Origin of the sequence: Bacillus sp. FJAT-29814, from assembly GCF_001510715.1 — a bacterium.
Classification (GTDB): Bacteria; Bacillota; Bacilli; order Bacillales; family Cytobacillaceae; genus Neobacillus.
The window spans coordinates 1-57,671 of the sequence record NZ_LMTJ01000008.1; the positions used below are offsets into that span (position 1 = coordinate 1).

The 57,671-nt window shown below is 41.3% G+C and carries 55 protein-coding genes, 17 tRNA genes and 1 rRNA gene (1 of these 73 running past the window's edge); 61 read left to right on the forward strand and 12 right to left on the reverse strand.

Annotated elements, in window-relative coordinates; genetic code table 11:
• The 27 genes from rrf to AR334_RS20130 form a co-directional block, all read left to right on the forward strand.
• Positions 1–81, forward strand: a 5S ribosomal RNA gene (gene rrf / locus AR334_RS20000); the annotation flags it as partial.
• A 9-nt stretch (positions 82–90) separates the two neighbouring features.
• Positions 91–165: transfer RNA gene (locus AR334_RS20005), tRNA-Asn, on the forward strand.
• A 7-nt stretch (positions 166–172) separates the two neighbouring features.
• Positions 173–263 (forward strand) — tRNA-Ser (locus AR334_RS20010).
• 21 nt (positions 264–284) lie between these two features.
• Positions 285–359 (forward strand) — tRNA-Glu (locus AR334_RS20015).
• A 5-nt stretch (positions 360–364) separates the two neighbouring features.
• Positions 365–440 (forward strand) — tRNA-Val (locus tag AR334_RS20020).
• A gap of 21 nt (positions 441–461) precedes the next feature.
• Positions 462–535, forward strand: a tRNA-Met gene (locus tag AR334_RS20025).
• A 3-nt stretch (positions 536–538) separates the two neighbouring features.
• Positions 539–615 (forward strand) — tRNA-Asp (locus tag AR334_RS20030).
• Between the two features lie 6 nt (positions 616–621).
• Positions 622–697, forward strand: a tRNA-Phe gene (locus tag AR334_RS20035).
• 15 nt (positions 698–712) lie between these two features.
• Positions 713–785, forward strand: a tRNA-Thr gene (locus tag AR334_RS20040).
• 28 nt (positions 786–813) lie between these two features.
• Positions 814–898: transfer RNA gene (locus tag AR334_RS20045), tRNA-Tyr, on the forward strand.
• Positions 899–903: 5 nt separating this feature from the next.
• Positions 904–977 (forward strand) — tRNA-Trp (locus AR334_RS20050).
• Between the two features lie 11 nt (positions 978–988).
• A tRNA-His gene (locus AR334_RS20055) sits at positions 989–1,064 on the forward strand.
• A gap of 39 nt (positions 1,065–1,103) precedes the next feature.
• Positions 1,104–1,178: transfer RNA gene (locus AR334_RS20060), tRNA-Gln, on the forward strand.
• A gap of 5 nt (positions 1,179–1,183) precedes the next feature.
• Positions 1,184–1,258, forward strand: a tRNA-Gly gene (locus AR334_RS20065).
• An 8-nt stretch (positions 1,259–1,266) separates the two neighbouring features.
• Positions 1,267–1,341 (forward strand) — tRNA-Cys (locus tag AR334_RS20070).
• Positions 1,342–1,347: 6 nt separating this feature from the next.
• Positions 1,348–1,429 (forward strand) — tRNA-Leu (locus tag AR334_RS20075).
• 216 nt (positions 1,430–1,645) lie between these two features.
• Positions 1,646–2,428 (forward strand): NUDIX hydrolase, encoded by a 783-nt coding sequence (locus AR334_RS20080; protein ID WP_066316377.1) that lies wholly within the window; start codon positions 1,646–1,648, stop codon positions 2,426–2,428.
• A gap of 60 nt (positions 2,429–2,488) precedes the next feature.
• Positions 2,489–3,187 carry a nicotinamide riboside transporter PnuC gene (gene pnuC, locus AR334_RS20085; protein ID WP_066316380.1) on the forward strand — a complete coding sequence of 233 codons (699 nt, stop codon included), beginning with the start codon at positions 2,489–2,491 and terminating at the stop codon, positions 3,185–3,187.
• Complete coding sequence (gene nadR / locus AR334_RS20090) at positions 3,184–4,212, forward strand: multifunctional transcriptional regulator/nicotinamide-nucleotide adenylyltransferase/ribosylnicotinamide kinase NadR (RefSeq protein WP_066316385.1); 1,029 nt, start codon at positions 3,184–3,186, stop codon at positions 4,210–4,212. Before pnuC ends, nadR begins: the two co-directional genes overlap by 4 nt.
• 102 nt (positions 4,213–4,314) lie before the next feature.
• On the forward strand, positions 4,315–4,824 hold the full coding sequence (locus AR334_RS20095) for a hypothetical protein (protein ID WP_156431347.1): 510 nt from the start codon (positions 4,315–4,317) through the stop codon (positions 4,822–4,824).
• 50 nt (positions 4,825–4,874) lie between these two features.
• Positions 4,875–6,434: a tetratricopeptide repeat protein gene (locus tag AR334_RS20100; protein WP_066316394.1), complete on the forward strand. Its 1,560-nt coding sequence runs from the start codon at positions 4,875–4,877 to the stop codon at positions 6,432–6,434.
• A 172-nt stretch (positions 6,435–6,606) separates the two neighbouring features.
• Positions 6,607–7,383 carry a hypothetical protein gene (locus AR334_RS20105; protein ID WP_066316395.1) on the forward strand — a complete coding sequence of 259 codons (777 nt, stop codon included), beginning with the start codon at positions 6,607–6,609 and terminating at the stop codon, positions 7,381–7,383.
• 5 nt (positions 7,384–7,388) lie between these two features.
• Positions 7,389–7,760: a GntR family transcriptional regulator gene (locus AR334_RS20110; RefSeq protein ID WP_066316400.1), complete on the forward strand. Its 372-nt coding sequence runs from the start codon at positions 7,389–7,391 to the stop codon at positions 7,758–7,760.
• The gene (locus tag AR334_RS20115; RefSeq protein ID WP_066316406.1) at positions 7,757–8,473 is read left to right on the forward strand and encodes an ABC transporter ATP-binding protein; all 717 of its coding nucleotides are present in this window, start codon (positions 7,757–7,759) and stop codon (positions 8,471–8,473) included. Before AR334_RS20110 ends, AR334_RS20115 begins: the two co-directional genes overlap by 4 nt.
• Positions 8,466–9,380: an ABC transporter ATP-binding protein gene (locus tag AR334_RS20120; RefSeq protein WP_066316419.1), complete on the forward strand. Its 915-nt coding sequence runs from the start codon at positions 8,466–8,468 to the stop codon at positions 9,378–9,380. Before AR334_RS20115 ends, AR334_RS20120 begins: the two co-directional genes overlap by 8 nt.
• Entirely contained in the window at positions 9,373–10,323 is a 951-nt protein-coding gene (locus tag AR334_RS20125; RefSeq protein ID WP_066316421.1) for an ABC transporter permease, read from the forward strand. Before AR334_RS20120 ends, AR334_RS20125 begins: the two co-directional genes overlap by 8 nt.
• A gap of 174 nt (positions 10,324–10,497) precedes the next feature.
• Positions 10,498–11,280, forward strand: coding sequence for a glucose 1-dehydrogenase (locus AR334_RS20130; RefSeq protein ID WP_066316424.1), 783 nt, complete (start codon positions 10,498–10,500; stop codon positions 11,278–11,280).
• Between the two features lie 147 nt (positions 11,281–11,427).
• On the opposite strand, the gene AR334_RS20135 is transcribed toward AR334_RS20130, so the two are convergent.
• The gene (locus AR334_RS20135; RefSeq protein ID WP_066316429.1) at positions 11,428–12,270 is read right to left on the reverse strand and encodes a MurR/RpiR family transcriptional regulator; all 843 of its coding nucleotides are present in this window, start codon (positions 12,268–12,270) and stop codon (positions 11,428–11,430) included.
• A gap of 158 nt (positions 12,271–12,428) precedes the next feature.
• On the opposite strand from AR334_RS20135, the gene AR334_RS20140 reads away from it, so the two are divergent.
• The 4 genes from AR334_RS20140 to AR334_RS20155 are packed head-to-tail and all read left to right on the forward strand — an operon-like array spanning position 12,429 to position 16,606.
• Positions 12,429–13,304: a cell division protein FtsQ gene (locus AR334_RS20140; protein ID WP_367576366.1), complete on the forward strand. Its 876-nt coding sequence runs from the start codon at positions 12,429–12,431 to the stop codon at positions 13,302–13,304.
• Complete coding sequence (locus AR334_RS20145; protein WP_216638035.1) at positions 13,291–14,988, forward strand: ABC transporter ATP-binding protein; 1,698 nt, start codon at positions 13,291–13,293, stop codon at positions 14,986–14,988. The genes AR334_RS20140 and AR334_RS20145 overlap by 14 nt, the downstream gene beginning before the upstream one ends.
• Position 14,989: 1 nt before the next feature.
• Positions 14,990–15,808 (forward strand): energy-coupling factor transporter transmembrane protein EcfT, encoded by an 819-nt coding sequence (locus AR334_RS20150; protein ID WP_066316434.1) that lies wholly within the window; start codon positions 14,990–14,992, stop codon positions 15,806–15,808.
• Positions 15,809–15,823: 15 nt separating this feature from the next.
• Positions 15,824–16,606, forward strand: a complete 783-nt coding sequence (locus tag AR334_RS20155; protein ID WP_066316441.1) for a PHP-associated domain-containing protein — start codon at positions 15,824–15,826, stop codon at positions 16,604–16,606.
• A gap of 150 nt (positions 16,607–16,756) precedes the next feature.
• Here AR334_RS20155 and AR334_RS20160 read toward each other — a convergent pair whose 3' ends face one another.
• Positions 16,757–18,010, reverse strand: a complete 1,254-nt coding sequence (locus tag AR334_RS20160) for an amidohydrolase family protein (RefSeq protein ID WP_066316443.1) — start codon at positions 18,008–18,010, stop codon at positions 16,757–16,759.
• A 314-nt stretch (positions 18,011–18,324) separates the two neighbouring features.
• Here AR334_RS20160 and AR334_RS20165 point away from each other — a divergent pair, with 314 nt between their 5' ends.
• The 5 genes from AR334_RS20165 to AR334_RS20185 all read left to right on the forward strand — a co-directional run bounded on the left by AR334_RS20165 (position 18,325) and on the right by AR334_RS20185 (position 22,431).
• Positions 18,325–19,593, forward strand: a complete 1,269-nt coding sequence (locus AR334_RS20165) for a mechanosensitive ion channel family protein (protein ID WP_066316445.1) — start codon at positions 18,325–18,327, stop codon at positions 19,591–19,593.
• 316 nt (positions 19,594–19,909) lie between these two features.
• Positions 19,910–20,257, forward strand: a complete 348-nt coding sequence (locus AR334_RS20170) for a hypothetical protein (RefSeq protein ID WP_066316447.1) — start codon at positions 19,910–19,912, stop codon at positions 20,255–20,257.
• A 292-nt stretch (positions 20,258–20,549) separates the two neighbouring features.
• Positions 20,550–20,631, forward strand: a tRNA-Leu gene (locus AR334_RS20175).
• Between the two features lie 247 nt (positions 20,632–20,878).
• Positions 20,879–21,814: a lysophospholipase gene (locus AR334_RS20180; protein ID WP_367576367.1), complete on the forward strand. Its 936-nt coding sequence runs from the start codon at positions 20,879–20,881 to the stop codon at positions 21,812–21,814.
• A gap of 543 nt (positions 21,815–22,357) precedes the next feature.
• Positions 22,358–22,431 (forward strand) — tRNA-Gly (locus tag AR334_RS20185).
• 663 nt (positions 22,432–23,094) lie between these two features.
• Here the strand turns inward: AR334_RS20185 and AR334_RS20190 are convergent.
• The gene (locus AR334_RS20190) at positions 23,095–23,766 is read right to left on the reverse strand and encodes a B3/4 domain-containing protein (protein WP_066316460.1); all 672 of its coding nucleotides are present in this window, start codon (positions 23,764–23,766) and stop codon (positions 23,095–23,097) included.
• Between the two features lie 108 nt (positions 23,767–23,874).
• Between AR334_RS20190 and queG the strand changes: the two genes are divergently transcribed.
• The 10 genes from queG to AR334_RS20240 all read left to right on the forward strand — a co-directional run bounded on the left by queG (position 23,875) and on the right by AR334_RS20240 (position 35,068).
• Positions 23,875–25,008, forward strand: coding sequence for a tRNA epoxyqueuosine(34) reductase QueG (queG, locus tag AR334_RS20195; protein ID WP_066316469.1), 1,134 nt, complete (start codon positions 23,875–23,877; stop codon positions 25,006–25,008).
• Between the two features lie 124 nt (positions 25,009–25,132).
• Positions 25,133–26,023 carry an amidase domain-containing protein gene (locus AR334_RS20200; protein ID WP_066316474.1) on the forward strand — a complete coding sequence of 297 codons (891 nt, stop codon included), beginning with the start codon at positions 25,133–25,135 and terminating at the stop codon, positions 26,021–26,023.
• Between the two features lie 70 nt (positions 26,024–26,093).
• On the forward strand, positions 26,094–26,567 hold the full coding sequence (gene trmL, locus AR334_RS20205) for a tRNA (uridine(34)/cytosine(34)/5-carboxymethylaminomethyluridine(34)-2'-O)-methyltransferase TrmL (protein ID WP_066316475.1): 474 nt from the start codon (positions 26,094–26,096) through the stop codon (positions 26,565–26,567).
• Between the two features lie 105 nt (positions 26,568–26,672).
• Positions 26,673–27,422, forward strand: a complete 750-nt coding sequence (gene nfsA / locus AR334_RS20210; protein WP_066316484.1) for an oxygen-insensitive NADPH nitroreductase — start codon at positions 26,673–26,675, stop codon at positions 27,420–27,422.
• A 372-nt stretch (positions 27,423–27,794) separates the two neighbouring features.
• Positions 27,795–29,690: a PrkA family serine protein kinase gene (locus tag AR334_RS20215; RefSeq protein ID WP_066316487.1), complete on the forward strand. Its 1,896-nt coding sequence runs from the start codon at positions 27,795–27,797 to the stop codon at positions 29,688–29,690.
• 235 nt (positions 29,691–29,925) lie between these two features.
• Positions 29,926–31,092: a sporulation protein YhbH gene (yhbH, locus tag AR334_RS20220; RefSeq protein WP_066316492.1), complete on the forward strand. Its 1,167-nt coding sequence runs from the start codon at positions 29,926–29,928 to the stop codon at positions 31,090–31,092.
• A 116-nt stretch (positions 31,093–31,208) separates the two neighbouring features.
• On the forward strand, positions 31,209–32,402 hold the full coding sequence (nagA, locus tag AR334_RS20225; protein ID WP_172799265.1) for an N-acetylglucosamine-6-phosphate deacetylase: 1,194 nt from the start codon (positions 31,209–31,211) through the stop codon (positions 32,400–32,402).
• The gene (gene nagB, locus AR334_RS20230; protein WP_066316498.1) at positions 32,399–33,121 is read left to right on the forward strand and encodes a glucosamine-6-phosphate deaminase; all 723 of its coding nucleotides are present in this window, start codon (positions 32,399–32,401) and stop codon (positions 33,119–33,121) included. Before nagA ends, nagB begins: the two co-directional genes overlap by 4 nt.
• A gap of 42 nt (positions 33,122–33,163) precedes the next feature.
• Positions 33,164–33,886 carry a GntR family transcriptional regulator gene (locus tag AR334_RS20235; RefSeq protein ID WP_066316505.1) on the forward strand — a complete coding sequence of 241 codons (723 nt, stop codon included), beginning with the start codon at positions 33,164–33,166 and terminating at the stop codon, positions 33,884–33,886.
• A 141-nt stretch (positions 33,887–34,027) separates the two neighbouring features.
• A complete protein-coding gene (locus AR334_RS20240) occupies positions 34,028–35,068 on the forward strand; it encodes a CAP domain-containing protein (protein ID WP_367576368.1) in 1,041 nt (346 codons plus the stop codon).
• Between the two features lie 51 nt (positions 35,069–35,119).
• Here the strand turns inward: AR334_RS20240 and AR334_RS20245 are convergent, their stop codons facing one another.
• From AR334_RS20245 to AR334_RS20255, 3 genes are all read right to left on the reverse strand, one after another.
• Complete coding sequence (locus AR334_RS20245; protein ID WP_066316508.1) at positions 35,120–36,367, reverse strand: ATP-binding protein; 1,248 nt, start codon at positions 36,365–36,367, stop codon at positions 35,120–35,122.
• A gap of 149 nt (positions 36,368–36,516) precedes the next feature.
• The gene (locus AR334_RS20250; RefSeq protein ID WP_066316511.1) at positions 36,517–37,608 is read right to left on the reverse strand and encodes a GGDEF domain-containing protein; all 1,092 of its coding nucleotides are present in this window, start codon (positions 37,606–37,608) and stop codon (positions 36,517–36,519) included.
• A 155-nt stretch (positions 37,609–37,763) separates the two neighbouring features.
• Positions 37,764–38,423, reverse strand: coding sequence for an FMN-dependent NADH-azoreductase (locus tag AR334_RS20255; RefSeq protein ID WP_066316513.1), 660 nt, complete (start codon positions 38,421–38,423; stop codon positions 37,764–37,766).
• Between the two features lie 288 nt (positions 38,424–38,711).
• On the opposite strand from AR334_RS20255, the gene AR334_RS20260 reads away from it, so the two are divergent.
• Positions 38,712–39,722 (forward strand): DUF1646 family protein, encoded by a 1,011-nt coding sequence (locus AR334_RS20260; RefSeq protein WP_066316519.1) that lies wholly within the window; start codon positions 38,712–38,714, stop codon positions 39,720–39,722.
• Positions 39,723–39,808: 86 nt separating this feature from the next.
• On the opposite strand, the gene AR334_RS20265 is transcribed toward AR334_RS20260, so the two are convergent.
• Positions 39,809–40,921 carry a metallophosphoesterase gene (locus AR334_RS20265; RefSeq protein ID WP_066316522.1) on the reverse strand — a complete coding sequence of 371 codons (1,113 nt, stop codon included), beginning with the start codon at positions 40,919–40,921 and terminating at the stop codon, positions 39,809–39,811.
• A 237-nt stretch (positions 40,922–41,158) separates the two neighbouring features.
• Here AR334_RS20265 and AR334_RS20270 point away from each other — a divergent pair, with 237 nt between their 5' ends.
• From AR334_RS20270 to AR334_RS20295, 6 genes are all read left to right on the forward strand, one after another.
• Positions 41,159–41,473 (forward strand): hypothetical protein, encoded by a 315-nt coding sequence (locus AR334_RS20270; protein WP_066316525.1) that lies wholly within the window; start codon positions 41,159–41,161, stop codon positions 41,471–41,473.
• Between the two features lie 282 nt (positions 41,474–41,755).
• Positions 41,756–42,430 (forward strand): hypothetical protein, encoded by a 675-nt coding sequence (locus AR334_RS20275; RefSeq protein WP_066316527.1) that lies wholly within the window; start codon positions 41,756–41,758, stop codon positions 42,428–42,430.
• 5 nt (positions 42,431–42,435) lie between these two features.
• Positions 42,436–42,666 carry a 4Fe-4S binding protein gene (locus AR334_RS20280; RefSeq protein ID WP_216638036.1) on the forward strand — a complete coding sequence of 77 codons (231 nt, stop codon included), beginning with the start codon at positions 42,436–42,438 and terminating at the stop codon, positions 42,664–42,666.
• A gap of 14 nt (positions 42,667–42,680) precedes the next feature.
• The gene (locus AR334_RS20285) at positions 42,681–43,745 is read left to right on the forward strand and encodes a 3-methyl-2-oxobutanoate dehydrogenase subunit VorB (RefSeq protein WP_066316537.1); all 1,065 of its coding nucleotides are present in this window, start codon (positions 42,681–42,683) and stop codon (positions 43,743–43,745) included.
• Positions 43,742–44,497, forward strand: coding sequence for a thiamine pyrophosphate-dependent enzyme (locus AR334_RS20290; protein ID WP_066316540.1), 756 nt, complete (start codon positions 43,742–43,744; stop codon positions 44,495–44,497). Before AR334_RS20285 ends, AR334_RS20290 begins: the two co-directional genes overlap by 4 nt.
• A gap of 15 nt (positions 44,498–44,512) precedes the next feature.
• Positions 44,513–45,061 carry a 2-oxoacid:acceptor oxidoreductase family protein gene (locus AR334_RS20295; protein WP_066316545.1) on the forward strand — a complete coding sequence of 183 codons (549 nt, stop codon included), beginning with the start codon at positions 44,513–44,515 and terminating at the stop codon, positions 45,059–45,061.
• Positions 45,062–45,784: 723 nt separating this feature from the next.
• On the opposite strand, the gene AR334_RS20300 is transcribed toward AR334_RS20295, so the two are convergent.
• Positions 45,785–46,639: a nuclease-related domain-containing protein gene (locus AR334_RS20300; RefSeq protein ID WP_172799266.1), complete on the reverse strand. Its 855-nt coding sequence runs from the start codon at positions 46,637–46,639 to the stop codon at positions 45,785–45,787.
• 315 nt (positions 46,640–46,954) lie between these two features.
• Here AR334_RS20300 and AR334_RS20305 point away from each other — a divergent pair, with 315 nt between their 5' ends.
• Complete coding sequence (locus AR334_RS20305; protein WP_066316561.1) at positions 46,955–47,296, forward strand: cupin domain-containing protein; 342 nt, start codon at positions 46,955–46,957, stop codon at positions 47,294–47,296.
• A gap of 77 nt (positions 47,297–47,373) precedes the next feature.
• Here the strand turns inward: AR334_RS20305 and AR334_RS20310 are convergent, their stop codons facing one another.
• Positions 47,374–49,548, reverse strand: coding sequence for an MMPL family transporter (locus AR334_RS20310; protein WP_066316562.1), 2,175 nt, complete (start codon positions 49,546–49,548; stop codon positions 47,374–47,376).
• Between the two features lie 212 nt (positions 49,549–49,760).
• Between AR334_RS20310 and AR334_RS20315 the strand changes: the two genes are divergently transcribed.
• The 3 genes from AR334_RS20315 to AR334_RS20325 all read left to right on the forward strand — a co-directional run bounded on the left by AR334_RS20315 (position 49,761) and on the right by AR334_RS20325 (position 51,705).
• The gene (locus AR334_RS20315) at positions 49,761–50,705 is read left to right on the forward strand and encodes a sugar-binding transcriptional regulator (protein ID WP_172799267.1); all 945 of its coding nucleotides are present in this window, start codon (positions 49,761–49,763) and stop codon (positions 50,703–50,705) included.
• 135 nt (positions 50,706–50,840) lie between these two features.
• Positions 50,841–51,515, forward strand: coding sequence for a deoxyribose-phosphate aldolase (deoC, locus tag AR334_RS20320; RefSeq protein WP_066316567.1), 675 nt, complete (start codon positions 50,841–50,843; stop codon positions 51,513–51,515).
• 19 nt (positions 51,516–51,534) lie between these two features.
• Positions 51,535–51,705 (forward strand): XapX domain-containing protein, encoded by a 171-nt coding sequence (locus AR334_RS20325; RefSeq protein ID WP_066316569.1) that lies wholly within the window; start codon positions 51,535–51,537, stop codon positions 51,703–51,705.
• 104 nt (positions 51,706–51,809) lie between these two features.
• Here the strand turns inward: AR334_RS20325 and AR334_RS20330 are convergent, their stop codons facing one another.
• Together AR334_RS20330 and AR334_RS20335 are read right to left on the reverse strand one after the other, a co-directional pair.
• Positions 51,810–52,808: an inorganic phosphate transporter gene (locus AR334_RS20330; protein ID WP_066316571.1), complete on the reverse strand. Its 999-nt coding sequence runs from the start codon at positions 52,806–52,808 to the stop codon at positions 51,810–51,812.
• Between the two features lie 11 nt (positions 52,809–52,819).
• Entirely contained in the window at positions 52,820–53,437 is a 618-nt protein-coding gene (locus tag AR334_RS20335; RefSeq protein ID WP_066316577.1) for a DUF47 domain-containing protein, read from the reverse strand.
• Positions 53,438–53,788: 351 nt separating this feature from the next.
• On the opposite strand from AR334_RS20335, the gene AR334_RS20340 reads away from it, so the two are divergent.
• Positions 53,789–54,043 carry a GlsB/YeaQ/YmgE family stress response membrane protein gene (locus tag AR334_RS20340; RefSeq protein WP_066316579.1) on the forward strand — a complete coding sequence of 85 codons (255 nt, stop codon included), beginning with the start codon at positions 53,789–53,791 and terminating at the stop codon, positions 54,041–54,043.
• Between the two features lie 38 nt (positions 54,044–54,081).
• Here AR334_RS20340 and AR334_RS20345 read toward each other — a convergent pair whose 3' ends face one another.
• Positions 54,082–55,005 (reverse strand): RluA family pseudouridine synthase, encoded by a 924-nt coding sequence (locus AR334_RS20345; RefSeq protein ID WP_066316581.1) that lies wholly within the window; start codon positions 55,003–55,005, stop codon positions 54,082–54,084.
• Between the two features lie 111 nt (positions 55,006–55,116).
• On the opposite strand from AR334_RS20345, the gene AR334_RS20350 reads away from it, so the two are divergent.
• The 3 genes from AR334_RS20350 to AR334_RS20360 all read left to right on the forward strand — a co-directional run.
• Positions 55,117–55,515, forward strand: a complete 399-nt coding sequence (locus AR334_RS20350; protein ID WP_066316586.1) for a YhcU family protein — start codon at positions 55,117–55,119, stop codon at positions 55,513–55,515.
• Between the two features lie 178 nt (positions 55,516–55,693).
• Positions 55,694–57,433, forward strand: a complete 1,740-nt coding sequence (locus tag AR334_RS20355; RefSeq protein WP_066316591.1) for a phospho-sugar mutase — start codon at positions 55,694–55,696, stop codon at positions 57,431–57,433.
• A 162-nt stretch (positions 57,434–57,595) separates the two neighbouring features.
• Positions 57,596–57,671, forward strand: partial view of a GAF domain-containing sensor histidine kinase gene (locus AR334_RS20360; RefSeq protein ID WP_066316594.1) — the 5' end (the start) only. It continues 1,040 nt past the right edge of the window; the window shows 76 of its 1,116 coding nt (coding positions 1–76); its start codon is at positions 57,596–57,598; its stop codon lies off the right edge, out of view.

Genomic DNA, 57,671 nt, shown 5'->3' on the forward strand with positions numbered 1-57,671 from the left:
ATCCCGAACACGGAAGTTAAGCTTCTCAGCGCCGATGGTAGTTGGGGCGAAAGCCCCTGTGAGAGTAGGACATTGCCAGGCTGGCATTATTCCGCAGTAGCTCAGTGGTAGAGCTATCGGCTGTTAACCGATCGGTCGTAGGTTCGAATCCTACCTGCGGAGCCATTTATATGGAGAGCTGTCCGAGTGGCCGAAGGAGCACGATTGGAAATCGTGTATACGTTAACCGCGTATCAAGGGTTCAAATCCCTTGCTCTCCGCCATAATAATCTACTATACTATATGGCCCCTTGGTCAAGCGGTTAAGACACCGCCCTTTCACGGCGGTAACACGGGTTCGAATCCCGTAGGGGTCACCATTAATGGAGGATTAGCTCAGCTGGGAGAGCATCTGCCTTACAAGCAGAGGGTCGGCGGTTCGATCCCGTCATCCTCCACCATATGTTTTAAACTATTATTGTCGCGGGGTGGAGCAGTCCGGTAGCTCGTCGGGCTCATAACCCGAAGGTCGCAGGTTCAAATCCTGCCCCCGCAATACGGTCTGGTAGTTCAGTTGGTTAGAATGCCTGCCTGTCACGCAGGAGGTCGCGGGTTCGAGTCCCGTCCAGACCGCCATTTGTTGGCTCAGTAGCTCAGTCGGTAGAGCAATGGACTGAAAATCCATGTGTCGGCGGTTCGATTCCGTCCTGAGCCACCATTTTGATTCAATTTTGCCGGTATAGCTCAATCGGTAGAGCAACTGAATCGTAATCAGTAGGTTGGGGGTTCAATTCCTCTTGCCGGCACGTTAGGCTGGCTTTTGAATATGATATTGGTGGGGTAGCGAAGTGGCTAAACGCGGCGGACTGTAAATCCGCTCCCTCAGGGTTCGGCGGTTCGAATCCGTCCCCCACCACCATTTATAGGGGTATAGTTTAATGGTAAAACGAAGGTCTCCAAAACCTTTGATGTGGGTTCGATTCCTACTACCCCTGCCATTATCATAATGGCGGTTGTGGCGAAGTGGTTAACGCATCGGATTGTGGTTCCGACATTCGTGGGTTCGATTCCCATCAGCCGCCCCATAAATTTCTATTGAAGATTTAAATGAAATATTATATTATTGGGCTATAGCCAAGCGGTAAGGCAACGGACTTTGACTCCGTCATTCGTTGGTTCGAATCCAGCTAGCCCAGCCAAATATGCGGAAGTAGTTCAGTGGTAGAACACCACCTTGCCAAGGTGGGGGTCGCGGGTTCGAATCCCGTCTTCCGCTCCAAACATGATGGCGGCATAGCCAAGTGGTAAGGCCAAGGTCTGCAAAACCTTTATCCACCGGTTCGAATCCGGTTGCCGCCTCCATCATATGCCGGTGTGGCGGAATTGGCAGACGCGCACGACTCAAAATCGTGTTCCGTGAGGAGTGTCGGTTCGACCCCGACCACCGGTATCATAAAATCGAAAAGACACCCACAAATGTTGTTATATCAACTTTTGTGGGTGTCTTTTATTTATTGGAAAATGCCATAAAAATTTTATTTTCATTTTTTAATGAGATGTCAGGTTTTGACGATAGAATAAAGTAGCATAATGTGTAAAAAATGATATAATATAAATAACAATTAACGAAATGTTAACTAAAAACTCAAAGTTAGGTGAGCAATGTATGAGCGAGGAATTGTTACATTATGATGCGAGCAAATATCGTACTCCTGACGGATATACGAGTGATATCGCTGTTTTTACGATTATTTCAACGGAAGTGGGCTCTTATAAGCCGCCTGAAAAAACATTGAAAATCATGCTAATCAAACGAGCGGAGAGAACTAAAGAAGGTGACCCCAATACTGAGGGTGGGAAGTGGGCCTTGCCTGGCGGCTTTATTAAACCGGAGGAGACAGCCTATAAGGCAGCTGTTAGAGAATTAAGAGAAGAGACGGGTGTGGAAGGTTTAAAAATCAAGCACTTTGGTGTATATGACAAATTGGGGCGTGACAAAAGAGGATGGATTATTTCGAATGCTCATTATGCGATTGTTCCAGAAAATAAGCTAGTGAAAAAGAAGGCGGCAGATGATGCAGCAGAAGTTGAACTATTCTCGATGGATGAAGTGTTTCAGTTGGACCTCGCTTTCGATCACAAACAAATTATTGATGATGCATTATGGTTCATCAAAAAGGATATGTCATTAACAACGCTGGCCAAAAGTTTTTTACCAAAAGAATTTGTCCTGTCTGAGCTGCAGGGGGTATTGCTAACTGTCATGGATGAGCCGTGGCTCAAGCTTGATTCTCAATTTTTCAGAAAGGCTCCGACGCTGCCGTTTATTGAAAAAGTGGTGAAGAACGGAGAGCCTCAAAAAACAAATCGTTGGTCAAAAAATAAGGCACAACTGTATCGATTTAATGATTTTGCTCCATATGTTTCTATATATAATGCTAAATATTAATTTTTTTCCTTGTTATAATTAACAATTTGCTAATTAATAATTAATAAGGGGCGATGTTGTATGAATATCCTAAGAGGTTGGACCCTGTTTGAAAAGCTATGGCTTGTAACTTTTACTCTAGTGAATGTGTATTTGTTTTTTGCCTGGAACGATACATTTCTCGGGTTAATTACTTCCATATCAGGTATGCTTTGTGTCGTGTTGGTCGCCAAAGGGAAGGTGAGTAATTATTATTTCGGCATAATCCAAACAGGTACATATGCCTATATCTCATACGGTTATGGACTATATGGAGAGGTCATGCTGAATGCATTATTTTATTTTCCTCTGCAGTTCCTTGGCATTTATTTATGGAAGAAACATAAAACGGAGCACACAGTACTTGGGGAAGAAATTCAAATCGGCACTTTAACGAAAAAAGGTTGGATCATTACACTCACCACCTTTTTGACCATTTTTGTTTTATACGCTTTCCTCCTAGCAGAACTAGGCGGTAATGTCGTGTGGATTGATTCCGCAACCACGATATTATCGGTTATAGCTCAAATTCTCATGTTAAAAAGATTCACCGAACAATGGTTATTTTGGATTGTTGTGAATGTACTATCGATAGCACTTTGGCTAAAAGCATTGATTTTACAGGGGGGGAACGATGTCTCCATGCTCGTAATGTGGTCGGCATTTCTTATCAATAGCATATACGGCTATTACAATTGGTCGAAGGTTTATAAACAGCAGAAGGGAGCGGGATTGGTATGAAGAAGGTTGGATTTTATGGAGGCAAGTTTTTACCTTTGCATCTAGGTCATGTGTATGCCATTATCAAAGCTTCTACGATGGTCGACGAACTATATGTTGTCCTGTCACATAGTGTCAAAAGGGATCAACAATTATGCGAGGGGAGCAAGCTTCCCTACATCCCAAGTCGGATCAGGCTGCGTTGGCTTTCGCAGCTGACGAAGGATATGGAGCACGTCAAGGTCATCGAGGTGGAGGATCAAGACAGTGATGAGGATTACAATTGGAAGGAGGGGGCCTTAAACATTAAAAAGGCGATTGGGAAGGATATTAACGTCGTGTTTAGCTCTGAAATGGATTATGAACCGATTTTTAAAGAACTGTATCCTGAGGCAACACACATATTAATTGATGAAAAAAGAAAGCAATACCCGATTTCCGCAACGGCAATCCGTCACAAAGGTGTCTTTCACTATTGGGACTACATTCCTGAAGTAGCCAAACCCTATTTCATCAAAAAGATTGTCATTTTAGGGACTGAAAGCTGTGGAAAATCGACGCTTACAAGAAATTTGGCACTCATTTTTAACACCACTCATGTAAGAGAATACGGCAGAGATTTCTGTGAGGAAATAGGAGGGTGTGATGGGATTATTTTAGAGGAAGATTACCCAATCATTGCCTATGGCCATAAACTGAAAGAATATGAAGCTATTAAACAGGCAAATAAAATTGTGTTTATCGACACAGAAGCTGTTGTCACTCAATTTTATTCAGAACTGTATAATCAGAAGCATCAACGGGTCCTAGATGAAATCGCCCGGATACAACAGTATGATCTATGCCTCTTTTTAGAGCCTGACGTCGAATGGGTGGATGATGGTTTAAGAGTGCATGGAGAACAAAAAATTCGTGAAGAAAATAATCAGCGTTTGAAGGAACTATTGAAGGCAAGCGGTATTGAGTTTGTTAGTATTAGTGGGACCTATCAAGAGCGGCTGGAAAAATCGATTAAGACGGTACGGGGAATGTTTGAAGTGATATAGAAATCGTTCTAGTGGCCATTTTGGCCACTGGAACCTCCCTTGTGGATATGTTGGAGAAATTTCACAATAACTCCATTTCTGCTTGTTTGAGGATGGTATGATATGGTTGTTAAGGTTAACTTTAGTACTGGAGTGGTAAGAATGAAAAAAAGAAATCTATTTGTAAGTATTATTATAATTCTTGTCGTTTCGTTACTAATCCCGAGCTTTATTAATAATATTCGATATAAATTAGAGGCGGCCTTTGGACAACCTAATTCCTTCTTTTCAGGTGTAGGAATAGGTGTCATGAAGGAACAACATGATTATTACGACATGGAATATGGGATAGATGAAGTTGACGAAGTAAGTATCGAACTTCCAAATGAAAATGTTAATTTAAATTTATCTGGAAATGTAATAAATAGTTCTGAACCCTTAGAAGTAATATTAAATGGCAAAGTAATTTATAAAGAAAAATTGCAGAGTAAAAGAGTAGTTCCTTTTTGGAAGGAAATTTATCTGGAAAAAAATTTTGTTGTCAATTTAGAAGGTATTGAATTAAATAAAGGTAATGAAATAATGATAAAAAGTGGGTCCGCAGCAAAGAGGGTTATTGTAAAAGTAAAGTAAAACTGAATTGTTTTTATCAAATAAAAGGCCTATCTGTTAGGGGGATTTATATGCTAACAAAAAAAACGTTTAGCCAGCCCGTACAAAAGTCCTTGAATGAAAATAAACCATTGCAAGATACAAATTACATAGGGGATATAGAAAAGACAGACTCTACGTACAATACCTCTAATAACATTGATAAAACTGTTTTTGAAAGTGATGAAGAATATGAGTTGCGGATCAAACAAATCCCTCCAATAGAAGTGGGACTTGCATTTTTAGATTTTTCACATAAAAATTTATCAAATGAGAATTTACTATTTAGTTTTTCTCTAAAACAGAGCCTGCCCATTGTTTTAGAAAAACCGAATGTGTTTTATGTATCCTTGAAGGAGGTAGAAGATCTATCCATATTCAATCAGGAAATACTCCTAAAATATCCCTTACAGGTTTCTTTAACCGTTTTGGAAGGTACCGTTATGGCGGACACCGAATCATTTACCATAAAAATAAATGATTACGACATTTTCTGTCATCCGGTCTATCTCAAGAAGCTGTTTTTTGAATCGGATGAGGAATATTGCAAGCGCATAGATAACACGCCTTTGTTAAATATCGGAAAAGTGAAACTGAAGAAGGAACAGTATAATAGTGAACTCGGGCTTTTCCAGGGTTATCTTGAAACGCATAATTGGTCTGACGGAGCTGTCGAATATGATTACGAGGCTTTCCTTAAAATAGATAAGGTAAATGCTAGAAAACTATATATTTATGGTGAGGAACATCTTGTTTATTCACAATTTAAGGTAGTCGATCACAAAGTGCAATTGGATAATACCAAGATTATTTTTGGCAGTCATACATATCTCATTAGCAATATGGAAGACAATGAATTCAATACTACAGCTAAATCTGCCATTCAAGGTGATGCTGCTGCTCAATATAGGATGGGCGAGATTTATTTTCATGGTGAATTAGGAAAGGACATGAATTTGAATAGTGCAATAAGCTGGTTTCAAAAGGCCTATCTTCAAGGAAATGCTAAATCCTTAATCCAATTGATTCATATTTTTATCCAAAGACTGCTACCAATTGACTTATTAAAACATTTGGAAGATTTTTTAGAGGAAGCCCTGCAAGAGGGGACGAGTGAAGCCCAGTATTTGTTCGCAAAGTCATTTGCCGATGAAGAGAATTATGAACGAGCGGCAAGCTGGTTTAAAAAAGCAGCCCTCCAAGGGAACAATGAGGCGGTTTCCCAGTTGTTACTATTGGAAAAAAGTAAGTTAATCCCCCAAGGCAAAGACGATGCCAGTTGGATTGATTTAAAAAATCAAGAAACTATAAAACTTGTTAAAGATGATAGAAAATTCATTGCTTCCATCCAATCAATTAAGTTCATAGATCCTAAAGAAGTTAGACTGGAAGTTACGGATCTTATTGGGGAATTAAATGTAAACGACAAGCTTGTTTTTTATAAAAATGGAAATGTTGTCACTTTGAAGAACTACGCGGTTAAAAGATTTTTAAAACTAAATCTTCCGAATGGAAAAACAACGATGAAAATCTTTATTAACGGCAATAAATTTGATATAGATGCAAAAAGTGATCAAGTGCGAGTGGAATGATCATCCGAAAAATAAAAAACTACTGACAAATACACAAAGCCGATACTTTTTAGTTCATAAAAGTATCGGCTTTTTTAGATTTAATAATGGTCCGCCTCTTGACGTATAACCTTGTATTAGTGTACTATTTGGATAGAACACTAATACAAGGTTGCAAGGGGGTAAAAAATATATGTCTGCTTTTCAGGGGTTATTGAAAAAGGACTTTGCGATTTCAAAGTCTTGGTTTCTTTTTTGGCTCGTTTTTATATCTCTGTTTTTGATTGTGGCTCTGGCACTGGATCACTATATTCTTGAGCCGCTAACGTTTCTTCCGGTTGCTGTATTGCTGTTGCTTTTTTTTCACGCATTTTTTCTGCCGTGTATGTTATTGTCCATGCTCCGGTTGGAAGGAAAAACACAATTATGGCTCTATAATCCACAAAGCAGTAAGGCGCTATTATTATCAAAAGTCTCTGTCAGCTTTGCCTATCAAGTGGTCACCCAGTTGTATTTATCGGCAGTCGGTTTAACTATTTATCAATTTTTCAAAAATCAAATTCATATTGAAGCGAGTGACTTATTTGCCGGCACAATCATTTTCAATCTCGGACTGTTATTGTTCGGGGTATATGTGTCATGCTGGGCAATGTTTTATTGGACCATTTATCATTCCTTGGGGAAATTTCCGACAATCAAAAGTTGGCGCTGGCTCGTACTACTGCTGATCTTTTTTCTATACAATGTTATCTTTACGTTTTTAACAAGGATACCGATTTTCAAAGAAGTCATTAACATGTGGAAGATACCAGTACTTGCAGGTACGAATTTTAGCCACAAGCAAGGCAGTTGGGAGATCTATTTGAATGCAACCAATATTCCCGTGCTGGGACTTCTGTTTTATGTTATCCTTGCGGTCTGCTTATTCCTAATTTCTTGTTGGTTACTCGACAGAAAAGTTGAGGTGTAATCGTGATGGCAAAAGATTTCCAAGCATCGAAACCAATCTATATCCAAATAGCCGATCACCTGTCATCCCAAATTGTAAGAGGAGAAATAAAGGCAGGGGATAAACTGCCTTCTGTTCGGGAAATGGCGATTCAATCAGGCGTTAACCCTAACACCATTCAAAGAACCTATAGCGAGATGGAGAGGATGGGAATCGTGGAAACAAAGCGAGGGCAGGGGACCTTTGTCACAGAAAATGAGCAGGTCCTCCAAGCATTGAAGACTCGATTGCAAACCGATATTATTGGTGGATTTGTCCAGAGCATGCAAGAGCTTGGTTTTTCTCAGGAGGAAATGATCCGGGGCTTACAGCAATATTTTAGGGGGGAACAGGGGTGACCATTAAACTAAAGAACATTTCGAAACGATATGGGAAAGATTTTTCTTTAAAAAATGTTTCCCTCACATTTGAAGCCGGGAAAATTTATGGGCTGCTGGGGCCAAATGGCAGCGGAAAGTCGACGACCTTAAAAATGATTGCTGGGCTTGTTTATCCGGACCTCGGCCAGGTGGAAGTGAACGGTGAAGAAGTTACAAGGAGAATTAGTCAAAAAGTCGCCTATTTAACGGAACTGGATATGTTTTATCCTTCCTTTACAGTGGGAAACATGGTTGAATTTTATACCTCGCAATTCATTGATTTCGATACGAACAAGGCGAAACAGCTTTTACTGGATATGAAGCTCGATGGTGCGAAGAAAATAAAACAATTGTCGAAGGGAAATCGCGGTAGATTAAAACTGGTTCTGGCCTTGGCAAGGACGGCTCCTGTCGTGCTGCTGGATGAACCATTTTCCGGACTTGATCCAATGGTCCGTGATTCTATCGTGAAAAGTATGTTGTCATACATTAATTTTGACGAGCAGACCGTCATTATCGCCACCCATGAAATCGATGAAATTGAACCGCTTTTAGATGAGGCGATTGTCATTTTCAACGGGCAGATCATCGACCAGAAAAATGTCGAAGACTTAAGAGAAGAAGCCGGTCTATCGGTGCTAGACTGGTTTAAATCGACAATGGCGGAAAGGGAGAGGAACAGTAATGAGTAGTCCTGTTGTGGAATTGAAACATGTCACAAAAGTAATCAAGGGGAAAACGATTATCAACGATCTAAGCTTCACTATTGAAGAGGGTGAAGTGTTCGGCTTTTTAGGGCCAAATGGGGCTGGGAAAACCACGACCATCCGGATGATGGTCGGCCTTATGGGGATCACGTCCGGCGAAATCTTGATTTGTGGCAAGAATGTGGAAAAAGAGTTTGAGGATGCCCTAAAAAATATTGGCGGGATTGTCGAAAACCCTGAGCTATACAAATTTTTAACCGGGTATCAAAATTTGATGCAATATGCCCGGATGATTAAGGGCATTTCCAAGCAGAAAATTGATGAAGTCGTGGACTTTGTTGGGTTGAAAGACCGAATTCATGATAAAGTAAAAACTTACTCGCTTGGGATGCGGCAGAGGCTAGGATTGGCCCAAAGCCTGCTTCATGACCCGAAGGTGATGATTCTCGATGAACCGACCAACGGCCTTGACCCGGCGGGAATACGAGAGATTCGTGATCATTTGAAAAAATTGACGAAGGAAAAAGGGATGTCCGTCATTGTTTCCAGCCATCTATTAGCGGAAATGGAAATGATGTGTGACCGCATCGCGATTATTCAACACGGCAAACTCGTCGACATCCAAAAGGTTCATGATTTTAAGCAGGAAGATAAACAGAAATATTTCTTCGAAGTGGATTTGAGTACAATCGCAACCCTTAAAGACCTCCGTGTATCCTATGAAAAAGTGAAAAATGGAATTGAAATCGAGCTGGAAAAAGAAGACGTCCCGAATATGATTGAATTGTTCGTCGAAAAAGGAATTCGTATTTTTGAAGTGAAGCCAATTGCCAAATCGTTAGAGGAGCGTTTTTTAGAAGTCACAACCGAGGGAGAGAAGGTTCATGCATAATCTCATTGTTAATGAGTGGATCAAAATATTTAAACGTCCCGGTACCTATGTGATGATTGGACTTCTGGTTCTCGCCATCATCGGTACAGGAACATTAACCAAAATCTATGGGGGCAATCAAGAGGTTAATCCTCAATGGGAACAGCAATTACAGCAGCAGATTGCAGCCGATCAAGAACAATTGAGCGAGCTGCCCTCAACAGCCGTTACCTATAAAAAAAATTTAGAAAGGCAAATTGCCATTAATCAATATCGGTTGGACCATAAAATAACACCTGACTCAGAGTATACGGGGTGGTCATTTATTAAGGAAAGCATGGCGCTCATATCGTTTGCAGGTTTATTCACGATTATTGTGGCCGCGGGGATTGTGGCCAGTGAATTTAGCTGGGGAACGGTCAAGCTTCTATTAATTCGGCCGATCAAACGATCCAAAATCCTCTTATCTAAATATTTTACAGTGATCTTATTTGGCTTGTTGATGTTGACGATTTTGTTTGGCGGTGCCGCGATTTTCGGATTTGCATTATTTGGAACAGGTGACGGCAGCCAAGTGCATCTTGCCTACTCAAATGGAAGTGTTGTCGAGCAAAATATGTTCTTCTATTTAATTAAGACGTATTTCTTGTCATCCATCGATGTCATCATGATTACGACGATGGCATTTATGATTTCCGCTGTATTCAGAAACAGTTCGTTGGCGGTTGGCTTATCCATTTTCCTGTTATTGATGGGTGGGCAGATTACGACATTGATCGCATCACGGTATGAATGGGCGAAATATATCTTATTTGCGAATACAAATCTAACCCAATATTTCGATGGCGTTCCCTTGGTCGAAGGCATGACAGTAGGCTTTTCGATTACCATGCTGCTGATTTACTTCTTTGTATTTCAACTATTCGCTTTTGGCGTATTTACAAAGAGAGATGTGGCCGCATAGGACTAGGAAAATATTGGGGGAGCAGGGAGGTTTAGGGACTACCTGCTTTTTTATATGCAAATATCTTTATTTCGAGACTCTTTAATTGAAAATAAAATTGGAGTGGTATATGATTAAATTGTTCACAAAACTCCTAGCTAGGCAGTAAAATCTAACAACAAAGGGGATTTTATTATGAAACGTTTTGAAGATAAAGTGGTCATTATTACTGGGGCAGGCTCTGGATTAGGACAGGCCACAGCTCTAAGAATTGCACAAGAAGGGGCAAAACTATCTTTAGTCGACCTAAACGAAAAAGGGTTAGAAGAAACCAAAGCAAAGGTATTAGAAGTTGCACCAACTGCAGAAGTGATCTTAATTACGGCGAACGTTGCAGATGAACAAGCTGTTCAACATTATGTCAACAAAACAGTAGAATCATTTGGTAAAGTGGATAGTTTCTTTAATAATGCCGGTATCGAAGGGAAACAAAATCTAACTGAAGATTTCGGTATTGATGAATTTATAAAAGTGTTAGGTGTTAACTTAAACGGTGTTTTCTACGGTCTAAAATATGTTTTAAAGGTAATGAAGGAACAGGGGTATGGATCAATTGTTAACACCGCTTCCGTTGGCGGTATTCGCGGTGTAGGCAATCAATCAGGTTATGCAGCGAGTAAACATGGTGTAGTTGGTTTAACACGTAACTCTGCAGTAGAATATGGCCAATTTGGTATTACTGTTAATGCAATTGCTCCAGGTGCGATTATGACACCAATGGTAGAAGCATCTTTAAAACAGCTTGACCCAGAAAATCCTGAAGAAGCCGGGAAAGCATTTGTCAGCGTTAACCCTACGAAACGTTTTGGCAGACCAGAAGAAGTAGCAAACGTTGTAGCATTCCTATTATCTGGTGAAGCTTCATTTGTTAATGCAGCCGTAATTAATATTGACGGCGGTCAATCATATAAATATTAATTTATAATGTAAACCAAAAACATTCCACAGTGTATTTTTAATGGATATAATATATGTAAAAGGTCTCTGATGATTCTAGCATCAGGGACCTTTTTGCCAGATCAGCACCATCCAGTCAGTCATGAGCCAATTTAATTAAAAGACAATCTAATGTTTCCTAGGCAGCAAATCCTTATATATTTTGCGCAGTTCACTTAGTTTTTCTAAATTACGAAGTGATTGTTGCTCTAGGTATTGGCCGATGCCTAGGATAAAATTTTCAACTAAAAATGTTGGTGCAATCATAGAATGGAACTCCCATAATTCGCCACGATTAGTATAGAAGATATAATCTCCGTCGTCTTGAAAATCAGAAATGAGCAGATCAGTAATGATGATAGTTTTATAGTTTACTCTCTTCGCATAATCAAGCAGCACAAAGGCTTCAGGTGTCATCGCTACAAAACCGAATAAAAAAACCACATCTTCTTTTTGAATGTGCATGAGAGATTCAAATAATTCCTGCCCGTTTTTCTGAAGTATTTCAATATCTAACCCAAATCGATCTAAGCGATGTTTCATGAGTACAGCAATTCCTTCAGCTGAGGCTGGTGCGTGAATGTATAGTTTCCTACAATTTGACATAAGCGAAATGGCTTCTCTATACTGTTCAGAGTCCAATTCTTCCAATGTATTTAGAATTTGATTGTTAGAAATGGATAGTAAGTGTTCATGAATGTTTAATTGTTGCGTTTGGATTTTATCTAATGAATTTTTTAATTTTTTTTGTGGTGAAAGCTGCTCCTTTTCCAATATAGCAGCTTTAAAAGCTTTAAAGTTTTCATAGCCTATTCTTCTCCAAAATCGCGAAATGGTGGCATTGCTAATCCCTAGTTCATTCGCCAGCTCTGTTTCGGAATAATATAAAATTCGTTCCCCGTTTTTCTCTATAAAATCGGCAATTCGCTTTTGACTTGCCGTCAGTTCAGAAACATCCCAATTAAAAATCAAATACATCTCCTCCTACATAAAAGTTTATCACAAAATGAAAAAAATCTTACATAAAATTATTTGTGAAAAATTATTACGAATTCATAACATTCAATTAATGGGTAATTTACAATCCCTCCTTATAATGAAAGTGATAATTGATAAGGGGGAGAATTACTTTGATAACAAAACCGTATGAATTAACGCAGTCTCAAAAAATGATGGTTTTTATTCTATCAATGTGTCTGTACGGATTAAGTAACATGTTTACTGAGCTTGTACCATCTATAAATGTAGGTCCAATTGAATTGTCGATTGATGCATTTGCATTTATTCCTTTAACTCTCTGTATTCTGTTCCATCCGTTATATGCGGCAATTGGCGCTTCTACAGGAGAGTTGATTTTTGGTGAATTAATGCTTGGTCAATTTGGCGGCATTGGTGAAGTTGAGAAGTTTATCTTGTTCTCTCTTGGTATGTGTATCGGAGGCATGATAGTACGTGATCCGAAGAAAATCTCACAGGTTGCGACGGGGGCAATTGTCGGCTATGGTGTATTCCTTGTCTTTGCTACAATTGTTGATATTTTAAAAGTTGTCATTGGTGTTGAGGATTTCGAAGCTGTTCCAGGTTTGGCTGAAAGTATTTTTGTTGTTGAAGGTGTTGAATTTTTAACAGACCTTATTTTCTCAGGGACTTTATTTGTTTTACTTCCAACCATTTACTTAGTTCCGCGTTTATACGGAAAAATGGAGCCGTTATTAGGAATGAAACCACGTAATAACAAAGTGAGTATTTCATTGAATAAGATTATTACTCCTAAATTTGTAGTAACTGGCCTTGTTTTAGCTGTAATTGCTTTTGGTGCAGAAGTATTATCTGAATCAGATGTTGAATTTGCTGTGTGGGAACCGGAATTTGTTGATATGTACGGAAATCAATTTATTTGGATTATTATTGGCGTTGCTGCAGTATGTTCGCTAGCTATCATATTATTCATGTTGAAAAAAGGGAAAGCAGCTAGTTCGGGAGAGGAAATAAATGATGCACTCTAAGCCGTTGGTGGAAGTGAAAGATGTGTCATTTCAATATCCAGGAAGTGAAACCAGGGTTTTAAATGGGGTGTCATTAACAGTAGAAGAAGGAGAATTCTTAGCGATCATCGGTGGGAATGGTTCCGGGAAATCAACCCTATGCAAAACATTAAATGGGCTTATTCCTAAATTTTATGTTGGGGAGTTTGAAGGTGAGGTCGTTGTAGATGGCCTAGATACTTCCAAACATGATGTTGCTGACTTATCGAAAACAGTTGGGTATGTGTATCAAGATTTTGAAAAACAGTTATTGCGTCCCACAGTACTGGATGATGCTTCTTTCGTACCACTAAATTATGGTTTATGGGATTTTAAAGAACGTGGAAAATGGGCCCTGGAAGTAACCGGTCTTTCCCATTTAGCGAATGCATTTGTATGGCAATTAAGCGGCGGACAAAAACATTTGCTGGCATTGGCAGGGGCTATCGCGATGAAACCCAAATTATTGATCGTAGATGAACCTGTTGCTCAGTTAGATCCCCAGCATGCATCACGAATCTATGACGTATTAAAAAAATTAAATGAAGAATATGGCACAACCATTATTACGATTGAACACCATACGGAATTTATTGCAAAGTACTGTAACAAAGTCGTGCTTATGGATCAGGGAGAAATGGTTTGGAAGAAGGATGTTCGAGACGCACTTTGCAGTGTGGATGATTTGGTTACACGACAAATCCATCCCCCTCAAGTCACAATGGCAGCCTATCATATAAATCGTGATGGAAACTATCCGATTACTTTAGAGGAAGCCATTAAGCATTTTAGAGGGAAAGTTCCAGCGCTCTATGAACACCCCTTCCAAACCAAAACGGACAAATCGCCTATTCTTTCCTTACAGAACATTACGGTACAGTATCAAGCGATTCATAAAGAAATGAAAAAGGCGTTGAAAAATCTATCTGCCAGGTTCTATAAAGGAGACAAAATCGCATTAGTAGGGAATAACGGTTCAGGGAAATCTTCTTTGCTAAAGGTAATAGGTGGAATTGTAAAACCCAAACAGGGAACAATGGAGTTAGTGACCAACCCATTACCCAACTATTCACCTGAAACTCTATCAAGTCATGTTGCCTTTGTGTTTCAAAACCCTGAAGAAATGTTTATCGATGATAGTGTTCGGAAGGAAATAGAGTACTATTTAAAAGCAAGAAAGGTTCATGATTATACTAACCAAGTTGACCAAATCTTAGTGGATTTTGATTTAACAGATTTGCAGCATCAGGATGCACGTTTGTTAAGTGGTGGTCAGCAGCGTCGTGTTTCTCTTGCAATCGGAGCGGCAATAAAGCCTTCTGTTATTATTCTTGATGAGCCGACGGCCAATTTGGATATTGCCACGAAGAATAAAGTATTGTCGATGTTTAATAGGTTAGAAGCACATGTGGATACGATCATTATTGCTACCCACGATATGCAGCTTGTCTCTGAATGGGCAGAGCGAGTACTTGTTATGAATGATGGCCAATTGATAGCAGATGATGCAAGTGATGTCATTTTTCGAAATGAAGAAATTTTGCAATGTGCGGGTTTAGTTCCTCCTCAAATTATCACATTGTGTAACGAACTTCATTTCCCGCATTGTCCATCAATCGAATCGTTTGTAGAGTATTGGAATCTTGCGAAAGAGCGAGGTGCGTAAAGTGGAGTTAAGCAAATTTATCAATGAAAAGGTTTCTCTTGAATATATAAAAAATGAGCTTGTTAGAACGGCCTATAGTGTGGAAGAAAATTTTCTCACTAAACTGGATCCGCGCCTATTGCTTATTTGGTATTGCTATTTTGCGATTGTTCCATGGTTTATTCATAGCCATATCGTACTTGTAGGCTATTTGATTCTCATGGTTTTTCTTACTTATAAAGCAAAAGTCAGTCCACTTATTTTAGCAGTACTGGGCCTTGGTCTTTTGAGTGAAATGTTTATCCTCTTCATTATTTCTCTTTTTTTCGGAGGAAACCTAGAAACAGTTTTGCCCATGTTTTGGCTTAGTATTAAATTAGGCGGGATATCGCTTGCCAGTGTCGCCGTTTTTACTAGTTTAAATCCGGAAAGATTTAGCGATGCCCTCTTACGAATGGGTTTTCCGGAAAAGTTTTCATTTAGTGTCGCCTATGGATATAGAATTTTGCCGACATTATTTGAAGAGTTTCAGCAGATTATTTTATCGTACCGACTTCGTGGTCAGGCACCAACCAAAAACGGATTTGTTTATTTGCGAAAAATAACCTATTTCCTATTAATCTTTATTAAATCTTTTTATCCCCTAATGTTGAATACGGCGAAACGTTCAAGAACGACAGTCGAAGCGTTGGAAACAAAAGGTTTTAGTTATGGTGTAAATAATCGTGACATGATTAAGCTGAAAACAAGTTATCTGAAATTTACTTATATGGATTACTCATTTATTATGATTTCAATCTTTTATTTAATTATTGTTCATGCTTTGCATTTTGTTCTATAAAAGGGAGTGCTTCGATTGAATTTTGATTTTCATACACATGGTAAATTAGGGAAAAAGTTTGATTTCTCGGCCGACTATTACTTGGAAATGGCAACACATGCACTTCAGAGTGGGATTAATGGAGTAGCATTAACCGAACATTTTAATACGAAAAATTTTCATGAAGTTTATGATACATTGGATGCACACTTTCCATATGAAGATGGTTATTATAATATTCAAAGTTTAAAGGTTTTCCCAGGTATGGAAGTGGATATTAAAGAAGTTGGTCATATTTTATGTATTGGGAATAGACAGGATATCCGGGCATTGCGAGCAGAGTTGAATGATTATACAAAAGAAGAGACCTTTATTCCGCTTGAAAATCTATTAAACTTACGGTCTAACTATGACATGCTTGTCATTGGTGCACATCCTTTTAGGGAGAGCACACCGTTAAAGGATTTAGATCCATCTTTATTAAAACAACTGGATGCCTTTGATTTAAATGGGAAGGATTTGCATACCCGTGGAATAGAAGAAAACACCATGGACGTGCAAACCTTTGCCGCAAGTTTGTCTAAACCAGTCGTGGGTGGCAGTGATACCCATCATTTTAAGCAGTTCGGTGCAGTTTACACGGTGCTTGATCAAGAATGCGATACAATTGCTGAATTAAAAGAAGCTGTTATAAATCGACAGTTCCATGTTAAAGTCGCCCAGGATTTGCCTGAGAGGGTATCCGAAGCGATTCGCTTAAAAGCAATTGAAAAAGAAAAGTTGAAAAAACTTAGTTTGGAGATGCGTTTTTCCTCGTAATCTGCAAAAAAGGTGACAGGACCATCGGATTTTTGGACGATCCGGGTCGGAGCCAAAGCCGAAACGCGTTTCAAAGCAATCCGTTTTAACAAAATATCCCCCTCAAACTACATGTTGAGGGGGATAATCCCTTTAAGGATAGTAAAGAACTTATACTTGTTTTAAGAAATCTATTTCGATTTCATTTTCTCTTGGTTCACTTTTGAAGAGATATTCACCATTCCGAATGGATGCAAGTACTTCTGCACGCTCACGAATCGCTTCATAGGCATCTTGTGCATCTAAAACGATGAAGTTTGCCGGTTTTCCAGCTTCGATGCCATACTCATCGTTCACTCTCATAATGTTTGCTCCGTTATATGTGATCAGGTGGAACGCCTTATTGATTTCATCAATGTGTGTATAATGAGCTAAATGGATCCCGTTGTCCAAAATATTCATCATATTTCCATTTCCTAATGGATACCAGTAATCCGCAATCGAATCTTGCGCAAATGCCACATTATTTCCGTTATTTAACAGCTCTTTAACTCGTGTAAGTCCACGACGTTTAGGATAACTGTCACCACGACCTTGCAAATGTGCATTTTCAGTTGGGCACGAAATAAAGTTAATTTTTGATTCCCTAAATAAACCTAACATTTTATTCGCGTAACTGTTTTCTACGGAACCAAAGCTGCAAGTATGACTTGCTGTCGTGTATTTACCATAGTCTTTTTCCATAACAAGCGCATTTAGCACTTCTAAAAAACGACTATTTGGATCATCGTTTTCATCACAGTGAATATCAATCATGACGTTATATTTTATTGCCATGTCTACAATCCGTCTTAATGATTCAACGCCATGTTCATATGAAATTTCGAAGTGAGGGATCCCGCCTGCTACGTCAGCGCCCATTTCAAGGGCTTTTTCCATTAGACGTTCGGCCCCTTTATATCTAAAAAATCCTTCCTGAGGAAAAGCTACAAGTTGTAATGTAACGATATCTTTTAATTCTTCCCGCAGTTTAATTAAAGCCTTCATTCCAGTTAAATTTGGATCGGTAATATCTACATGTGAACGAATGAATTGAACCCCTTTGCTCAGTTCTTTTTGGATCCCTTTAATCGCGCGCTCACGCACCATTTCTTCCGTCAATGATTTCTTATTATCACTCCAGCGCTGAATCCCTTCAAATAAGGTGCCTGAAACATTTGCATTTCCTTCGCCTAAACCTGAAAAGATATAATCTAAGTGTAAATGGGGGTCAACATAGGGCGGCAGCACTAAACGGCCTTTTAAATCAATCACTTCATCTGCGTTTCCTAAATCATTGCCTATTGCTCTAAATTGACCGTTTTCTACTAAAATTTCTTTAGAATCCGAGTCCCCATATATAGTTGCATTAATAAATTTTTTCATACATACCTGTCTCCCTTTCATTGTTTTAATGCAATAGATTGTCTTATTAAAATGTTACCCATTAAACAATGATCAGATGCGCATATAACAATCAACATTGAATAGTGACTACGCATTTACCTGTTTCTTGTATATTCATTCTATCAAATAGTACCAATAACTTCACAATATTAGATTAAATTGGTTAATCATTAACAGAAGAATGATTCTTCTTTATCAGGTGTTAATAAGTTATTTTTGATATAATAGTAGAATCTCTCGTTTAACCACTTCACCTATGAGACCGAAAACTAGTACATAACGGAGGGAAAAAGATGGAGTTTATTCGTAATCTGCTATTAAAATTTGAAATGGGTCCTCAACTAACTGAGTATCTATCTATTATCATAATGGTTCTTTTTATTGCAGTTGTCTGTTTGGCGGCGAATTTTATCACGAAAAAGGTAGTCATAAGGATTATTAATCATATCTTGAGAAAAAATAAATTCAAGTGGGACAAAATCATGTTGGAGCGGAAGGTTTTCCATAGACTATCCCATATTGTTCCGGCGCTGATCATTTATTCCTTTTCTTCAACCTTTCCGGCCTATCAGCAATTGATTGAAAAGGGGGCCATTGCCTATATAATCATTGTTGGATTAATCATCATTACTACCTGTCTAAATGCGATTAATGATATTTATCAAACGTTTGAAATATCGAAGATTAAACCGATAAAAGGATATATTCAGGTTGTTAATATTATATTTATCACGTTAGGAGTCATCATGGTCGTGGCGAATCTGATTGGCAAAAGCCCACTTATTCTTCTGAGCGGATTTGGTGCTCTTTCAGCCGTGCTCATGCTGGTTTTTAAAGATTCGTTATTGGGACTTGTTGCAGGAATTCAACTGGCGGCAAATGACATGGTTCGGGTTGGTGACTGGATTGAAATGCCTAAATATGGGGCGGACGGAGACATTATCGATATCTCTTTAAATACAGTAAAGGTGCAAAATTGGGATAAAACGATCACGATGATTCCAAGCTATGCCCTAATCTCCGATTCTTTTAAAAATTGGCGGGGAATGCAGATCTCAGGAGGTCGTCGGATAAAGCGGTCTTTATTTATTGATACAAATAGTATTTCATTTTGCTCCGAGGAGATGATCGATAAATTTATCAACATCCAATATCTTTCGGATTATATCATCAACAAGGAACGAGAGATTGAAGAATACAACGCAAAAAATGAAATTAACCGGAGCAATCCTGTGAACGGAAGAACGATGACAAATATCGGCGTATTTAGGGCGTATATCAGTAATTATCTTCAACATCATCGTGGAATCAATCAGGACATGACCTTAATGGTCAGGCAGCTAGCACCCACTGAATATGGGTTGCCAATTGAAATTTATGCATTTACAAATGATATAAGATGGGCAGTTTATGAATCGGTCCAAGCCGATATCTTTGACCATCTGTTTGCAGTGGCACCAGAGTTCGGGCTTCGATTATTCCAGAATCCGTCCGGCAATGATTTTAAAACCATGGTGGAAGAAACAAGAATGGATGGAATGGTTAGGGAAATAAATTCTTAAAAATATGCAAGAAACCTATGAAGGTAATAGCCAGAATGAAAATAATACATCTCATTGAAACAAAATAACCAGAAAAAAATGCCAGGTATCATCCAATTAATTGGATGATACCTGGCATTTTTGGATATTCATAGGTGAAGTCCCAATATCCTAATTAACCGGGTTATGTGACTTAAAATGGAAGTGATGTTTTAGGACTATTGAGGTTCTAAGTTTTACCACTAAGGTAATGGGTACGAGAAAAAATATGTCTAAAGTAGGATTAAGCGTAATATGATTTATTGATGTTAAATATTTGAGGTGAGGTGGTCAAGAATTGTTGAAAAAACGACGGAAACTACTTAGGGTCTCTATTACCACGTTAGTACTGTCCTTTTCATTTGCAACTGTGTCTTCTGCCCATTATTGCTATGTTGCAAACAAGAAGGATGGAGCCGGAGCAGTGACTGAAGCGGACCTTAAAGTAGCTGGAAAGACTGGAAAGTTGGTTGCACCTGGGGCTTTTATTGATGTTGGCGAAGATGGAGTGCCCGATCTTTTCATTCGCGGGGGAACGAAATCAGACGATCCCTTTGTAGTTGGGGAAGGTTCATTGCATGATTCGCCTGCTACTGAAAGAGGAAGTGCCAAGAATGGAGTGCAAAAGTTATCGTTTGAAGAATAAAAACAGGTGTATGCATTCACTTGGACATAATAGTTAAATTTATGTACTTATATTTAGAAGGGAAAAGGCAAGCAATCTAGATAGATTGCTTGCCTCTTGTTTGATTATTTCCAATTACCTTTGTTGCTGTTGCAGCCTAATTTTGCTGTGTTGGTAGATGCATTACCCGCTTTGACAACTTCATTGAATACTATTCTACAATTATTTTGTCGTTGACACTTTCCCATATGAATGTATACATAAGTGCGTAGGTATTTAAAGTTAGTTGGCAATTAAATCAGCCAATAATAATGCAGGTGTGGCGGAATTGGCAGACGCGCACGACTCAAAATCGTGTTCCGTGAGGAGTGTCGGTTCGACCCCGACCACCGGTATAAAGCCGATACTTTGAGGTAATCAGAGTATCGGCTTTTTGTATAAAAAGGAGCTTTCAATATATAGAGTAGAATCGGTTCAGTATAGAGTATTAAAGAAAGCCTTATAATCAATAGAAGAAATTGACAATCTTCCAAATGTTAGATATATTTTTCTTAGATTAATAGCGAGAAGGAAACTCAGAGACTTACACAATTTATTCGGCGATTGGGTAAGTCTCTTTTTTCTGATTACTGGGAGTGGTGAATGATGCAGCAAGTCGATTTTTCTTATCAAACGAATGACGGCATGGAAATTTTCGCATGTAAGTGGGTGGGAGATGGAGAAGGGCCGCCAAAAGCGATTGTGCAAATCGCCCATGGAATGGCTGAGCATATTAAACGTTATGATTCTTTTGCTAGGGAACTGGTTGCACAAAATATGTTTGTATACGGCAATGACCATCGGGGCCATGGAATGACCGGATCCAAAACCAACAGCATCGGTTATTTTGCTGATGAGCAAGGCTTTGAAAAGGTCGTGAAAGACATGGAGACCCTCACCTCTATCATTGAAAAAGAGTACCCTGATGTGCCGATTTTCCTATTCGGCCATAGTATGGGTTCATTTTTATCAAGAAGGTACATACAACTTTACGGTGGAAGGCTTGCAGGAGTGATTCTTTCCGGTACTGGCGGCGACCCTGGTATGATGGGGAAAATCGGCAAACTGATTGCTGCTAGGGAGATGAAAAAGAAGGGAAAGAGGACGCCAAGTCCATTAATGAATAAGCTTACTTTTGGCAGCTATAATAAAGCGATTCGGCCAACCCGGACCGAATTTGATTGGCTGAGCAGAGATGAAAAGGAAGTGGATAAATATATCGCTGATCCTTTCTGTGGCGGGGTTTTTTCTTCAGGATTTTTCCATGACCTGCTTGAAGGGCTTGAAACGGTTAATAAACCGGAGAATATTATGGCGACACCGGCAAGACTGCCAATTTTCCTCATTTCCGGCAGTAAGGACCCGGTGGGGGCAAACTCAAAAGGTGTTTTAAAGACGTTCCAAGCTTACAAGGCGGAAGGAATGCAAAATGTCGACTATAAATTTTACGAAGACGCCCGCCATGAATTACTAAATGAAACAAACAGGGATGAGGTTCAAGTGGATGTGATTCACTGGATTAATACGTATCTCAAATAAAAGCAAAAAGTCCACTGCACTGGTGGACTTTTTGCTTTAAAAGAAAATATTCGACAAAATTCGAGTTTCCACCTTGACGAACTTGGAGATAGTGTGTAATATAATAAAGGTCAGTTGGTTCCTCACCAATTTGCCAAAAATAATGGTGGTAAAATCTTAATAGTGAGCATACGATATCAAAAAGCACCAACCAACTATCAGTAATTTTATTTTGTGATTTTTTATTATTCTTTGCGGGTGTAGTTTAGTGGTAAAACCACAGCCACGAGCAACACATCGTGAATAAGCTGCGAGTTGCCTCGACGCATCCAGCATCCTCGAATATGCTTTTAGAGGAAGAGGCATGAACGTGCGTGTAAATAAACTTTTACTTAGATTAATATTCTTTGCGGGTGTAGTTTAGTGGTAAAACCACAGCCACGAGCAACACATCGTGAATAAGCTGCGAGTTGCCTCGACGCATCCAGCATCCTCGAATATGCTTTTAGAGGAAGAGGCATGAACGTGCGTGTAAATAAACTTTTACTTAGATTAATATTCTTTGCGGGTGTAGTTTAGTGGTAAAACCACAGCCTTCCAAGCTGTTGTTGTGAGTTCGATTCTCATCACCCGCTCCATACATAGGTAACGCAGTGTAACGTTTCGAAAAGAACGTTGCGCTGCGTTTTTTCATGTTTACTTTTTATAAAGGGCTGTTTTGGAATTGGAATCATTGTTGTTTTTGCTCCTATGCGACCGGAGCGATTGTTTTTGCAAGAGCAGTTTCTATTGGAATGGCCTACGTGCCCAGTTTCATCAATTTTCTGGTCTGGAGGTCACGTAGAACCACTCTACGTGCCCAGTTTCATCATTTTTTTGGTCTGAAGGTCACGTAGAACCACTCTACGTGCCCAATTTCATCAATTTTCTGTTCTGGAGGTCACGTAAAACCACTCTACGTGACCAGTTTTATCATTTTTTTGGTCTGAAGGTCACGTAGAACCACTCTACGTGCCCAGTTTCATCATTTTTCCGGTCTGGAGGTCACGTAAAATCACTCTACGTGCCCAATTTCATCAATTTTCTGTTCTGGAGGTCAGGTAGAACCACTTTACCTGCCCAGTTCCAACCCTTTTTTGGTCGCCCGGTCACTTAGACAGGCTATGTGCGGCCAAAGCGGTGATTTGTATAATCTTTGGTGATTTATGTTGGAACAGGTAAGCCGTATTTTCTAATATCGAGAAGTGTTTTTACATAGAAAAGCAAGAATCTTTTTGAAAAGAGCCTTTTAAAAAAGATGCCTATTGGCACCCTAAAATTTGATACGACGCATCGCCGCCATGTATTTGGACAAACATGTCCATCAACGATTCCGTCAGTTTTTCAGCATTCTCAGCATCAGTTGATGGTCGAAGATAGATGATTTGCAGAGCATTTTTCGTATTAAAGGTAACGGCGGTTTTCTCTGAATCGACAAACGGACTTCCAAACGGTCCGTTCTGATCAGAGCACAAAACAAGGCGCTCCAGTGAATTGCTCCTGCCGTTTAATCCTATGTATTCCTCGCCTTGTCTTCCAAGTCGAATTTCCAACGGCCCTTTTAACAAATTGAGATCATAAAGCCCGATCGGCACCTGATATTGCAGCGAGAAAAAATTATAGAGATCTACCGCACTTTGGCCGGATGCAAAGTAATTTTGCTTTTTTACTCTTCTATATAAAGCCTCGGCAGAGTGACGGTACCTGTTCGGATCCTTTCCAGTTTTTTTAAAAATGTTCCGCCATTCCTGAATGCCTGGCAAGTCAGAAACACTTTTGCTCTCCAAGTCGAAATATATAGACTCCTGAAACAGCTGTAGCCGTCCTTTTAACATTTGCGGTGATTCCCCGACCGTAATGTTTTTATATTCAATTATTCCCACCTTAAAATCAGGAATCAGTTCTGAAATCTCCGCTGAAACACGAATTTCCAACAGTTCCACCTCCAAAATTGCTTGAAAATAGTTTATCATAGATAGATGTGAAACCAATAAATTCAACTTTTATATAGAGCAAATTTTTTGGAAGGGAGGTTGCTCAAAATGGATATTCAAAAATTAAAGGAAGAAATCATTGCTTACAGTAAAGAAATCGGTATCGATAAAATCGGTTTTACGACGGCAGACCCGTTTATGGAATTGAGAAATCGCTTGATTCGCCAGCAGGAACTCGGTTACCAATCAGGATTTGAAGAGCCGGATATTGACAAGCGGGTCACGCCAACATTGTTGCTGGATGGCGCCCAATCTATCATCTCGATTGCCCTTGCTTACCCTTCAAAAATGTTGAATCGGGTAGAAAGTAAAAAAGACGCGCGCCGGGGGATGTTTGCCCGTGCCTCATGGGGGCAGGATTACCATCATATTTTACGGGACAGGCTGGGCAAACTGGAAGCATTTATTTTATCCAAGGTGCCTGAAGCCCGGTTAAAATCGATGGTCGACACTGGGGAACTATCGGACCGCGCCGTTGCGGAACGGGCTGGAATCGGCTGGAGCGGAAAAAACTGTGCGATTATCACGCCTGAGTTTGGTTCTTATGTGTATATCGGTGAATTGATTACGAGCATTCCATTTGCACCCGATACTCCTGTCGAGGATCAATGCGGCAGCTGTACCAAGTGTTTAGATGCATGTCCGACCGGGGCATTGGTCCAAGGCGGACAGATCAACGCCCAGCGCTGTATTTCGTTTTTGACGCAAACAAAGGAACTGATTCCTGATGAGTTCCGTGAAAAAATCGGCAACCGCATCTATGGCTGTGATTCCTGCCAAACGGCTTGCCCGCATAATAAAGGTAAGAACTTTCATTTTCATGATGAAATGGAACCGGACCCAGAAGCGGTTAAACCTTTATTAAAGCCGATTTTAAAATTAAGCAACCGGGATTTCAAACAGAAGTTTGGTTATCTTGCTGGATCGTGGCGGGGGAAGAAGCCCATTCAGCGGAACGCAATGATTGCTCTGGCTCATTTTAAAGATGAAACTGCTGTTCCAGATTTGGTGGAAGTGTTAGAAAAAGAAGTGAGCCTTGTTGCCAAGGGCACTGCAGCCTGGGCGCTTGGAAAAATTGGCGGCGATGTGGCGCTGGCGGCTTTGGAAAAAGCCCGTGAACGGGAAACGGATGTTGAGGTACAAAAGGAAATTGAAAAAGGCTTGAATTTGATACGAAATTAGAAAGAGCGAACTTCTGGGTTTGCTCTTTTTCATGCCCTTAGCCCTAATTCGTAAAAATTCCACTCCACTTGATTTTAAAATCAACCCACTTTCATATGAATGAAGGGAAGGGAGTGGAGAAAATATGCATCAATCACTTCAAGACTTGTTTGACTTTAGGGTACAACAATTTGTTTCAAGCCAGCGAAGTTCTAAAGATTATTTTTCAAAAGCAGAACGAAAGCTGGAGGCGATGGCGAAACGCTCTGCTGAGATTGTCAAAGTGAAGGTAACCGGGAACATAATCGAAACCACGGATGAAGATGACTTTCAAAAAATAAAATATCAAGCCCATTATCAATACTTAGTGAAGCAAAAAGGGAATCTTTATATGGAAGAAGAAGGGGAAGAAAGAATAGCCAAGTTCTACCATGGAGCACTTATCATGGATGAGGAAATTACCCCGCCAGTGTATCAAGATTACCGGGAAGAAGCTGCTAACACTAAAGATGAAGCAGCAGCCGAAGAGCCGAAGGAAGAACGGATCAGTTACCAATATAATCGCCTCAGAGCTGTGCAATATGCGGAGCGGTGGTGGAACACCTATAATCCGGCGTATCCTAAGTTTGATAATGATTGCACGAACTTTATTTCGCAATGCCTGCATGCTGGTGAGGCTCCAATGAGGGGATACCCTAACCGCGGTACAGGCTGGTGGCTGCGAAGTAAAAACTGGAGCTATAGCTGGGCGGTCGCTCACACATTAAGAACGTACCTGCCAAATTCCAAACTCGGCTTGCGGGCAAAGGAAGTCAGCAGTCCTGAAGAATTACTTTTGGGGGATGTTATTTGCTACGATTTCGAAGGGGACGGAAGGTTTAACCACAATACCATTGTGACGGGCAAAGATGCATATGGGATGCCGCTTGTGAATGCCCATACCTACAACAGCCGGATGCGCTACTGGGCGTATGAGGATTCCTCTGCCTACACGCCCAATATTAAATACAAGTTTTACACCATCGTGGATGGATGAGGCTGTGTTCTTGAAGGGGAAAAGGATCGTGGTATAATAACAGGTAGAGTTTTAATTTGAGGTGAAAGTCATGCCAGTGCATGTAGTCTTATATCAGCCAGAAATCCCGGCAAACACCGGAAATATTGCCCGTTCCTGCGCTGCAACCAATACCACGCTTCATCTGATCCGCCCTTTAGGTTTTTCAGCCGATGACAGAACGTTAAGACGGGCTGGCCTTGATTATTGGGAATTCGTGAACATCATTACTTACGATTCATTAGATGAATTTTATGAAAAAAATGCCGGTGGCGAATTTTTCTATTTAACGAAATTTGGTCAGAAGGACCATACAGCTTTTGATTACAGCAAGCCAAACAAAGATTACTATTTCATTTTTGGCCGCGAAACAACAGGGCTTCCAAAAGAGGTCATTGAAAAAAACAAAGATGTCGCACTAAGAATCCCGATGAACGACAATGTCACTTCATTGAATCTATCCAATACCGCGGCGATATTGATTTACGAAGCCTTAAGGCAACAAAACTATCCAGGTCTAAAATAGACAGATGGGGTCCTGCACCGAAGGGCCTCTTTTTTTAAAACAACTTATAAAACACTGGATACTGTCTTCATGAATACATACATATAAGGGAAGGAACGAATCGCCTTGAATGAAGTAATTAAAACCATCCTCAATCACCGCTCACTAAGGCAATTTGAGGACAAGTCGTTAACTGATGAACAAATTAGAACGATTGTCACAAGCGCCCAGGCAGCCTCTACCTCAAGCTTTATCCAGGCATACTCAATTATAGGTGTAAAGGATAAAGAGAAAAAGAAGAAGCTGGCGGAGGTAGTGGGAAATCAACCATATGTGGAACACAACGGTCATTTCTTTGTGTTCTGTGCCGATCTCTATCGCCATTCCCACATTGGCGAGCAGGAACAAAAGGATGTGCTCCCATCAATTGAAAGCACGGAAAAATTTATGGTTGCCTTGATTGATGCGGCACTGGCCGCGCAAAATGCCGCCATTGCTGCCGAGTCAATGGGGCTTGGCATCTGTTATATCGGAGGAATCCGCAACAATCTTGAAGAAGTCCAAAAACTGTTGAAAACCCCTGAGCGTGTGATTCCGTTATTTGGCCTTGCTGTTGGCTATCCGACGAAAATCACTGGGCAAAAACCAAGACTACCCTTTGAACACATTTACCACGAGGACGAATACCAACAGGACCAAGAAGTGTATCTGCAACAGCTACAGAACTACGACCAGATTATTTCAAGCTACTATATGGAAAGAACAGGCGGAAAGAGAGCGGACCGCTGGACAGAGCAAATGGCGAATATGCTCGAGCGGAAATCAAGAATGTATATGAAGGAATTCATTCAAAAAAATAAACTGGATCTGCGATAAATCACGTCTAACACTGAATATCACAATTAGAAAAGGCTGCCCCACGCTTAAAGGGCAGCCTTTTTTCTCTTATTTCGTACCAGGGTTATGCATTTGGTTTATCGTTATATCCTGCAGTGAAGATTGCGGCCAGAAACGCGACCATGACCAATAGAATTAGGAATAAGCTCATTGTATGTAAATCCCCCTTCTACAAACAAATTTCATTTATAAACATATAGTAATATTATAGCCTAACTTAGAAAAATGAAAAGGCCTAGATTATCGAATCACAGCAAAAAAAGAAAAACAGCCTTATCGTCACGCATGTTCGATAGACCAAGTGCATAGAGTATATTAATCGTCTCTGATTAACTACAGGGGGAGGGCTATATGGATATTTTAAGAAAAATCGAGATGTATCGTGAAGAAGAGGAAAAACTTCGCTGGGAAGGAACATTCGCCGACTATTTGCTGTTGTTAAAGGAAAAGCCATGGGTAGCGCAGTCTGCACATTCTCGAGTATATAATATGATCAAGGATGCCGGAATTGAAGAAGTTAATGGGGCGAAGAAATACAACTTTTTCTGCAATGAACTATTTGGACTGGAAGAAGCATTGGAACGCCTCGTAGAAGAGTATTTTCACCCGGCGGCCAAACGGTTGGACGTCAGAAAACGAATCTTGCTTTTGATGGGACCGGTAAGCGGTGGTAAATCCACGCTTGTGACGATGTTAAAAAGAGGCCTTGAAAAATATTCGCATACCGACCGTGGCTCAGTTTTTGCCATCAAGGGTTGCCCGATGCATGAGGATCCGCTTCATTTAATCCCGCATCACTTGCGGAAGGATTTTTATGATGAGTATGGAATCCGAATTGAAGGAAATCTGTCCCCATTAAATATGATGCGCTTGGAGCAGGATTATGGCGGCAGAATTGAAGATGTGTTAGTTGAACGAATCTTTTTCTCCGAGGACAAACGGACTGGAATCGGAACGTTCAGCCCATCTGATCCGAAGTCCCAGGATATTGCCGATTTGACAGGAAGCATTGACTTCTCCACGATTGCCGAATTCGGTTCCGAGTCTGACCCAAGAGCTTACCGGTTTGACGGGGAGCTAAACAAAGCGAACCGCGGGATGATGGAATTTCAGGAAATGTTGAAATGTGATGAGAAATTCTTATGGCACTTGCTGTCATTAACGCAGGAAGGCAATTTCAAAGCCGGGCGATTCGCACTGATTTCGGCAGATGAACTAATCGTGGCCCATACGAACGAAACCGAATATCGCTCATTTATCTCCAATAAGAAAAACGAAGCACTCCATTCCAGAATTATCGTTATGCCAATTCCTTATAATTTAAAAGCCTCGCAGGAAGAGCGAATTTATGAAAAAATGATTCGCGAAAGCGATGTGGCGGATGTTCATATTGCGCCGCATACGTTAAAAGTGGCATCGATGTTTACTATTCTAACGAGATTAAAGGAGCCTAAAAAGGGCGACATTGACCTGATTAAGAAAATGCGGCTTTATGACGGCCAAAGTGTTGAAGGCTATAATTCGGCCGATGTTGACGAACTTAAGAAGGAGTATCCGGATGAAGGCATGAGCGGCATTGACCCGCGTTATGTGATTAACCGGATTTCCTCAACGATTATTCGCAAGGAAGTGCCATCCATTAATGCGCTTGATGTGCTGCGCTCGTTGAAGGATGGACTTGATCAGCACCCGTCGATTACTGCAGAGCTTCGTGAACGGTATATGAATTATATTTCCTTGGCACGCAAAGAGTATGACAATATCGCCAAGAAGGAAGTCCAAAAAGCATTCGTTTATTCTTACGAAGAGTCTGCCAAGACATTAATGGATAATTACCTCGATAACGTGGAGGCTTACTGCAACAAAGCCAAGATGCGCGATCAGTTAACGGGTGAAGAAATTAATCCGGATGAAAAATTGATGCGTTCAATTGAAGAGCAAATTGGAATTTCGGAGAATGCGAAGAAAGCGTTCAGGGAAGAAATCTTAATCAGAATTTCCGCATTCGCCCGGAAAGGCAAGCGGTTTGACTATAATTCCCACGACCGCCTGCGCGAAGCGATTCAGAAGAAACTGTTTGCCGATCTAAAGGATGTCGTCAAAATTACCACATCTACGAAAACGCCAGATGAGCAGCAGCTAAAGAAAATCAACGAAGTAGTCGCCCGCCTAATCGACGAGCATGGCTACAACTCCACCTCTGCGAACGAATTACTAAGGTATGTAGGTAGTTTACTAAATAGGTAATGGAAATAAGACTGGCGGAACATCTGCCAGTCTGTTTTTTTCTAACTCAATTGAGCTCGTCCATTTTCATAGGCAAATAAACTAATTGTCTAAATTATTTGTAAATTATTCTTTGTTTCTGCATAGGATAAAGTAATCCAATTATATAGCTATTTTTTCATTCGCGTTATTGTATGTAAATGATTTAAATGTGTGCATGTCAAAATTTCATATTTTTTTCAAGGAGGGGTTTGTAATGACTGATAACAACCATCAATTTGTGATTTCAAAAGAAGATTGGTCCCTCCACCGTAAAGGCCACGATGACCAGCAGCGGCATCAGGAAAAAGTGCAGGAGGCCATTCGCAATAATTTACCAGATTTAATAACGGAAGAAAGCATCATTATGTCTAATGGTCGCGATGTGGTAAGAATTCCAATACGATCACTGGACGAATATAAAATCCGCTATAATTATGACAAAAACAAACACGTGGGCCAAGGTGAAGGTGACAGTCAAGTTGGGGACGTAGTGGCACGTGACGGATCGAGCGGACAAAAAGGGCCTGGGAAAGGGCAAGGGGCCGGAGACCAGGCTGGGGAAGACTACTTTGAAGCTGAAGTTTCGCTTATGGAATTGGAGGAAGCGTTATTCAAGCAACTGGAGCTTCCAAATTTAAAACGAAAAGAAGAGCAGGAGCATCTCGTTGAAAATATCGAATTCAACGATATTCGAAAGATCGGATTAATGGGGAATATTGATAAGAAACGCACGATGATGTCAGCCTTTAAACGGAATGCTATGAGCGGGAAGCCGGCATTTCATCCAATTTACAAGGAAGATCTAAAATTTAAGACCTGGAATGAAATTGTCAAGCCGGATTCCAAAGCAGTGGTCATCGCAATGATGGACACAAGCGGTTCGATGGGGATTTGGGAAAAATATATGGCCCGCAGCTTTTTCTTCTGGATGACCAGATTTTTACGCACAAAGTACGAAACGGTGGAAATTGAATTTATTGCTCACCATACAGAAGCCAAAGTCGTTTCGGAGGAGGACTTCTTCTCTAAAGGCGAAAGTGGTGGGACGATTTGTTCTTCGGCCTATCGCAAGGCATTGGAAGTTATTGACTCAAAGTATCCGCCACGAAAATTTAACATTTACCCGTTCCATTTTTCGGACGGTGATAACCTGACATCGGACAATGCCCGCTGCGTCAAATTGGTTGAAGAACTGATGAAGGTATCCAATATGTTCGGCTATGGAGAGGTAAATCAATACAACAGGCACTCAACGCTAATGTCCGCTTACAAAAACATCAAAGACGAGCGGTTTCGCTACTATATCCTCAAGCAGAAGGCAGATGTCTTCCATGCGATGAAGAGCTTTTTCCAAAAAGAAGAATCGGAAGTATATGTTTAATGTAAAGCCATGGCAGGTGTCAAACACCTGCCGATTTTCTTTCGGAATACTGGTATAGACAACTATACCTAGAGCATGCTAATATTAAATTATCAACCGAAAGGAAGTTTTTGAACATGGATATGGAACATATTTTGCTTAAAGGTATGCGTGTTTATTCGGGAAATGGCATTATTGAGAATGGATACATAAAAATAAACGGTAAAGAAATTATCGAGGTAGGGTCGGCAGAAGAGCTCAAGGAGGATCCTGGCTATAAAGTGGTAGAGCTGCCTTCTGATTATCATGCCGTTCCGGGCTTTATCGATGTTCATATTCATGGGGCCGCAGGAGCCGATACGATGGATGCGACAAAGGAAGCGCTGGATACGATGGCAACTGCATTGCCAAAAGAAGGGACCACCAGTTTTTTAGCAACGACCATTACCCAGGAAGCCGATCAAATCGAAAAGGCACTGGAAAATGCAGCTAATTACATAATGAATCAGCCTTCCGAGGGTAAAGCTGAAGTACTGGGCGTCCATCTGGAAGGTCCGTTTGTGAATCCGAAAATGGCTGGAGCTCAGCCGAAACAGCATATTATCGAACCTGATCTGCCATTATTTAAAAAATGGCAGGAGATGGCGGGCGGCAATATTAAACAAGTCACGATTGCTTCTGAACAGCCAGGCGGACTAGAGATGGTCCGTTACTTAAGAGAAAATTCCGTGATTGCCTCACTGGGTCATACAGACGCTACTTACGAACAAGTGGATCAGGCGATTGAAGCTGGGGCAAATCAAGTGACCCATCTTTACAATCAAATGCGAGGGCTGCATCACCGTGAGCCTGGGGTTGTCGGGGCCGCATTTTTACGAGACGAATTAAAAGCCGAGCTCATAGTCGATGGCGTTCACTCCCGTCCGGAAACGGTGAAGCTTGCCTACCAACAAAAGGGCAGTGAAGGCTTAATATTAATTACGGACGCCATGCGGGCAAAATGCCTGAAAAATGGCCAGTATGACCTAGGCGGCCAGGAAGTAACCGTAAAGGACGGGAAGGCAGTACTTGCGGACGGCACTCTTGCCGGCAGCATTTTAAAATTGGGCCATGGCGTAAAAAATATCGTAACATTTGCCGGCTGCTCATTGGCGGAGGCTGTCGAAATGGCCTCGGTAAATCCAGCCAAACAGCTAAACATGTATGATAAGAAGGGCAGTATCACTCCGGGAAAAGATGCGGATATCGTTATACTCAATCCTGACTTAGAGGTTACAATGACATATTGCCGGGGAGCCCTGGCTTTTAATAGGGAGGAGAACAATCAATGAAACTGATTGAAGTGAAGGATTATGCCGAAATGAGTCAAAAAGCGGCTGCCTATATTATTGAAAAGGTCCGCCAAAATCCAAGGATGAACCTCGGACTGGCAACAGGGGGGACGCCGATAGGGACGTACCAAGCATTAATTAAGGATCATCAACAAAATGGAACGACCTACCAAAATATCACAACGTTTAACCTAGATGAATATATTGGTCTTTCAGGCAGTCATCCAAATAGTTATCGCTATTTTATGAATGAGAATCTGTTTAGCCATATTGATATTGAAAAAGCAAACACCCATATCCCACATGGGGACACAGATGATTTAGCCGCAGAGTGCGCCCGTTATGAACAACTAATTTCAGGCCATGGCGGAATTGACCTGCAAATTCTTGGGATAGGCAGCAACGGACACATTGGATTTAATGAACCGGGTACTTCATTTGATTCAACAACCCATATTGTCGATTTGGCTCCTTCGACGATTGAAGCCAATGCTAGATTCTTTGAGCGAATTGAGGATGTTCCGACAAAGGCGATTACGATGGGAATTTCCAGCATTATGAAGGGTAAGGAAATTTTGTTGTTAGTATCAGGGGAAAGCAAAAGGGAGGCATTGGATCAGCTGTTAAATGGGGAAATAACAGAGCAATTTCCGGCCTCTGTCTTAAAAAGGCATCCGAATGTCACAATAATTGCCGACAAAATCGCTGTTTCCGTTTAATATATAAGATATAAGTTTAATGAGAAAGGTGTTCTATGGTGAATGATTAATAAAAAGTCCCCGATCCCGCTTTATTATCAGCTAGAAGAACATATAATCGAATTGATTGAAAAGGGCGAATTAAGGCCGGATGATGCCCTTCCGCCCGAACGGGAATATGCGGAAAAATTCGAAATCAGCCGTATGACTGTCAGACAAGCGTATACCGAGCTTGTAAATAAAGGGTATTTGTACCGGCTCCAGGGTAAGGGAACTTATGTTGCCGAACGGAAAATTGAACAGCCGCTTCAAGGATTAACCAGCTTTACTGAGGAAATGAAAGCAAGAGGAATGGAACCGGGCAGTCAGCTTATTCATTTTCAAATCAACCCTGCTTCCGAAAATATTGCCAACCAGCTTGCGATTTCCGAGTCGGAACCTGTTTATGAAATCATGCGCGTCCGCTTGGCGGATGGAGTCCCTATGGCAATCGAAACAACATATATTCCTGCAAATCTCATTCAGGGAATGACCCAAGAAATAGTCAATCAATCGCTTTATGCCTATATTCAAGAGAAGCTGAAATTAAGGATTTCCAGTGGATCGCAGGTTATTGAATCATCGATTGCCAGCCAGACTGAAGCAAAATTGCTGCATATCGGTAAAGGGGCACCAGTAATGCTGATTGAGAGCACTACCTATCTTGAAAACGGAACTCCTATAGAATATGTGAAATCTGTATATCGTGCAGATCGGTATAAATTTATCCTTAATATTAATCGTTAACCTAAAAAACAGGTGCTGCTCGCATCTGTTTTTTTAGGTAATTGGTCCTAAAGTCGTTATTTCCCATTAATACTTTTTTCGAAAATATAAAAACTAATCATGCAAGACAAATGAGTTTTTCAAAAAAAGGGGGTTTGACGAGTGATAAAAAAATCAGTGACAATGATGGTAACAGCCATCCTGACAATCGGATTGGCCGCTTGTAATAACGACAATAGAAATAATCTAAATGACCGTGATCAGGTCGGAATGAATGACAGAGATCGTGACAATGGTGTAATGGATGTCCGTAACGGGCGGGATGATGGCATTGACCACAATGGACCGCTTACTGAGGATTACACAAATAATGATAACAGCGATCGCGACTTTGATGCGAACCTGTTCGATGACAACCGTAACCGTAAAAACAGGAATAACAATGATGATATGATTTCGGCTTACCAAACGAAGCTGGATAGCAATCAATATCCGCATACAAGAGCGGTATTGATTAGAGATGCCAAATATCAATATGTCCGCGTCGATCCAAGCCAAGGCAACTGGTTCCAAACGGGAGTCATTCATATGCCTCCGAACGTTCAGTTTCAAAATCCAACGGCTCAAGCTCCAACTGGACAGCAAGACCAGCGTGCTGCCCAGCCAGCACCTGCGCCTAAGCAACCAGCACAGCAGACTCAGCCAGCACCTGCACCACAGCAGCAGGCCCAGCCAGCTCCGACTCAATCAGCTAAGCCTGCGCCACAGACTCAAACAAATCAGCAAAAGCCGGCACAACAAAGCACGACCCCGGCTGCAGGGAATAACAGTCAATATGTTCAGCAGGTCATTGATTTAACGAACCAGCAACGCAGTAAAAATGGGCTTCCAGCGTTAAAGGCAGATACGCAATTAAACGGTGTTGCGCAGAAGAAGGCGTTGGATATGAAGCAAAATCACTATTTCTCGCATACAAGCCCAACTTATGGCTCCCCGTTTGATATGATGAGGGATTTCGGCGTAACTTATAAATCAGCTGGTGAGAATATTGCCCAAGGCCAGCGTACGCCGCAAGAAGTTGTAAATGCTTGGATGAATAGCGAAGGCCACCGAAAAAATATTTTAAGCGCCAACTTTACTCATATTGGCGTGGGATTTGAAGGTACCGGAAACCATTGGGTGCAAATGTTTATTGGTAAATAATCGAAAAAACAAAAACCGACGGTATATTGCCGTCGGTTTATCCATTACTGTTCACGACCGAAGTGAAGCAGGAAATTTAAATTGAAAAGTGGTCCCGGCACCCAATTCACTTTCAACTGAAATGAATCCCTCCATGGCACGGACAATACTATATACAACCATCATTCCGAGCCCCGTTCCATTTTTTCCTTTTGTCGAATAGAAAGGTTCGCCTAAGCGTTCGAGTTGTTCAGTGGTCATGCCTATTCCAGTATCCGTTATGATAATCGAAACAAAGTCGTGACTATATTCCGTCAATACCATCAACGAGCCACCATTTGGCATCGCTTCAATGGAATTTTTGAGAACGTTAACGAAGCATTGGCGAAACTTTTGCTGGTCTCCTTTAATATTGCCAAGCACTGCGAATTCAGTTGAAATCGCCACCGAATTCTGATTGGCTAGTGGCTGAACAATGCTGATGATTTGTTTAAGTTCGCTTTTTACATTCAGGTCTTGAAAGCTTTCAATGGCCGGTTTGGCAAAGGTTAAATAATCCTGGATGACGCGCTCTGCCGAATTTAGCTCTTCTTTTACAATCGCCAGGTATTCCTTCCGTTTTTGTCTTGGGAGGTAATCGTCTTCAAGGAGTTGAACAAATCCGCTTGCAGCAGTTAGTGGATTCCGAATTTCATGAGAAATAGCCGCTCCCATTTGTTCCACGGCTTTTAATTTTTCCGCTTTAATCAGCTGCTGCCTCATTTCACTGTTTTTCCTGACAAATTCGATTGAATAGGCGATAATACCTATGCCGGTGGCGGGGATGACTAGGTAGGCAAACCAGACATCAAACCAATAGGCGTGGGTATCGGATAATACCATTCCAAATATAGTCAGGACTCCAAGAACCACCCCAAAGCCAATTGCTATTAATACACGGCGGGTCGGCAACTGTTTCCAAAACCAAGGGTGCAGCCGCCACACTACAATAGCAAATGGAATATATAGCAGCGTGGTAAGGAAAAGGCCGGAATCCAGCCCATAAAAACCCCGAAGAATAAGAGCAGACCCAACAAGAATTGGCCCAATGCCAACATATAAACCGCCGACTACTAATGGAATAATGCGCAAATCAAACCTTGCATAGGATATTGGGCTATAGGAGAATTGAATGCAAATCCATAGTGCGGCCATAAAAAATAGCACGATGGAGAATTTCGACAAGGTGAATTTTTTACTTTTTTCAATAAAAATTAAACTAATAAAAAGCAAAATCATTAAAAAGGAGAGATTCAAGAAAAGATGTTTGGTAACTTCCATTTGCTTCACCGTCCAAAGAGGAGCTGATAGGAAAATTTTACAGTGAATTTCCGCAAGTTACAACAATAATTATCATTATGTCCCTGAAAATACTAAAATTCGCCAAATAAATAGGGCGACTGGAGAAGTTCCCAAGCGCCCTTTTTATCCTAGTGATAGGCAGCAATTGTGTTCCTGCCATTTGTTTTAGAAGTATATAATGCCGAATCAGCCTTTTGAATTAACTCCTGCGGCTTGCCCGATGGATTGGGGACCATGCCGGCAATACCAATACTTAAGGTTACGATATCGGCAATTTTCGAGCTGCTGTGATGAATTTCCAAGGACTGAACCGCTTTTTTGAGGGACCCGGCAAACTTTTCCCCATCCTCCTGGGTTGCAAAGGGCATGATTATAGAAAATTCTTCACCGCCGTATCGGCAGAATGTATAGCCTGATTCTGGAGAAATGAGGCTGTTTATTTCCCGAGTGATGGTTTGCAAACAGGAGTCCCCGGCTAGATGGCCATAGGTGTCATTATAATTTTTGAAGTAATCTAAATCAAACATAATCAAGGTTAGCGGCGAATGCTTCACTAAGCAATTTGCCCATTCTTTTTCAATCGTAATGTCAAAAAATCTTCTATTGAAAATACCGGTTAAACCATCACGGTAGGATAGATGACTTAACTCCCGGATGGCATTGTTGGACTTGTCAATATACATCGAGGTATGGTACGCGATAAAACCTCCGATTAATGAGATCACGTAATGCGTAATTAAAATGTTTTTTAGCACAACCGGGTTATCAACGTTAATCGCGAGCACGATGGTTACGATGAACAGGCCGCCAAGGTTCATCGTGAAGGCTTTGGCAGTGTGGTTGTAATGAAGCTTTGAAATCGCCCCTGATATGACACCTATTGCTATCATTCCGATTGATGCATCGATTGCGGCGCTGGTAATATCAAAAAATACAATTCTCCCGAGTGCAATAAGTACGGAAGCGATAATTGCCGGAATAAAACCCCCAAAAGCTGCCGCTAATACAATCGCCAAATGGCGAAGGTCGGCAATGGTGGTCGCGCTAAGCTTAATGCTATATAGCATCAGAATGTTGCCAAGTACCCCATAAGCCAGTCCCCAGTAGAATTTAGTCGAAATAGGGGAGGTGGGCCGTAATGGCTTACTTTTAAATATCTGCCCCATGATAAAAAATGAAGTAATCAAAATGGAGGCATTCGAGATAAAATCCTTGAACATTAATGTAATCTCCTAGCTATGGATAATGGGATAATTTCCCGTAAAAGTTAGTTCACCTCTGATTATACTATCATTTTTACAAATATCGACAAAATTTGTTGGAAAAATAAAAAGCTTCCCACATCTATAGGGAAGCTTTTTGAATGAAGAGAATCTTAAACAGGAAGGGGGGTTTTGGCCATTTCCTTTGCAGACAAAATGGCCCTTTCCTTCGCGGCCTCAACAATTTCAGGGGCTTTTCTAGGATTTAAATCCAAGCCCTCGGCAATGACTGTATCCATCATTTCAATACCAAGGAAGTTCATTGCTATTCTTAAATAACGATCTCCAGACTCCATTTCCTGCATCGGGGTGCCAGTATATTGCCCGCCTCTCGTCTGGATATGGATCGCGCGTTTTCCGGTTAGCAGCCCCTTAGGCCCGTTTGCGGTGTGGACAAATGTTTTACCGGCAATAAATAGGGTATCGATGTATGCTTTTAATACGGCAGGAGAGTTTAAATTCCACATTGGCGAAACAAATACATAGTAGTCGTAGCTGATAAATTCATCTGCAAGCTCGTGCATTTTCAGAATTTTTTCCCGTTCAGCATCTGACAGCTGGTCCAATGTATAGCCATATCCTGCCAGCTTGCCGCGGGCAAATACCAAGTCCCGGTCCATTTGGACAAAATCCAACGCAAATAAATCGATTTTCTTTATCTCTGCATCGGGGCGTTCTTCATGAAAAGCTTCAAGAAAAGCTTCGCCAATTTTCAAGCCCTTTGATTTCTCAAGCCCTTTTGGATTTGCCGTAATATAAAGTAATTTTTCCACTGTAACACAACCCATCTTGTTAAAATCATTTCATTACCTCTATTATAGGGAAATATTCTTTGCTCAGAATTGAACAAAAGGTGAAGTTTTTGAACATTGAGTGTCAAATTGGAACGATTTAATTGATAGAAATGAAATATTTGCTGCTAATTAAATATTGCGCTTTGATTAGAGTGCAATAAAATATGGCAGGAACTTAGATAGCAGCCATTTTTAATTGTCAAACTTTTTAAAAAGATATTATAATGGGGTTATGTTTAAATATATCTAATAGAAGGGTTTGGAGAAATGATTGGTTTAGTCATTATTTTACTTTTGGTGTTGTTTTTACCCTTTTTTGTAAAACAGGTTGAGCACAATTTGGAGGTTTTCCTATTTATCATGGGGATTGCTGCGGCTTCCATTAGCGGGATGATGAGTCTGCATTTAGTTGAAAAGGCCCTTGTGGACCCAATCAACATTACCCTAGCCGTCCTAATTGCCGGCCTGTTATGTAAATGGCTTCAAGTTCCGCTGGAAAAATCCATCCTATTCCTGATTAAAAAAATGTCCATGCCGATTTTTTTAGCGTTGACCGTCATCATTTTAGGTCTGGTTTCCAGTATTATTACTGCGATTATTGCTGCTATTGTTCTGGTTATTATTATCAATGTGCTTCCGCTTGATCGTAAAGCAGAGGTCCGCTTAACCGTATTGGCCTGTTTTTCCATTGGTCTTGGGGCGGTGTTAACACCGATTGGCGAGCCTTTATCTACGATTACAATCAGTAAACTAGATGAAGATTTTTTCTATTTATTTCGCTTGATTGGTCCTGAGGTCATTCCAGCCGTTATCATTTTTGGTTTACTAACGATTTTTTTGGTCAAGCCAGTGGAATCTTCCTGTGGATTAGAGTCTGAACAAAAGACCGAAAGCTACAAAGAAATATTGATTCGGTCGGTAAAAATCTATTTATTTGTCATGGGACTAACCTTCCTCGGCCATGGATTTGAGCCGTTAATCAATGAATACATAATCGGGCTTCCACCGGCTTTGCTGTATTGGATTAATATGATTTCGGCTATTTTGGATAATGCTACCCTTGCCGCGGCAGAAATTAGCCCGGCCATGGATTCCGAAACGATACAAGCCGTCTTGCTCGGTCTGATTATCAGCGGGGGGATGTTAATTCCAGGGAATATCCCAAATATTATTGCAGCTGGAAAGCTGAATATTACTAGCAAAGAGTGGGCCCGGTTCGGATTGCCGGTTGGGTTGATAACGATGGCAGCCTACTTTATTATCTTGCTCGTTATGTAAATCGGAAGTTTAAGTCTATTGTCCGGCTTTAGCAACGCATTCTTAGCGGAAGCCGGACAATACCCCTCATTAATTACTTCACCTTATCAGAACCCTAATTTTCTAATTGTGTTTACGGTTTCCTGGTGTTCAGGCGTTAACAACTGAAATAGTAGCTTATCTGTTTTTACAAGGGAATTTCCATTATCATCGGCAATCGGGCGAACGTGGGAAATCCCGTTTACCACCTTCCATTTTCCAGCCATTTGTTTGATTTTCAAATCAATGATGCCGAGATGACTGCCAAATGCCCCAGCCATGACAACGGGCTTGCCTCTTATTTCTCCGGTTTCCAAGTTCGTATTCGGCAGTTTTTGATAAGCCGGTCCGGGAAAAATGCTGTGGGAATGCCCGGCAAGGATGGCATCGATCCCCGGAATTTTTGTCAAATAGTAGACCGCGTTTTCGGTATCGGGAGAATAGGCTTCCGCGCTGATGCCGGTATGGGCTAGGGCAATGATGATATCCGCGCCCTCGGCCATCATGATCGGGACATATTCATTGGCTGCATCCACAATCGGCTTTGGAAACACTCTTCCTTCCAGATTTGTTTTATCCCATTTCATGATTTGCGGCGGCATCAGCCCGATTACTCCTATTTTCAATTCATGGGCATCTCCATTTAAGTCCGTAAATTTCCTTTTTAAAATCACATATGGTTTAAAATAAGGGGTATTTGTCTTTAGTGTAATCACATTGGCATTAATCACCGGCATGTTCGCGCCTCTTAATGCGGCATTTAAAAATTTCAATCCATAATTAAATTCATGGTTGCCAATCGCAATCGCATCATAGTTTAAGTGATTAAAAGCGCGGTAAACGGGGTGAATCTTCCCTTTATGAATCCCTCTGATTCTTGCTAAGTATTCCCCTAGTGGATTTCCCTTCAGGTGATCACCTACATCAAACAACAACGAATTCTTGACTTCCTTTCGTGCCTTCCGAATGAGCGTCGCCGTTTTTACAAGGCCAATTCGGTTATTTTCCCTTGATAGATAATAATCATAATTGATTAAATCTGCATGCAAATCAGTTGTTTCCAAAAGCCGCAACTCTATGATAGGGTGGGCGGCGGCAACTTTGGCAATAAAATAAGAATTTGGAGAATGCCAAACGAACAGAATAAGGAGCAAACAGACTAGGATGGTTTTTTTATACACGGGTAAACCTCCTCAAGCTTTCGTGGTATAGGTGCCAATAGTATTTGTTGTTTTATGGCAATTATTAACTAAAAAAAGGGGGATTTTTATTTTCGTGTCATTAATTTTTGAAAAGCTGCAAATGGACAGAAATTTGTCAAAAACATATGAATAAATCGTGAAAAAACTAGTTTTCATTCTTAATAAATGGATTAATTTTATATAATGATGGTAGTAAAAATGAAGGAGAATTTGGGCATGAATATTACAACTATTATTGAATTAGAAAATCAGGAAGTTGAAGCTATTGCCGGTGCAAAATTAGTGTTCGCCCAAGAACAAATCGAAGAGAATATTATCGAAACCTGTGTTGAATGCTTCCAAATGGAAGGGTCCGAAGAAAAAATTTCTACTGACGAAGCAATGGAAATAGTATTTAAAGAGTTGCAGCAAAAAGGAGTTATTCCTAAAAAAGTAGAAGACTTTTCCTTTGAGATGCCATCCTGCGAAAGATTAAAAAGCAATCAAGTGACTGAGCTGCCGCAAAAGGTGATTATTTCATTTATGTCGTAAAGTGAAACTTCCATCAGTGGGGGGTATTTTCATCACCCACTGATGGTTAGTTGAACCAATCGGACCTAAACGGGCAGTTGTCCCCAGGATTTACTGACCGTTAAGGTGGGATAAAGAAGTTCTTCGGAGCTTCTTTCTTTTTAACTGCAGGTTCTGGGTGTGACTTAAGTCAACGCAGACAGTGCGGCAGTATTTTATAATAACCTTAAAGAAAATAATGGTTATTTTGGAGTTTTTGTTTGTAAACGCTTACAGTAAATGTGAAGGGAGTGAGTGTCCCAGTTGGATTCCAATAGAGTTGTCATTTTTACGGGTCACTTCGGCAGCGGCAAAACAGAACTAGCGATTAATCATGCTTTATCCGAACGGGTAAAGCACGATAAGGTAGCAATCAACGATTTGGACATCATCAATCCGTATTATCGGTCGCGTGATGCCGCCGCCATTTTTCAAGCACATGATGTGGAATTAATTGCCCCGCAAAGCCGGTTGGCGACATCTGACCTTCCGATTGTTTCTGGTGAAATTTATCGTGTGCTCCATGACCCGCGCTATCGCCTGATCATAGATGCAGGGGGTGACAAGGACGGTGCGACTGCACTTGGACAATATTATCATGAATGGAAGGATTTGTGTCCTAAAGTTTGGTTTGTCCTGAATGCTAATCGGCCATATGTCAGTACTCTCGAGGGGGCGTTACACACTGTGGCACAAATTGAAAAAGCCTCCCGCCTGAAAGTGACAGGTGTAATTAACAATTCAAATATCGGTTTGGAAACAACGGTGGATGATATTTTAAAAGGTTTGAAGTTAAGTAGGAGGCTGGCCGAAAACCTCAATGTCCCTTTTTTATATACAACCATTTCCAAACATTTAAAAAATCAAGCTAAGGATTTTGCCAAAGATTATGAAGTTGTCTTTATCGATCGGTTTATGAAACTACCTTGGGAAGGGTGAGTTCCGTGGAAAAACGGGTTGTTTTTAATGAAGATATTTGCAAATCGTGCGGACTTTGTGTCCAGGTTTGTCCAACGAATGTTATTTTTCTGGCAGACTATTTAAACGGAAAAGGCTACTGCCCGGCGAACGTGGTTGACCAGGAGCATTGCATCAGCTGTGCCAAGTGTGCCCAGGTATGTCCGGATAGTGTCATCTCTGTGTACCGGCCTGTGAAGGTTCTGCAAACTGTGTAAGGGAAGTGATTTTTATGGGGAAAGTGTTGATGAAAGGAAATGAAGTGATTGCTGAGGCGGCAGTTCATGCTGGCTGTAAATATTTCTTTGGCTATCCAATAACGCCGCAAAGCGAGCTTGTCGCCTACATGGCCAGAAGGCTCCCAGAGGTGGGCGGTTTATTCCTGCAGGCCGAAAGCGAAATTGCAGCCATCAATATGGTGTATGGGGCTGCAAGTGCTGGCTTCAGGGTCATGACATCTTCGTCGAGCCCGGGATTTAGTTTAAAGCAAGAGGGGATTTCTTATTTAGTAGGTTCAGAGCTTCCTGCAGTAGTCGTTAATATAGCACGTGGCGGTCCTGGATTAGGGAATATCCAACCCGCGCAATCAGATTATTTTCAGGTAACAAAGGGCGGCGGGCACGGAGATTACAATATCCCGGTGTTGGCACCGGCCAGCCTTCAGGAAATTGTTGATTTGACTCAGGAGGCTTTTGATATCGCTGACAAGTATCGGACACCTGTCATTCTGCTTGGCGACGGCATGCTTGGACAAATGATGGAGCCGGTTGAGTTTGGTGAGCGTTCCGTGGTCAGGGAGTACGAGAAGGACTGGGCGACAACTGGAACCCGCGGCGACGGCGGACCGAAGACGATTAGCTCTTTGGACCTTGACGCGGTATCGTTGGAGCGGCGCAACTGGAATTTGCAACGAAAGTTTGCGTTGATGAAGGAAAATGAAGTCCGCTATGAAACGTTTATGGTTGAAGATGCGGATTATATAATGGTTGCTTTTGGGACAGTGGCAAGGATTACGATGAATGCGGTGAACCGAGCGAGGGAAGCAGGTGTGAAGGTCGGCTTGATTCGGCCGATTTCGTTATGGCCATTCCCGGAAAGGCCATTTTTTGAAACACGCGACCAGGTGAAGGCCTATATTTCAATTGAAATGAGCGCAGGGCAGATGGTTGAGGATGTCAGGCTAGCGGTCAATGGTCATGCGCCGGTAGATTTCTTCGGTCGAACCGGAGGCGTCGTCCCAACCCAGGATGAAATTTTTGAAAAAATCATGACAGTTGCCGGAGGTGTTTCGGTATGACAATGAAGACCGTTTTTACAAAAACAACCGGGTTAACAGATAAGCCTACTCATTACTGTCCTGGGTGCACACATGGCGTGATTCACCGCTTGGTGGCCGAGGTTCTCGAGGAGATGGGCATTCTTGAAGACACGGTTGGCGTGGCCTCGGTAGGCTGTTCCGTGCTTTCCTATGAATATTTTAACTGTGATATGACGCAGGCGGCCCACGGACGGGCACCTGCTGTGGCAACCGGCGTGAAGAGGGTGCTGCCTGACCGCTTTGTGTTTACCTACCAGGGGGATGGCGATCTTGCCTCAATCGGCATCAGCGAGGTCATTCATGCCGCGGCCAGAGGGGAAAATATTACCGTTATTTTTGTAAATAATGCGATTTATGGCATGACCGGGGGGCAGATGGCGCCGACGACGCTGATTGGCCAGAAAACGGCGACGACCCCGTTTGGCCGCGATGCTAGAGTTCAAGGCTCGCCCATTAATGTTTGTGAAATGATTGCAACCCTCGATGGTGCGGCCTATATCGAGCGGGTTTCGACTCATGATGTCCCGCATATTGGGAAGGCCAAAAAGGCAATTCGCCGGGCATTTGAAACGCAGAAAAAAGGGTTGGGTTTTTCAATGATTGAGATCCTGTCGACTTGCCCGACCAACTGGGGGCTCGACCCTGCTGAATCATTAGAATGGGTAAAGGAGCAAATGGTTCCGGTTTATCCGCTTGGGGTTTATAAAAATAAGGCTGATGGCGGGAAATAAAGGAGGGATTATACGATGCTCGAGGAAATGATAATTGCCGGCTTTGGGGGTCAGGGTGTCATGTCAATGGGACAGCTGATTGCTTATGCTGGAATGATAGAGGGAAAAGGTGTCTCCTGGCTGCCGTCTTATGGACCGGAACAGCGAGGCGGGACCGCAAACTGCGCTGTAGTGGTAAGCGATGAGCCGGTGGGCTCACCGGTAGTGACCAAGCCAACAACAGCGATTGTCCTGAACAACCCTTCGTTTGATAAATTTGAACCGCTCGTCCGTCCCGGCGGGCTGTTGCTTGTGAATTCTTCCTTGGTAATGAAGGTTTCCGAGCGAACGGACATTAGGATTGTCGAGCTGCCGGCAACGGACTTAGCCAATGATCTGGGAAATTCCCGGGTGGCCAACATGATTTTGTTAGGGGCATTCCTTGAATTATCTAAGATTGTCACGGAGGCTGCGATTCTTGAATCATTGAAGAAAGTACTTGGGGAAGAAAAGTTACATTTAATCGAGGTCAATAAATTGGCACTGCAAAAGGGAACTGCTCTGGTGGGAGCGGGGGTAGCTTGAGATTTGATTTTTTGGGACCAGCCGGTTGGGTTATACGGCTGGTTTTTGGTTTTCATTTACATTGGTACTTCCATAGTGTCCGAAGGGTGAAGATAGACCAGAAGCGGAGGAAAACCGGATGTGGGTAACTATGAAGAGCTTATAGTGACTGGTAGTCGGAGAAAAAATAGTAGCGGGTAACTAAGAAGGGTTTATAGTGACTGAGAAGCGGTGGAAAAATTGGAAGTGGGTAACTAAGAAGGGTTTATAGAGACCGAGAAGCGGAGGAAAACCGGAAGTGGGTAACTATGAAGAGCTTATAGTGACCGGTAGTCGGAGAAAAAACAGTAGCGGGTAACTAAGAAGGGTTTATAGTGACTGAGAAGCGGAGGAAAACTGGAAGTGGGTAACTAAGAAGGGTTTATAGAGACCGAGAAGCGGAGGAAAACCGGAAGTGGGTAACTATGAAGAGCTTATAGTGACCGGTAATCGGAGAAAAAACAGTAGTGGGTAACTAAGAAGGGTTTATAGTGACCGGGAATCAGAGAAAAAACAGCAGCGGGTAACTAAGAAGAGTTTATAGTGACCCGAGAAACAGAGAAAAAACAGTAGCGGGTAACTAAGAAGGGTTTATAGTGACTGAAGAGGAGAAAAAATTCGTCTCCGGTCACTATGAAAGGCTCATAGTGACCATGGAGTGTTAATCTATAATTTCGGGGTGAATATAGGGTAACCTACAATAACTCAATTCTCATAATAACAATATTTCCCTTTACCTATCGCTTTAAAATGAGTTTTTAATATCCTTCTAATCATTTTTTTAGGAAAAATCCCCCCACACCACTCAAAGACCAAATTCGTTGTAATCTTCATCTCTGGGAAAAGCATCTTCAATTCCTGCACACCCCGCAACACAGCAGCATCCAGCGATTCCTTGGCCCCACACAACCTACACTCTAACTTATTGCCCTTTACATAAGTCGATTGCCCATAACAGGAAAAACAATTTATGATACCCTTTCGAAGTCCTTCGTAACTATACTGAGGATATGTAGAATAAGGCGAGTCACCCAAATCCAATGACACCAAAAGTTCTGCAAGCTTCTCATGGCCTTCGTTCAGCTTTGAGTACTCCGTATTTAACTTTTTCAAAAATTTATTCACTTGTGTCGGGAGTATGACAGAATGATTAGGAGGAGCATTGTATAAGGTAAACTCGGGGTTGATATATACCAAATAAGATTCAATAATAAAATTAAATCCAGATTGCTGAAGTATTTGGCGGAACAAAGTCTCGGCACGTTGTAATTGATTCAGTGGGTCTCGTATAAATGTATCCCCTTTTTTAATCCGCCCTTCAGCATCATAGTGGTAGTCGCCTTCATAATTTTTAACATCAGTAAGGTAAATCTTTTTCTGAAAAATCATCACTTTATCAATTTGAAATGCACTATCCCCAGACTTAAGCCACAAGCCATTTATAATCCAGCATTTATTATGCAGCAGTTCATCTGTCAATGAATCAAACTTGACCTCTCCAGCAAAGCCCTTTTCCAATCTCCACTTTTCATCTCCTAAAAGGCCCATCCGTGCATTCAACGACCTCGACATCATTAATTCTTTTGGCACTGACCGCGGTTTCTTAATCATAATCCACCATCCTAAAATATTATTAGCGTCGCATTGAACTGGAAACTGCTACAAAAAATTGCATAAATCGACACTTTTATTTTATAAAAATTTTCCGATTTCTCCGACAAAATGTATGAACTCTTTGTTAACATTTCAATACCTGTAGCGACCAAGGCTATATAATGCACAAATCGTGACATTTTAAAAGAAGTGACCTGGTTCACTTAATTGAAAATTATTATCAATTATAATAGAAATAGGAACCAAAAGGAGGCATAAACAATGGAAAAAAATTCTGTCAAAGCCTATATGGAATACAGCGAGGAGAAATTCACAAAGAGAATCATTTACAAAAAGGGCGAAACGACCGCATTCGTTTTAAACTTCTTGCCGGGACAGGCACTGCCGACACATAAACACCCGGGTACGGAAACATACTTGTATGTAATCACCGGTACTGGGACGATCGTCATCAACGGAAAGGATACGGAAGTTACCGAAGCAGACCTTATTCATGTTGACAGCGAAGAAGAAATGTCGTTCAAAAATAGCGGATCTGAGCCGGTCAGCTTATATGTAATCTTAAGCAAAATTCCAAACGAGAACTATGCAAAAAACATTTAATCTGACAAAAAGCCAGCCCATTCAGGCTGGCTTTTTTCAATGCTCAGCAGCATGTTTATTTTTTTTAGCCCAAAACCTCAGGCTGGCTTTTTACTATGCCCACTTGCATGTTTGTTTTTAAGTCCAAAAAACCACCAGTTCCAGTCTCCGAGCAGCTTCATTAATGAAGGGACCAACACCATCCGCACAATCGTGGCATCGATAAAAATAGCAATGGCAATGCCGACGCCCAATTGCTTAATTGGCATGACCCCGGTAAAAGCGAAGGCCCCTGTTACGACAATCATAATCGCTGCTGCCGAGGTAATGATTTTACTTGTGTAGGTTAATCCGGAAATGGTTGCTTCTGTGTTATTGCCTGTCTGCAAATAAAACTCCTGAATCCGCGAGATGAGAAACACTTCGTAATCCATCGACAGCCCAAACACCAAGGTAAATACAAACACTGGCAGAATCAATCCGATATTAACCGGTTCCATGCCCAAATGACCTTCCTGGAAAATCCACACGACGATCCCAAATGTGCAGCCAAGACTTAAGGCGTTCATCAAAATAGCCTTCAATGGAATTAGTATCGAACGAAATGCAGCCATCAGAATCACCAGTGTTGAAATCATAATTAACAGCAAACCATAGGGAGCCTTGTCAATGATTTCATCAAAAATTTCCTGCTCAAATTTAATCGAGCCGCCAAAGGAGGCATTCACACCCAAATCCTTCTCCGACCACTTCCTAACCCAGTCCCGTGCCTTGGCAGTGTGGCCGCCTGTTTTTAGATACACCTCAACAAGCATTTTGTCTTCTTGGACAAAGTGACCCAACAAAGGAGTAAGCTGGGCTTTATCGCCGAAGCTCAGCAGTTGCGCAAACTGGTCTAGATCTCTAACACCTAATGCCGAAAACACCGAGTCCACAGAGTAAACAAGCGAGTCCTTCTCGAGCCGTTCAATTACCCGATTTATTTTTTCAAGATTGGCTTTGTCCAACACATCTCCGTTTGTTTCCAGAATGATCGATACCTTTTTGTCATTGCGTTTTTCTTTTTCAAAAAAATGATCTTGAAACTTTTCCATGGCGACCCGGGAAGGATATTCAGAAGGAAGTGAATCTGTGCCCGGGATGGTTAACGTCATTTCCCGGACAGGCACCAGTCCCGCCAGCAAAATTGCCAACGCCAAAACTGCCATTAGCACTGGCCGCTTCATGACAAACCTAGCGAAAGCATGCCAAGCGCTGGTCCCTTTGTCTGATATCCGTACAACGCTAAACTTATTGATTCGTGGCCCCAAGAATGTTAGAAAAGCCGGAAGAAAGGTTAAGGCACAGAGGACAGAGACCAACACGACTGTCATCCCGCCGAGGGCGACATTTTGAAATATATCAATTTGGATAAACCATAGCCCAGATAACCCAATAAATACACAAAGTCCGGAAAAAATAATCGAGCGCCCTGCCGTGGCAACAGAAATCCCGATTGCCTCCTCAATCGATTTACTTCTCAGTTCTTCCTTATACCGATTGATAAACAGCAATGCGAAGTCGATACTCAGCGCTAGGCCAATCATCGGGACGATATTTAAGATGAAAATGGTTAAATCAGCACTATAGCTGAAGAAATAAACAACTCCCATTGTCGCTAAAATTGACACAACACCGATAATAAGCGGGAGCGAAGCAGCGACAAGACCACCGAAGGCAAGAATTAGTACCAACAGGGCAATCGGCAGCCCAATCATCTCAGCCTTGGCCAAATCCTTCTGGCTGGCGGTATTTAAATCTTTAACGATCACCGGTTCGCCAGTCATTGTCACCTTCAGGCCTTTATCATTTTCTAGCAACCCTCCCAAATCACTTATTTCATTCCCAAGGTTTTCTGACTTTTTATCAAAGGTCAGCAGTCCATAGGCATAATTTCCTTTGATCATCCCTTCACGGTCAAAGGGTGTGATAACCTGCTTGGCGTCATCAAAATTCTTAAGCCTTTTAAAAGTGCCGTCGATAAAATCAATAAATTTCTCATTACTGATAGACGTTTCTTTTTCAAAAACGAGGATAATCGACGATTTTGCTTGGCCGAATTTGTCCTCGAGGATTTTCCTTGTTTGATTATATTCTCCGTTGAATTCGAAACCGTTGCCGCTTAATACAGTGGGCAGTTTAATGGCGAAAAATCCAAACATGATAATGGCCAAAACCCAAACAATCAGTACCCATTTGTAGTACCTACTTATGTGTATTCCCAATTTTTCCATCCCATCGCCCCCCAATTCTGGAAACTTTTTATCCATGTTAAGTATACAGAAGAATGGAATCATAACTTTTGACTATTTTGTGTCCCTTTTAAAAACAAACTTTTATAAAGATTTCCCCTTATGGAGATTGATGATGCATTTTGAAATAATGTTCACCGTGTTTTTTACAAATGTTATAATAAAGGCAATTAAAAGAAATTCAGGTGATGGCATTGGATCAGGAAAAATTAAATAAGGTCATTGAAGCGGCCAAATTATACTATCTACTGGACTATAATCAGCATGAGATCGCCAATATACTAGGTGTATCCAGGCCAACTGTATCACGATTATTGCAGCAGGCAAAAAGCGAAGGGATTGTCCAAATTACTATTACGGACCCAACTGAAAATGTGGAAAACCTGGCAAGCGAGCTTGAGCATAAGTTCAACTTAAAAAAGGTGATTGTCGCCTCGATTCCGCAATATGAAAACCATATTATTAAAAATTATCTAGGGGAAAAGGCAGCGGGATTCCTCGATGAAATTGTCAAGGATGAAGATATTATCGGGGTGACTTGGGGGACTACGCTTTACCATGTTGCCATTGAGTTAAAGCAGAAATTTGTAAAAGACGTGAAGGTTGTGCAATTAAAAGGCGGAGTAAGCCATTCAGAGACGAATACTTATGCATCTGAAATACTGTATTTGTTTGGAAAGGCCTTTAATACTGCTCCTCACAATCTGCCACTCCCGGCCATTGTTGACCATGTGGTGGTGAAACAGGCAATGGAGGCCGACCGCCATATCAGAAGAATATTGGAGCTTGGGAAGCAGGCAAATATTGCTTTATTTACAATTGGCCCAGTGAAAACCGACTCGTTATTATTTCAATTGGGTTATTTTACAGAAAGTGACATCCAATCGCTCGAAGGGAAAGCAGTTGGCGATATTTGTTCCCGGTTTTTTGATAAAGAGGGAAGAATTTGCAATGAAAGCCTAAATGAAAGAACGCTGGGGGTGAACTTGAATGATTTAAAAAACAAGGAATTTTCCATTTTGGTGGCCGGCGGTCCAAATAAAATTGATGGGATATACGGGGCGCTAAAGGGCGGCTTTGCCAATGTATTGATCACCGACCACTTTACAGCGAAATTCCTGTTGAGTAAAAAGGAATAAAATAGGCATTTTTGTGTCCAGCACAAAATAAAAATTAACATATGTTCATTTCCTAATTTACAAATGTTCACATGCTTTGATATAGTTATTTTGGTTAAACTAACGGTAACCATAAAAAATGGGGGGTAATTAAACATGAGCCAAAATATTGCGAAAATGATCGACCATACATTGTTAAAAGCAGATGCAACAAAAGAGCAAATCATAAAACTAGCCGAGGAAGCAAAAGAGTATTCCTTCGCTTCTGTTTGTGTAAACCCGACATGGGTTAAGACAGCCGCAGAGTTACTTAAAGATTCGCCGGATGTCAAGGTTTGTACGGTTATCGGTTTCCCACTCGGGGCAACAACTTCCGAGACCAAAGCATTTGAAACAAAGAATGCTATTGAAAATGGCGCCACAGAAATTGATATGGTCATTAACGTTGGTGCTTTGAAGGATAAACAAGACGACCTTGTGGAACAGGACATCAAGGCTGTCGTAGATGCAGCAACAGGAAAGGCGATTGTAAAGGTAATCATTGAAACTTCACTGTTGACAGATGAAGAAAAGAAACGCGCATGTGAGCTTTCAGTAAAAGCAGGTGCAGATTTCGTTAAGACATCAACCGGCTTCTCAACTGGTGGGGCAACTGTGGAAGATATTCGTTTAATGCGTGATACAGTAGGGCCGGAAATTGGCGTAAAGGCATCTGGCGGAGTCAGAAGCCGTGAGGATGCGCTTGCGATGATTGAGGCCGGTGCAACTCGAATTGGAGCAAGCTCAGGTGTTGCAATCAGCAAAGGTGAAATTTCCAGCAGCAATTACTAAGTAATGGTGAGGGATTGACATGAAAGAGGTACTATTAGCTCTTGTAGCAGGTTTAGTTGTTGGAATGGTATTTAGGTTCTTAAAGCTTCCATTACCTGCGCCGCCGGTATTTTCAGCGGTGATGGGTGTATTTGGGGTTTACTTTGGAGGCGTACTACTTGACTGGATTATGAAGATGGTTCAACAATAACAAGCTGCAAAAAGAGGCTTTTCCGCAATATAAGTGGAAAGCCTCTTTTTTAGTTGCATCATAAGGTAAAAAACCCAGGGGCTTAAAAAGCTCCTGGGTTTTGATTAAAAGAATAAATTAAGTATGAAATAAGAAATTCCAGCAATTAGTGCAGTGATTGGCAGGGTAATGACCCAGGTAACAAGCATACGTTGTGCTGTGTCCCATTTTACGCCTTTAATACGGTGGGATGCCCCTACACCAAGGATACCCGAAGAAATAACATGGGTTGTACTGACAGGTACATGGATATAGCTTGCCCCAAATATAACGGCGGCGCCGGTTAAATCGGCTGCAACTCCATTAATTGGTCTGATTTTCATGATCTTTCCGCCAACAGTTTTAATGATTTTCCATCCGCCAACGGAAGTGCCGAGCCCCATTGCAGTAGCACAGGAGATTTGAACCCAAGTTTGAACATCATCTCCGCTTTGATATCCATTGGCAATTAGAGCCATCGTAATGATTCCCATCGCTTTTTGGGCATCATTTGTTCCGTGGGAAAATGATTGCAATGCCGCAGTAGCGACTTGTAGGTATCTAAAATTCCGATTTGTTTTTGTTAAGTTAAAGTTTTTGAACACTACCTTAAAGATACTATAGATAATGTATCCAACCACAAAAGCCAAGACTGGCGAAAGTAGAAGAGCTTCAAGAATTTTAATAAAACCGCTGTAGTTTAGCGCGTTTACTCCTTCTGCCGCGAGTGCAGCCCCGGCAATTGAGCCAATTAGAGCATGTGATGAACTGCTTGGTATACCGTAATACCATGTAAGCAAATTCCAAAAAATAGCAGCGATTAGTGCGGCGAGAATGACAACGGACCCATTTGAAAGTGTGAATGGGTCAACGATATCCTTTGAAATCGTTTTGGCAACCCCCGTAAATGTCATAGCGCCGACAAAGTTCATAATCGCGGCCAAAAGTATTGCTTGCCGAGGTTTTAGTGCCTTCGTCGATACGGAGGTGGCAATCGAGTTGGCAGTATCATGAAAACCATTGATAAAGTCAAATGATAGCGCAAATACAACAATTAATACTGTCAGGATAAGAATTAAATCCATTTGTTTACTCCTTACGCATTTTTCATGATGATGGTTTCAAGGGTGTTGGCTACAGTTTGGCAGCTATCGGCAATGTCTTCTAGGTTTTCATATATTTCCTTATATTGAATGATACGGATTGGATCTTTTTCTACATTAAATAGATTTTTTATCGATTGTCGAAGCACGTTATCACATTTTGATTCGTAATCTTTGATTTTGATAGCATGTTCCCTGATTTGCGGAAGTTTTTTATTCGATAGCAGTTCTATGGATTTATCGATTTCATGTACGCTATTTTGAATGGCGTTGACAAATTGCATCATAAATTCATCCGCTTGGGTAATCGAATACATTTCAAACAGTGCAGCTGTAGCTTCAAGGCCATCAAGCACATCATCCATTGTCATGGCAAGATGCAGGATGTCTTCACGTTCAATCGGGGTAATGAAGGCATCATTAAGCTCTTTAATCACCTCATGAACAAACGTATCACCCTTTGATTCGATCTCTTTCATTCTTTCTGAAAAAATTTTTAAATCGCTGACTTCCTTTAATTTGTATTCGGTAAAGAAATTGACGCCCTCTTTAAGGTTAGAGGAGATATTGTGTAACATTACCGAGAATTTGTCATGTTTTTTGAATGCCATAATGAATTAAAACCTCCAATATTATAGGTCAGAATTGGTGATGAACGAAAATAATTTTATATGATAGGTAGCGGAATGTAAAAAGTAATTTAACTAAATTTACAAAAACTTAACATTTGAATTTTCTAATTATTAACCATGACGATAATACTTTTTACTTTTGCCAACAATTCCAAGAATATGTATGTGGGTTTAACCATAGACAGGAGATTTCCTCATAAAAAGTCATGGCGGTGAGTAAAAAATTAAAAATTGGGTAAGGTATTTAGTACAGGCAGTGCTACTGTTTGTACAGGCTCAACAGCTTAGAAATTAAGTAAATCGGTGAATACTGAAAAGGAGTGTTCTAACGTGAGCTTTATTTGGGCATTAATTGTAGGCGGAGTTATTGGATGGTTAGCCGGCCTTATCGTAGGCAGGGATGTACCAGGCGGTATTATAGGAAATATCATTGCAGGATTTGTAGGAGCATGGCTCGGACAGGCAGTTTTAGGAGACTGGGGACCAGAAGTGGCAGACTTTGCGATCATACCTGCCATCATCGGTGCAGCAGTATTAGTCTTATTGTTAAGCTTCATTATGCGGGCCTTCCGAAAAGCAAGCTAAAAGGCAAAAGCCTCCCTTTAAAATTGGGGAGGCTTTTTTCAAATGGTCAACAAATCGATATTTTTAAAAATATCCGGTTCATCTTTAAACGGTGCATGACAAACAATTTTTTCTTCCGTAAAAGGATGAGTAAATTCAAGTTTGGCTGCATGCAATGCCTGCCTATGAACCACTGGTTTCCCTCCATATAGAGTGTCCCCCAGTAATGGATGGCCGATGTGACTAAAATGAACGCGAATTTGATGGGTTCTTCCCGTATCGAGCCAGCATTTTACATACGATAGCTTTTCCTGTTTATCTTCCATCACTACTGAGTAATGGGTGGTTGCTGCTTGTCCGGTTGGTGATACCCTTCTTCTTGTTGGATGATGGCGGTCGCGGCCAATTGCTGCTTGAATGGTACCGCGTTTTTGTTTTAATATGCCATCTACCAATGCCAAATAGGTGCGTTTTATTTTTCGCTCAACAAGTGCACGGTCGAGAATTGCGCCTGCCATGGCGTGCTTAGCAAATAGGATCGCTCCGGAAGTATCCCGGTCTAGGCGATGAATTTGCCGGATGTCGCGTATTTCGCCTTGCGACAGCAGATGAAAACAGGCGCCATTTACCAGGGTATTTGTTTCCTGTTTAGGATCATTTGGATGAGTGTTGATAAACGGCGGTTTATTGAGTACCAGCACATGGTCATCCTCAAAAAGAATTTCCAACTCCTGGAAATGTGGAGTAATATGCGTTTCTTCCGCCTCGAATAAACGAAGCTGAAGCTTTGCACCAGCAGCGAGCGGCGTTCCCCAATTGGCTGCTTCGCCATCAATCCGAACCTTTTTTTCCATTCGGTAAGTGTGAGTTAATTTTTTTGGGACCTCCCACAGATCCCGAAACAGACTTTCAATGGTTTTTCCTTGCCAATGATTGGGGACAATGACTTGAAACCATTCTCCCATGCGGCTTGTATGAAGCATGACTAGTCTCACCTGCTATCCACTAATTACCACCGAAAAGGTAGGATTAGATATGGTATTCTTATCATATATAATACGACAGAAAACAGCGATGGCAAAGGTGGGTTGGTAGTGAAGATTGTTTTTGCCTCGACTCCGGGTCAAGAAGAAGAAATTTGTGAGCTAGTGAGGTATATATATTCAAATATTTTTCCGCTTTATTTTTCTGATGATGATATCGATCAGTTCCAACAATTGGAAATATTGCATACTTCCGAACAGCAGCTGCAGGAATTTGGTACATTGAGGGATGCCTTTCAAGTGATGGCTAGTATCCAAACTTTGATCTCCATCCTTGAATCCCCGCTGCTTGATGATCAATATGAGGCGTTGTTTAATAAAAATGTGGCAACTCTTGAGGAGTTTGGCCTGGTATTTCCGTTTGCCTACGCACAATTTGTTGAAGCGAAAAATATGAAAAATACAATACTGAGTATGTATACAAAAGCGGACAATGAATTGCTGATCTAAGAAAAAGCCGTCTAGGCTTTTTCTTTTTTTATGGTTAAGGTATTATAGAAAGGGATTGTTGTATACATAGGAGAATGCAAAAATTGTCGGCTAATTGATGGCAATTTTTAAAGGAGTTACACCCTGGCGACAAGAAACAATATTATTGAAACTGCAACTCGAAGGAGGGGTCCTAAGGATGGACTGGAAAGCGACTGCGAAAAGTTGGCTGGAATTCAAAGATTTGGATTCTGAGCTGAAACAACAGTTGGAAGCACTTTGGCAGGATGAGAAACTGCTGGAAGAAGCTTTTTATAAGAATTTGGAGTTTGGCACCGGCGGAATGCGGGGCGAGATTGGTGTCGGCACTAATCGGATGAATCTTTACACTGTCCGTAAAGCTTCTGCCGGTTTAGCTGCATACATAGAGGGTCACGGCGATGAGGCAAAAGGGCGTGGTGTGGTCATTGCGTATGATTCCCGTCATAAATCACCGGAATTTGCTATGGAAGCGGCCAGAACACTGGCGACAAGAGGGATTCAAACCTATGTGTTTGATGAACTGCGGCCAACACCGGAACTATCGTTTGCATTGAGGCAATTAAATGCATTTTCTGGCATTGTCATTACAGCAAGCCATAATCCACCGGAATATAACGGCTATAAGGTTTACGGTCCTGATGGCGGGCAGCTTCCGCTGGCACCAGCTGATGAGGTCATTGCCAAGGTGAATGAAATTAACAATGAATTACTGATGAAGGTTGACAGTGAAGAGACGCTGCGTTCGACTGGTTTAATCAAAACGATCGGAGCAGAAATTGATCGGGTTTACATAGATAAACTTAAAACTATCTCCGAAAATCCGGAGCTTGCTAATGAAACAGAGATCAAAATTGTTTTTACTCCGTTACATGGCACTGCCAACAAGCCTGTTAGGGCCGCACTTGCAGCCTTGGGTTATCAAAATGTGACGGTTGTAAAAGAACAGGAGCTCCCGGATCCAGAATTTTCAACGGTTAAAAGCCCTAACCCGGAAGAGCACGCCGCTTTTGAATTGGCTATCCGTGAAGGGAAACGGGTTAGCGCCGATTTGTTAATCGGTACAGACCCGGATGCAGACCGCTTGGGGATTGCCGTTCGGAATCACGAGGGCGAGTACGTTGTCCTGACAGGTAACCAAACTGGTGCCCTATTGCTGGATTATTTATTATCCCAGAAAAAGCAAAAAGGCACGCTGCCCAAGAATGGAATTGTATTTAAGACGATTGTAACCTCGGAGATCGGCCGTAAAATTGCTTCTGCTTATGGGTTAGAGACAGAAGACGTCTTAACTGGTTTTAAATTCATTGCCGAGAAAATTAAACAATATGAAGAAACCGGTGAATACACCTTTTTATTTGGTTATGAGGAATCATATGGCTATCTGATCGGTGACTTTGCTCGTGATAAAGATGCCGTTCAGGCCGCTCTGCTTGCAACCGAGGTTTGTGCCTATTATAAAAAGAAAGGCATGTCTCTTTACGAAGGTTTGATGAGCGTTTTTGAAAAATACGGATATTATCAGGAAGGCCTGCGTTCATTGACCTTAAAAGGCAAAGAGGGCGCAGAATTGATTCAACGGATCTTAACGTCCTTCCGCAACGAACCTCTTACTGACCTTGGATCATTAAAAACGGCTGTAACTGAAGATTACTTAATTGGAAAAAGAATGACATCCACTGGTGAAGAAAAAATCGACCTGCCAAAATCCAATGTTCTTAAATATACCTTTGAGGATGGAACATGGGTCTGCTTACGCCCATCGGGTACAGAGCCAAAAGTTAAATTTTATTTTGGCGTAAACAGTTCAAGCCTTGCAGAAAGCAAAGCAAAATTGCTGCAAATTGAACAGGACTTTATGTCAGTTGTCGACCAAAAAATCAAACAGGCTCAATCCTAAAAGGAGAGTCCGATGTTAAGCCCCGAAAGGCATTGCCTTTCGGGGTCTTTGCTTTTAAGTTACGACTTTAGTCTTAGTAAAAGCGATACTTTTTTCTAAGGAGTTATGAGGCATTCTTGGTATAATGAGGAAAAAGGCCGCAAAATTTGGGGGATAAAGATAATGGGGGAGAACCATCTATCGGATTTGCAAATTTTAAAGGAAATTGCAGAACTTTTAAATCGAGGGACAGATCCGT

Excerpts from the sequence above, each read along its gene's own strand:
- AR334_RS20165 (WP_066316445.1), top strand. The coding sequence starts at position 18,325 with ATGGAGTTTATTCGTAATCTGCTATTAAAATTTGAAATGGGTCCTCAA.
- AR334_RS20105 (WP_066316395.1), top strand. The coding sequence starts at position 6,607 with ATGTCTGCTTTTCAGGGGTTATTGAAAAAGGACTTTGCGATTTCAAAG.
- deoC (WP_066316567.1), top strand. The coding sequence starts at position 50,841 with ATGAGCCAAAATATTGCGAAAATGATCGACCATACATTGTTAAAAGCA.
- AR334_RS20290 (WP_066316540.1), top strand. The coding sequence starts at position 43,742 with ATGACAATGAAGACCGTTTTTACAAAAACAACCGGGTTAACAGATAAG.
- AR334_RS20345 (WP_066316581.1), bottom strand. The coding sequence starts at position 55,005 with ATGCTTCATACAAGCCGCATGGGAGAATGGTTTCAAGTCATTGTCCCC.
- AR334_RS20100 (WP_066316394.1), top strand. The coding sequence starts at position 4,875 with ATGCTAACAAAAAAAACGTTTAGCCAGCCCGTACAAAAGTCCTTGAAT.
- nadR (WP_066316385.1), top strand. The coding sequence starts at position 3,184 with ATGAAGAAGGTTGGATTTTATGGAGGCAAGTTTTTACCTTTGCATCTA.
- AR334_RS20215 (WP_066316487.1), top strand. The coding sequence starts at position 27,795 with ATGGATATTTTAAGAAAAATCGAGATGTATCGTGAAGAAGAGGAAAAA.
- AR334_RS20355 (WP_066316591.1), top strand. The coding sequence starts at position 55,694 with ATGGACTGGAAAGCGACTGCGAAAAGTTGGCTGGAATTCAAAGATTTG.
- AR334_RS20145 (WP_216638035.1), top strand. The coding sequence starts at position 13,291 with ATGATGCACTCTAAGCCGTTGGTGGAAGTGAAAGATGTGTCATTTCAA.
- trmL (WP_066316475.1), top strand. The coding sequence starts at position 26,094 with ATGCCAGTGCATGTAGTCTTATATCAGCCAGAAATCCCGGCAAACACC.
- AR334_RS20270 (WP_066316525.1), top strand. The coding sequence starts at position 41,159 with ATGAATATTACAACTATTATTGAATTAGAAAATCAGGAAGTTGAAGCT.
- AR334_RS20120 (WP_066316419.1), top strand. The coding sequence starts at position 8,466 with ATGAGTAGTCCTGTTGTGGAATTGAAACATGTCACAAAAGTAATCAAG.
- AR334_RS20095 (WP_156431347.1), top strand. The coding sequence starts at position 4,315 with ATGGTTGTTAAGGTTAACTTTAGTACTGGAGTGGTAAGAATGAAAAAA.
- AR334_RS20250 (WP_066316511.1), bottom strand. The coding sequence starts at position 37,608 with ATGTTCAAGGATTTTATCTCGAATGCCTCCATTTTGATTACTTCATTT.
- AR334_RS20285 (WP_066316537.1), top strand. The coding sequence starts at position 42,681 with ATGGGGAAAGTGTTGATGAAAGGAAATGAAGTGATTGCTGAGGCGGCA.
- nagB (WP_066316498.1), top strand. The coding sequence starts at position 32,399 with ATGAAACTGATTGAAGTGAAGGATTATGCCGAAATGAGTCAAAAAGCG.
- AR334_RS20080 (WP_066316377.1), top strand. The coding sequence starts at position 1,646 with ATGAGCGAGGAATTGTTACATTATGATGCGAGCAAATATCGTACTCCT.
- queG (WP_066316469.1), top strand. The coding sequence starts at position 23,875 with ATGGATATTCAAAAATTAAAGGAAGAAATCATTGCTTACAGTAAAGAA.
- AR334_RS20330 (WP_066316571.1), bottom strand. The coding sequence starts at position 52,808 with ATGGATTTAATTCTTATCCTGACAGTATTAATTGTTGTATTTGCGCTA.
- AR334_RS20260 (WP_066316519.1), top strand. The coding sequence starts at position 38,712 with ATGATTGGTTTAGTCATTATTTTACTTTTGGTGTTGTTTTTACCCTTT.
- AR334_RS20325 (WP_066316569.1), top strand. The coding sequence starts at position 51,535 with ATGAAAGAGGTACTATTAGCTCTTGTAGCAGGTTTAGTTGTTGGAATG.
- AR334_RS20130 (WP_066316424.1), top strand. The coding sequence starts at position 10,498 with ATGAAACGTTTTGAAGATAAAGTGGTCATTATTACTGGGGCAGGCTCT.
- nagA (WP_172799265.1), top strand. The coding sequence starts at position 31,209 with ATGGATATGGAACATATTTTGCTTAAAGGTATGCGTGTTTATTCGGGA.
- AR334_RS20310 (WP_066316562.1), bottom strand. The coding sequence starts at position 49,548 with ATGGAAAAATTGGGAATACACATAAGTAGGTACTACAAATGGGTACTG.
- AR334_RS20200 (WP_066316474.1), top strand. The coding sequence starts at position 25,133 with ATGCATCAATCACTTCAAGACTTGTTTGACTTTAGGGTACAACAATTT.
- AR334_RS20295 (WP_066316545.1), top strand. The coding sequence starts at position 44,513 with ATGCTCGAGGAAATGATAATTGCCGGCTTTGGGGGTCAGGGTGTCATG.
- AR334_RS20335 (WP_066316577.1), bottom strand. The coding sequence starts at position 53,437 with ATGGCATTCAAAAAACATGACAAATTCTCGGTAATGTTACACAATATC.
- AR334_RS20125 (WP_066316421.1), top strand. The coding sequence starts at position 9,373 with ATGCATAATCTCATTGTTAATGAGTGGATCAAAATATTTAAACGTCCC.
- pnuC (WP_066316380.1), top strand. The coding sequence starts at position 2,489 with ATGAATATCCTAAGAGGTTGGACCCTGTTTGAAAAGCTATGGCTTGTA.
- AR334_RS20110 (WP_066316400.1), top strand. The coding sequence starts at position 7,389 with ATGGCAAAAGATTTCCAAGCATCGAAACCAATCTATATCCAAATAGCC.
- yhbH (WP_066316492.1), top strand. The coding sequence starts at position 29,926 with ATGACTGATAACAACCATCAATTTGTGATTTCAAAAGAAGATTGGTCC.
- AR334_RS20235 (WP_066316505.1), top strand. The coding sequence starts at position 33,164 with ATGATTAATAAAAAGTCCCCGATCCCGCTTTATTATCAGCTAGAAGAA.
- AR334_RS20160 (WP_066316443.1), bottom strand. The coding sequence starts at position 18,010 with ATGAAAAAATTTATTAATGCAACTATATATGGGGACTCGGATTCTAAA.
- AR334_RS20180 (WP_367576367.1), top strand. The coding sequence starts at position 20,879 with ATGATGCAGCAAGTCGATTTTTCTTATCAAACGAATGACGGCATGGAA.
- AR334_RS20305 (WP_066316561.1), top strand. The coding sequence starts at position 46,955 with ATGGAAAAAAATTCTGTCAAAGCCTATATGGAATACAGCGAGGAGAAA.
- AR334_RS20245 (WP_066316508.1), bottom strand. The coding sequence starts at position 36,367 with ATGGAAGTTACCAAACATCTTTTCTTGAATCTCTCCTTTTTAATGATT.